Raw genomic sequence first — 57,671 nt, 5'->3', positions numbered from 1 at the left:
TTTCTGTAGTTACTTTATTGATATCATGGATCTATCTGGTTTTGTCAATATGTATTCAAATTGAGTTTTTCCTTGAATTTATTCCTGTTATTTTACTTATTCTAATTATTAACTTTTACATTATTCATCAGCATCATCGGAAAGTTCTACTTTATATCTTAAATGGAATTGTTTTTCTTATCCTGATTTATCTTTTAAGCATATTAATTTTCCTGAGACAGGATTGGTAGACAAAAAATCCCGCCAAAAGGCAGGATTTATATGTAAAATTCAATTCAAAATTATTCCCACTCGATGGTTGCAGGTGGTTTGCTTGAAATGTCGTACGCTACTCTGTTGATTCCTCTTACTTCGTTGATGATTCTGCTTGAAACGGTATCTAAAAACTCGTAAGGAAGTCTGCTCCATGTTGCGGTCATGAAGTCGATGGTGTTTGCGGAACGAACGACTGCTGTGTATTCGTATGTTCTCTCATCGCCCATTACTCCTACAGATTTTACCGGAAGAAGCACCACGAAAGCCTGAGAAACTTTTTCATACAAATCGTTTTTGTATAATTCTTCAATGAAAATATCATCTGCTTCCTGTAGAATTCTAACTTTTTCTGCATCAACTGCTCCTAAAACTCTGATTCCCAATCCCGGACCCGGGAAAGGATGTCTGTGAACCAGATGATGAGGAATTCCCAATTCTTCGCCCACTTTTCTTACTTCATCTTTGAATAATTCTCTCAGAGGCTCAAGCAATTCGAATTCCATATCTTCAGGAAGTCCGCCAACGTTATGGTGCGATTTAATTACCGCAGAAGGACCGTTTACCGACTGACTTTCAATTACATCCGGATAAATTGTTCCCTGTGCTAAGAATTTAGCACCTTCAATTTTATGAGATTCTTCATCAAAAACGTGAATAAATTCGTTTCCAATGATTTTTCTTTTGGCTTCAGGATCATCCACTCCGGCTAATTTCGATAAAAATCTTTCGGAAGCATCCACTAATTTAATGTTCATATGGAAATGCTCTCCATAATTATCCATTACTTTTTTGCCTTCGTCTTTTCTCAGTAAACCTGTGTCTACGAAGATGCAAGTCAACTGGTCGCCAATGGCACGGTGAATTAACACTGCCGCTACAGAAGAATCTACTCCTCCTGAAAGTCCAAGAATTACTTTCTGATCTCCGACTTTTTCACGGATTTCTGCAACGGTTTTTTCGATATAATTGGTCAGTTTCCAGTTTTTCTCTGCATTACAGATTCCAAAAACGAAATTTTCCAGCATTTTTCCTCCTTCTTCGGTGTGGGAAACTTCCGGATGGAACTGTACACAGTAGATTTTTTTATCTTCATTAGAAATTGAAGCGATTACACCGGATTTTGCATTTAATTCAAAACCTTCAGGCAATTCTCCCACTTCATCGAAATGGCTCATCCAAACTATAGAATTATTGGTAACGCCTTTTAATAAAGACGATTCTTTTACGATTTCAAGGTGTGCTTTTCCGTACTCACCTTTTACGCCTTTATGAACTTTTCCGCCTAAAAGGTGTGCTGTTAACTGCATTCCGTAGCAAATTCCCAGAACCGGAATTCCCTGTTCATATAATTCTTTTTCAACCAAATGGGCATTTTCTGCATTCACAGAACTTGGTCCGCCGGAAAGGATAATTCCTCTTGGCTGTTTTTCTAAAATGGTTTCTAAAGGTGTATTGAATGGTAAAATTTCAGAATATACTCCCATCTCACGGATTCTTCTCCCGATAAGCTGGTTGTACTGTGATCCGAAATCTAATATGATAATACCGTTGTTCATTTTTTATAATTGATGAATAATGATTGATAAATGATTTTATAAAATTGTCTAAAATTATAGCCCCGATTGCAGCGACATCCTTTTTTGTTATTGCGATTGCTGAGAAGTTCCAAATATTGCTTCACTTTGTTCGCAATGACAAAAAAGATACAGCGGAAAGCGGGAAATAGCTTCTAACAAAAAAAGCCCCGAAAAATCAGGGCATTATTTTAAAACTTTCCGATGTCTTCTCTGTAGAAGCCGTAATCGAAATGTACATGACTTGCATCTTCATACACTTTTTTGCGGGCATCTTCATACGTTGCTCCTGTAGCCACGATGTTCAGTACTCTTCCACCGTTAGAAACTACTTTATCTCCTTTTCTGATGGCTCCTGCGTATAAAAGTTTGCTGTATTTCAGTTTATCTTCGCCCACGATTTCGAAACCTGTTTCGATGTTTCTTGGGTAACCTCCTGAACACATGACAAGGCAAACTGCTTTTTCGTCTTTAAATTTAAGCTCGATGTCTTTTCCGTCCATACAATCCTGAATAACATCCAGAAGATTGTTTTCCATTAAAGCCATTAAAACCTGCGTTTCAGGATCTCCGAATCTCATGTTGTATTCTAAAAGATAGGTTCCGTTTTTCGTTACCATTAATCCGAAGAAAATGATTCCTTTAAAGCTGAAACCTTCTCCTTTAAGACCTTTAATGGTAGGTTCTAAGATATTTTTTTCGAAATCTGCGTAGTGTTCCTGAGTAAATTCGGGACTTGGAGCTACGGTTCCCATACCTCCTGTATTGGGTCCTGTATCGCCATTTCCGGCTTTTTTATAATCTTTCGCCGCGATACAAGGGAATAGTTTTTCCCCGTTTGAAAACGCGATGATAGAGGCTTCAAATCCTTCTAAATATTCTTCGATTACTAAACGGATTCCTGCATCTCCGTAGATTCTTCTGATCATAAAATCATGAATCGTTGCTTCAGCTTCTTCCAATGTATCGCAGATTACCACGCCTTTTCCGCCTGCTAAACCACTTGCTTTAACAACCAATGGAAACTTCTGCGTCTGCACATATTCTTTAGCTTCATTATAGGAATCGAATACTACCGCTTTTGCCGTTTTGATATCATAGGTCTGCATGAATTTCTTAGAGAAAGCCTTACTTCCTTCCAAACTTGCAACTTTCTGATTCGGACCAAAAACTTTAAGGTCGTGTTTTTTGAATTCGTCCTTCAAACCTGCTACAAGCGGAGCTTCGGGACCAACAATCGTTAAGTCTACCTTTTCTTTGATGGCAAAATCTCTAAGTTCTTTAATCTCTGATAAATGAACATTTTTTCCAATAACATCAGTGGTCGCGTTTCCGTTGGCAAAAAACATTTTAGAAATTCTTGGGTCATTCTGAAGTTTTGCTGCCAAAGCAGATTCTCTTCCACCTTCACCTATGATTAATATTCTCATACTTTATTTAATTAACTAGTCTATAATTTACAAATATATAATTTTGGATGCTATAAATACAATCTCAAAATATAATTTCCGGATGTATGCATTTAATCTCAATAAAAATTTTTAACGCAAAGTCCGCTAAGATATCTTTAATAACTGACTGCTTTTTAAGTTCGCAAAGGCGTTAACACTCAGCAAAGATCGGAAAGCAATCTATCCTAAATTACAGATTTTCATCTATAATTTTAATTTAATTTTAATTAATGTAAAAAATGTCTAATTCCCGTAAACATCATCGGGATTTTGTGTTCATTTGCCGCATCAATGCTGTCCTGATCTTTTACACTTCCTCCCGGCTGGATGATTGCGGTAATTCCTTCCTGAGCGCAGAAATCTACTACGTCACGGAACGGGAAAAATGCATCAGAAGCCAATACTAAGTCGCCGGAGAATTTTTCTTTGGCTCTTTCGATCGCCTGTTGAGTTGCCCAGATTCTGTTTACCTGTCCTCCTCCGATTCCGAAAGCCTGAATTCCGTTGGAAACGACAATCGCGTTGGACTTTACATATTTTACCACTCTCTGAGAGAATAATAATGCTTTTTTCTGCTCTTCCGTAGGCTGTGTTTCTGTGACAACTTTGATGTCATCTGAAAAGATGCTGTCGTTGTCCTGAACCAGAATTCCTCCGTCGATTTTCACCCAAGTCTGTTTGTCTGAAACCGGATTGACAATTTTTATAATTCTTAAGTTCTTTTTCTTTCTTAAAATTTCAAGTGCTTCTTCATCAAATTCAGGAGCCATTACAATTTCAAGGAAGGTTTTGTTTAATTCTTCTGCGGTTGCCGCATCGATTTTGTAGTTCATAGCAACAATTCCGCCAAAGATGGAAACCGGATCGCATTCGAAAGTTTTCTGATAGGTTTCCAGAGCTGAAGTTCCGATCGCCACTCCGCAAGGTGTAGAGTGTTTTACTGCACAACAAGCCATTTCTTCTTTGAACTCCGTCACTACTTTCCAGCAAAGATCCATATCCCGAAGGTTGTTGAAAGACAATTCTTTACCTCCCAACTGTTCGAAATCTTTCATCGCTCCGTTTTCGAAAGTAGAAACGTAGTAAGCTGCTGTCTGATGAGGGTTTTCTCCGTATCTTAAGTCAGAAACTTTTTTGTAAGAAGCATTAAGATAGGTTGGATATTCTTCTTCTAAAAGCATTCTTGAAATCGCTGCATCATAAGCCGAAGTAAGGTTGAATACTTTTCCTGCCAGTTTTTTGCGGGTTTCGATGTACGTATCACCGTTTTGTTCCATTTCGATTTTTACGGTTGCATAATCTTCAACATCCGTGATTACCGTAACCGAATCGAAGTTTTTCGCTGCAGAACGAAGCATTGAAGGTCCTCCGATGTCGATGAATTCTACCTTTTCGTGAAGAGAAATGTTTTTGTTTACATTTTCGAAGAAAGGATAAAGATTTACAATTACCATGTCAATCAGTCCAATTCCGTGTTCCTGAACAGTATTCATGTGTTCTTCGTTGGAACGAACCGCCAACAAACCACCGTGAACTTTCGGGTGTAATGTTTTCACTCTTCCGTCCAACATTTCCGGGAAATTGGTAACCTCATCAATCTGAATCGGATTTAAACCAGCGTCTTTCAAATGTTTGAACGTCCCTCCTGTAGAAATCAATTCATAATTTTGGGCTTCCAAAAACTGCGCGAATTCGGTTAATCCGCTTTTGTCAGAAACACTGATTAAAACTCTTTTTTTGCTCATTTTACTTTCGATTTTTTACTTTTTACAGCTATTTCAAACTGTAGACCGGTTCTTTCACCTCCGGTCTTTTTATTTTTACTTAGATTTTTCTTGTTTTTCGAAATAATAAAATCTAAATGTGTTTTTCATTAAAGAGATGATTTATTTCCTTCGACAAGCTCAGGATAAACTCTTGGCTCAGCGCTGCATCTCTAATACTAACTATTTTTCCGTTCTGTTTGTCATGCTGAAAGCATCTCAACTAAGCTTAGATTCCTACGGAATGACAAACTCTGAGTGGCTAGATTTTGCGTTGTCAGGCTGAGCTTGTCTAAGCCTTTCATTGTTGTTAGTTTTTTAACCACCTCGTCAAAAATTCTTTGAATTTTTGCCACCCCTCCAAAGGAGAGGAATTTTTTGTATTGCTAATAATTAATGTCTAATTATTATTCAATACTTTGTTTATCGCGATTGGGAAAATTTCATATTCTATTAAGTGAACTTTTTCCGCTACGCTTTCGGGAGTATCGTCTTCTGTAATTTCGAATGATTTCTGAAGGATGGCTTCTCCTTCATCGATTCCTGAAGTTACAAAGTGTACGGTTGCTCCGCTTTCTTTTTCTTTTGCTTCGATCACGGCATTGTGAACATGATGTCCCCACATTCCTTTTCCTCCGAATTTCGGAAGTAAAGCCGGATGAATATTGATTATTTTTCCGTTCCATTTTTCACAGAATTCAGGTTTCAGAATGGATAAAAATCCTGCTAAAACGATTAAGTCTGTATTTTGAGGAATTTTTTCAGCCAGTTCATTACTGAAGTTTTTCCCTCTCGGAATCAGAATATTTTCTATATTATGGTTTTTTGCTCTTTCCAGTCCGTAACATTCTCTGTCGGCAATCACTAAGGATACTTTTGCATTCCGGATTTCTCCATTATCAATGGTATCGATGATTCTCTGAAGATTGGTTCCTGAACCTGAAACGAGTATGACAAGATTCTTCATGATTAGTCAATTTGAAAATTAATTAATTTTGAAAATGGAATACATTATCTAATTGGTAATTTTCAAGTTGATTTTTTCGCTTCCTTCTGTAATTTCTCCGATTTCGTAAGCATCGTCTAAAAGGTGCAATACTTTTTCTGCGTGTTGTGCATCCACTACAACGATCATTCCGACTCCCATGTTGAATGTTCCGAACATTTCTTCACGGGCAACTCCTCCTCTTTTTTCCAGTTCTAACATAACCGTTGGAATCTGGATTTTTGAAGCATCGATGGAAGCGCAAAGTCCGTCACCAATTATTCTCGGAATATTTTCGTACAAACCACCTCCTGTAATGTGAGCGATCCCTGAAACTGCTACTTCTTCAAGAATTTTATGAATATCTTTATAATATAGTCTTGTTGGAACCAAAAGGTTTTCGTACAAAGGCTTTCCTTCGAATTCTTCGTTAAAATCAGGGAACACTTTTCTTACCAGAGAGAATCCGTTGGAATGGAATCCTGAACTTGGAAGCGCAATGATTTTGTCTCCTGCTTTGATTTTTGAACCATCAATAATCTGATCTTTTTCAACGATTCCTACGCAGAATCCTGCAACATCGTAATCTCCCGGCTGATACATTCCCGGCATTTCAGCAGTTTCTCCGCCAATTAATGCACAGTTGTTGTCTTTGCAGGCTTCTACCATTCCTAAAACGATTTCAGCAGCAATTTCGGAGTCTAATTTTCCACAAGCCAGATAATCAAGGAAAAATAATGGTTTTGCCCCGTGACAAAGAATATCGTTGGCACACATTGCGAAGCAGTCTACCCCGATAGAATCGTATTTTTTTGAGTCTAAAGCGACTTTCAGCTTTGTTCCTACTCCGTCTGTTCCGGAAACAAGAACCGGATTTTTGTATCCTCCGATCTCATAGAATGCTCCAAAGCTTCCCAAATGATTGAGTACATTGGAATTGTGCGTTTCGCCCACCGCTTTCTTGATCTTATCAACGGTTTTGTATCCTTCTTCTTTGTCTACTCCTGCTGATTTGTACGTGTTGCTCATAGTATTTTAATAATCTAACAATGTATCAGTTTAGCAATGTAACAATGTTTCGAATTGGTAAATTCCTGCATTACTGAATTGGTACATTTTATTTTTACTTTTTATTTAAATTCAGAAAACAAAAAAGCCGACAATCTTGGTAGATTATCGGCCGTTGTTTTATCTCAGAATTTCAGAGTCCACAATATTCCCTTTCTTGGAGAAACATTCTTTAAAAGTGGTCTGAATTTTCATCTTTTTTCCTTTTTGCAAAGATATTAATTTTATATTAATTTTCAAATCTATTTTTCAAGAATAGATTCTAAGGCAGAAATTTTCTGAATTTTCTCTTTTAATTCGCTGTCTTTCTCTTCGTTAGAAATTTTCTGAGCCGCTTTATCAAAATTATCATTAAAGAAAGGCAATGTAAATGTATCTACAATATTTCCGCCGTGAAGAGGGAAACGTTTTCCTGAAGCTTCCAAAACACCTAAACCTCCTCTTGCTCCGGGAGCTGTTGCCATTAGCAGCATTGGTTTCTCGTTCCATACTGCTCTGTCTTTGATTCTTGATGTCCAGTCGAATACATTTTTGAATGCTGAAGAGTAAGTTCCGTTATGTTCTGCCAGAGAAACCAGTAAAACATCTGCTCCGTCGATTTTTGAGGCAAAGTCTTTTGCTTCCTGCGGAACTCCGCTTTCCACTTCACGCTGGTGTTTGTAGATTGGCATTTCAAAAGCGTTCATATCTACGATTTCTACTTCTGCATTCGGAATTAATGAAGCTGCGTAAGAAACCAGCATTTTATTGATTGATGTATCGGAATTGCTTCCTGCTATTGCTAAAACTTTCATTGTTCTATTTTTATGTATTTTATTTTTTTTACCACCCCGTCAAAAAATTCATTCTGAATTTTCGCCACCCCTACAAAGGCGGGGAATTTTCGTTGTGCAAAATTAAGGGTTTATTTGAGATATGAAGGTAATTCCATTGGAACTTCCATTAATAATATTTCTGCGTCTTCTACGGCTTCAATGTTGAAACTTTGAGTATCCCAGATTCCTAAGCCGTCTCTTTCATTTAAAATACGGTCTCCGATTTTTGCGCTTCCTTTCAGTACAAAAGCATAGACTCCGTTTCCTTTTTTGTTCAGCGTGTAGTTTTTGCCGTTTCCTTTGGTAAAATTGGCAAGATTGAACCATGCATCCTGATGAATCCAAACACCGTCGTCGTTTTTGTCGGGAGATAAGATCTGCTGGAATCCGTTTATTTTTTCGCCTTCTTTAATGCTTTGCTGATCGTATCTTGGTTCTACTCCGACTTCTCTCGGGAATACCCAGATCTGTAAGAATTTTACTGTCTGATCTTTATTTTTGTTGTATTCGCTGTGCATTACTCCGGTTCCGGCACTCATTACCTGAATTTCTCCTTTTTTAATAACTGCTGTAGTTCCCATAGAGTCTTTATGCTCCAGATCTCCTTCCAACGGAATGGAAATAATTTCCATGTCTCTGTGTGGGTGCGTTCCGAAACCCATTCCCTGAGTAACGGTATCGTCATTCAATACTCTCAACACTCCGAAGTGTGTTCTTTCAGGATTCTGGTAATTGGCAAAACTGAATGTGTGGTAAGAGTTTAACCATCCATGATTGGCGTGACCTCTTGTGTCTGCTTTATGATATACTGTTTTCATAATGTTTTTATTTTATGATACAAATGTACAGGAGATAAACGGCTAAACTGTTGATGTAAGATAAGAACGACAAAATCCGCCTTTTCAGCGGATTTATTGTTTGTTTTTGATATTACACAAGCATATTGAGAACATCGGGGTTTTCGTTGAGATAGGACTCAAAATAATCCAGATTCTGCATTCTCTGTCTGAGTCCTTCGAAGTCTGATGGATCGGAAAGCTCGATTCCGACAATTGCCAAAGCTGTTTCTCTGGAGTTTTTCTTGGTGTATTCAAAATGGGTGATATCATCGTTTGTTCCCAATACATTGAGGACAAAATCTTTAAGAGCACCGGGACGCTGCGGAAATTTCACCATAAAGTAGTGCTTAAGACCGTTGTAGAGCAGAGCGCGTTCTTTAATTTCCTCCATTCTGGTAATATCGTTATTGCTTCCGCTGACGATGCACACTACACTTTTTCCTCTAATCTGCGTTTTATACTGCTCCAATGCAGAGATTGATAATGCTCCGGCAGGTTCCAGTACGATAGCCTCTTTATTGTAAAGCTGAAGAATGGTTTCACAAATTTTTCCCTCATCTACGGAAATGCATTCTGAGAGTGTGTTACTGCAAATTTCAAATGTTAAATCTCCTACTTTTTTCACGGCTGCTCCGTCTACAAAGCTGTCAATTTCAGTAAGCTCGGTATTGATTTTGTTTTCTATGGATGTTTTCATGGAGGGCGCTCCTTTCGGTTCTACGCCTATGAGTTGGGTTTCTGCGGAAAGTTGTTTAAATACGGTGGAAATTCCCGAAGCGAGTCCTCCTCCGCCGATCGGAATAAAAACAAAGTCTGTTGCTTCTTTTTTCTGTTCTAAAATTTCGAGTGCGACTGTTGCCTGTCCTTCAATGATCTGAACGTCATCAAAAGGATGAATAAATGCAGCACCGGAAGTTTCTGCAAAATCCAAAGCGGCTTTTTTGGATGCATCAAAGGTGTCTCCGAAGAGTTTAATGTCTACAAAATGACCGCCAAACATTTCTACCTGCTCCAGCTTTTGTTTTGGTGTGGTTACGGGCATGAAAATGGTTCCCTTTATCTGGAGCTGCTTGCATGAAAAAGCAACTCCCTGAGCATGATTTCCTGCACTTGCACAAACTATTCCTTCTGAAGTTCTGCCTTCGCTGAAAAGGGTTTTTATTTTATGATAAGCGCCTCTTAATTTGTAGGATCTTACCGGCTGTAAGTCTTCTCTTTTAAGGTAAATATGCGCATCAAATTTTTCCGACAAACGGGCGTTGTATTGCAAAGGGGTGTAATTCACCACGTTTTCGATGCTTTTTCTTGCCTGTATGACGGATTCGAGTGTGGGAAGTGTGGGTGTATTATTCATCTTCATTTATTTTACCGGTTTTTATGGTCTTTATTTCCTGAAAGCGGAATATATCGCAGCCCGACCTGAGTGGAGCTCTTTTTCTTTTTCGAGAAAAGAAAAAAGCGGGAACGGAGGGCGGAAATAGCTGCCCAAAAAATTTTATACGGTTTTTATGGATTTCATTGCCGTCATTGCCTGACGAAGTTTTCTGCCGACCATTTCTACCGGATGGTTTCTGAGGGTGTCGTTAACGTGAACCAAGTGCGCATTGTCTACGGACGCGTCTTTTCCTTCGTTGAAGTTTTTTCCTGCGAGGTCTGTATCTACTTTTTTCATGAAGTCTGCCAGAAGGGGTTTACAAGCCTGATCGAAAAGGTAACAGCCATATTCTGCAGTATCTGAAATCACGCGGTTCATCTCGAATAGTTTTTTTCTTGCGATGGTATTGGCAATGAGGGGAGCTTCGTGCAGGGATTCGTAATAGGCAGATTCCGGTTTTATTCCTGCTTCCACCATGGTTTCGAAGGCGAGTTCTACGCCTGCTCTTATGAATGCGGACATGAGGAGATAATGATCGAAGTATTCCTGTTCGGAGATTTTTACGTCTCCCGCCGGAGTTTTTTCAAAGGCTGTTTCGCCGGTTTCCGCACGCCATTTCAAAAGGTTGGCATCTCCGTTTTCCCAGTCCTGCATCATGGTTTTGGAGAATTCTCCGGAGATGATATCATCCTGATGTTTCTGGAAAAGCGGTCGCATGATGTGTTTCAATTCTTCGGAAAGTTCAAACGCTTTGATTTTTGCAGGATTGGAAAGTCGGTCCAGCATTCCGCTCACACCGCCGTGTTTCAGTGCTTCTGTGATCACCTCAACGCCGTACTGAACGAGCTTGGAAGCATATCCTGCATCAATGCCTTTTTCTACCATTTTGTCAAAGGAAAGAATGGAGCCGGTCTGCAAAAGCCCGCATAAAATGGTTTGTTCTCCCATTAGATCTGATTTTACTTCTGCTACAAAGGATGATTTTAATACTCCTGCTTTGTGTCCGCCAGTTGCCACACAATAGGCTTTTGCTTCTGCCCATCCTTTTCCCTGAGGATCATTTTCGGGATGTACGGCAATAAGTGTGGGTACTCCAAAACCTCGAAGGTATTCTGCACGGACTTCGGAACCGGGGCATTTCGGGGCAACCATAATTACGGTGAGGTCTTTACGGATCTGCATTCCTTCTTCTACGATGTTGAATCCGTGGGAATAGGACAATGTAGCCCCTTCTTTCATGAGTGGCTGTACGGTATTGATGACGGAAGTATGCTGTTTATCGGGGGTTAAATTGATGACTAAATCTGCTGTGGGAATGAGTTCCTGATATGTTCCTACGTGAAATCCGTTTTCTGTGGCATTTTTCCACGAGTCTCTTTTTTCGTCGATGGCTTCTTTTCTGAGGGCATAGGAAACATCGAGTCCGCTGTCTCTTAAGTTAAGCCCCTGATTAAGTCCCTGAGCGCCACATCCTACGATTACTATTTTTTTTCCTTTTAAAACTGCTACACCATCGGAAAATTGTGTACTGTCCATAAATTCTGCCTGTCCAAGCTGATGCAATTTTTCTCTTAGTGATAAGGTATTGAAGTAATTTGCCATATTTTTGGGTAAAATGTAAAAAGTATTAGGTAAAATGTTTACTGTAACTACTTTTCAGGATTAATATTTTTATTTTAGGTTTTGTTTTGAATATTTTTTGAAACAATAAAACATTGTATTCAATTTCAATTCAGGGTTTAAATGTTTTGACTAATCTGTTACATGGTAAAAACATCATCCCGCTTATCGAGATATTCGTTCTCTACAATATGCGGAGAGGGTTCACGGTTTTCAAACTGAAGTACTTTTTGGTGGATTCCCGCACTGTTTTTAATGATGGCGATTCTGGCACCGCGAACGAATTCTATGAGACCGTATTTGTTAAGTTCTTCGGTTAATCTGTCTATTTCTTCACGATGTCCTGCCGTTTCAAAAACGATGTAATCCTGACGGATGACTACGGTTGATGCGCCATACTGCCGAAGCAGCCGCTCTACATATACTTTTTCGGTAACCACATCTGCGGGTACTTTGTAAAGTGCCTGTTCCTGCCATACAATTTCATCGTCTGTATTGTAATAGGCTTTCATTACATCGATCTGCTTTTCCAATTGTCGGCAAAGTTTTCTCACTACTTCTTCGTTCTCCTGGATAACAATGGTGAATCTGTGAATGCCTTCTACTTCTGAAGGTGAGGTATTCAGACTTTCGATGTTGATTTTTCTCCGTGAGAAGATTCCCGATATTCTTCCGATTAATCCCACTGAATTTTCGGTGTATAATGTGATGGTAAATTCCTGTTTTTCCATTTTTTTTTATTTTAGTCTGATCTCCGAAACTGAGGTTCCCTGCGCTACCATCGGAAATACATTGTTTTCTTTTCCTACCATCACTTCAAGAAGGTATGCCCCATCATGACTGAGCATTTTCTCGAGGGCGGCTTTTAAATCTTTTCTTTCGGATATTTTTTCACCTTCAATGTAATATCCTTTGGCAACTGCCACAAAATCAGGACTTGTAATATTTACGAAGGAGTAACGTCTGTCGTGGAATAATTGCTGCCATTGTCTCACCATTCCCAAAAACTCATTATTGAGAATAAGTATTTTAACTTTTGCCCCAAACTGCATAATGGTTCCCAATTCCTGAAGTGTCATCTGAAATCCGCCATCCCCGATAATCGCCACTACTGTTTTTTCGGGAGCGCCATACCATGCTCCGATAGCAGCCGGCAAACCAAATCCCATTGTTCCCAGTCCTCCGGAAGTGACACTGGATTTTGAACGGTTATACCGGGCATAGCGACAAGCAACCATCTGATGCTGACCAACATCTGTTGTGATAATGGCTTCTCCGTTGGTAAGCTCGTTTAATACTCTGATAACTTCTCCCATCGTCATGGCATCTGTAGTGGGATTCAGTTCATTATGTATGACTTCTTTTATTTCTTCTTTTTCCAGTTCGCGGAATTTCTCCACCCATTCTGAGTGGTCGTTTTCTTTGAGAAGTGCCGTCAATAAAGGGAGTGTTTTTTTACAGTCGCCCCAAACAGGAACTGTTGTTTTTACATTTTTATCAATTTCTGCAGGATCAATATCAAGGTGAATTACCTTTGCCTGTTTTGCGTATTTATCGAGGCGTCCGGTAACGCGATCATCAAAACGCATTCCTACGGCGATCAATACATCGCATTCATTCGTCATTACATTAGGGGCGTAATTTCCATGCATTCCCAACATTCCTACGTGCAATTTATGATGGGTAGGCAACGCGCTCAGTCCCATTACGGTAGCTGCTGCCGGAAGATTAATCTTCTCAATAAAAGATTTTAATTCTTCTTCCGCTTTTCCCAGAATCACTCCCTGTCCGAAAAGAACGAATGGTTTTTTGGCCTGATTAATGAGCTGTGCTGCTTTTTCAATATATTCTTTTCTGATCTCAGGTTCGGGACGATAACTTCGGATGTGAGTGCATTTTTTATAGCCCAAATAATCGAACAACTGAAGTTGTGCATTTTTGGTAATATCAATTAAAACAGGACCGGGACGACCTGTATTTGCAATATAAAATGCTTTGGCAATGGCTTCAGGAATTTCTGTGGCATCGGTAACCTGATAATTCCATTTGGTAACCGGTGTGGTGATATTGATAACATCGGTTTCCTGAAATGCATCTGTTCCCAACAAGGAAGCATAAACCTGCCCTGTAATGCAAACTACAGGGTTACTGTCGATCATGGCATCTGCAAGACCTGTCACCAGATTGGTGGCTCCGGGACCACTTGTCGCAAAGACAACGCCTGTTTTTCCTGATACTCTTGCAAATCCCTGTGCTGCATGAATTGCGCCCTGTTCGTGACGAACGAGAATGTGTTTCAGTTTTTCGGAATAATCGTATAAAGCATCATAAATAGGCATAATTGCTCCTCCGGGATATCCGAAAACAGTGTCTACATTTTCCTGCAATAAGGCTTCTAAAACTGCTTTGGAACCTGATATTTCGATGGCTTCCGCACTTCGGGTATCTTTCTGTTCATTTATTTCAAGTGTATTCATAATGTTTCAATTTTAATTGTGATTACAGGTCGGTTACGCAGCCCTGCGATGCATCTGCCACAGATTTGGCATATTTATAAAGAACTCCGCTTTTCACTTTGTATTCAGGCTGATAAAAACCGGCTTTTCTTTTTGCAATTTCTTCATCCGACAGCAATGCATTGATGGTATTTTTCTCTGCATCGAGCTCGATGAGGTCTCCGTCCTGTATAAGACCAATCAGTCCTCCTTCAAATGCTTCCGGTGTGATGTGTCCTACAACAAAACCGTGGGTTCCTCCGGAGAATCTTCCGTCTGTTATCAGTGCTACATTTTTTCCTAAGCCGGAACCCATTAAAGCGGAAGTTGGCTTCAGCATTTCGGGCATTCCGGGAGCGCCTTTCGGACCTTCGTTTTTGATAACGACAACGTTTCCTTCTTTGATTTTTTTGTCTTCAATTCCTTTGATGAATTCTTTTTCGCCATCAAATACAATGGCTGTTCCTCTGAAATAGTTTCCTTCTTTACCCGTGATTTTGGCTACGGAACCTTTTTCGGCAAGATTTCCATAGAGTATTCTGATATGTCCTGTTTCTTTGATGGGATTTCTGATATCGTGAATAATATCCTGTTCTCTTTCAATAATGGAGGTGACATGTTCGAGATTTTCTGCAATGGTTTTTCCTGTTACAGTAAGACAGTCGCCGTGAAGAAGTCCCAGATCCAAAAGGTATTTCATCACCGCCGGAACTCCTCCTACTTTATGTAAGTCTTCCATCAGATATTTCCCGCTGGGTTTGAGGTCTGCCAGAAACGGTGTTTCATCGCTGATCCGCTGAAAATCATCCAAAGTCAGATCGTATCCTATTGATTTTGCAATGGCAATAAAATGCAGTACAGCATTGGTGCTTCCGCCTAAAATCATAATCAGTCTCAAAGCATTTTCAAAGGCTTTTGGTGTCATGATATCGGAAGGTTTGATGTCTTTTTTCAAAAGAATTCTGATGTAATGTCCCGCAAATTGACATTCTTCTTTTTTCTCGCGACTGAGCGCCGGATAGGAAGAAGAATACGGAAGACTCATTCCCAGAGCTTCAATAGCAGAAGCCATGGTATTTGCGGTGTACATTCCGCCACAGGCTCCTGCACTCGGACAGGAGTTTTGAATGACTCCCTGAAAGTCTTCTTCTGAAATTTTTCCGGCAATTTTATTTCCCAAAGCTTCAAAAGCAGAAACGATGTTCAGATCCTGACCTTTGTAATGTCCGGGAGCAATACTTCCGCCATATACCATAATGGAAGGTCGGTTCAGTCTTGCCATAGCAATGAGGGAACCTGGCATATTTTTGTCGCATCCGGGAACGGTGATGAGCCCGTCGTAATATTGTCCTGCGCATACAGCTTCTATGGAATCTGCAATAATATCCCGGCTTACCAGAGAATAGCGCATCCCGTCTGTACCGTTGGTCATTCCGTCGCTTATTCCTATAGTATGAAACATTAAACCCACCAAATTCTGTTCTTTTACTCCTTTTTTCACGATTTCAGCGAGGCTGTTGAGATGCATATTGCAGGTGTTGCCATCGTAACCCATGCTTGCAATACCGATCTGCGCTTTGTCGAAGTCTTCTTTCTGGAAACCAATACCGTAAAACATTGCCTGAGTTGCAGGCTGCGTCGGGTCTTTTGTAAGCGTTTTGGAATATTTGTTCAGTTCTGTACTATGCATTTTGTAAGTTTGATTTCAGGTATGAATAACTTTCTTCTACGACCAAATGACGGTAAGCCTGCTGAATTTTTGCTGATAAACTGTCTTCCCAATTCATTCTGAAAGGGATATTGTCCAAAGATTCCAAAGCAACAATTTCTGCCGCAGTTCCACAGAAAAATGCCGCATCTGCGCCCTGCATTTCTTGTGGCGTAAACAATTTTTCTTGGTATGAAATCCCTAACTGATTACATATTTCGAACACCGTGGCTCTTGTAATCCCGGGCAAGATGTTTCCTTTTTGGGGAGTATATAGTTTTCCGTCTTTTTCATAGAATACATTTGCGCCAGAGCTTTCTGCCACATTTCCTTTTTCATCCAGAACAAGCGCTTCGTCAAAACCTTTGTCTTTTGCTTCCTGACACGCCAAAATAGAGTTTACATAATGTCCGCTCACTTTAGCTTCTATTTTAAATGCTTTCGGATTGGGGCGCTGAAAGGAAGAAGTCATAATTCTCAGTTTATTTGCCAGATAACCGTTATCCCAATTCCATGCTTCAATAACAAGGTAGCTTTTCTGTCCTTTTGAAAGGGACATATTGGGAGAACAAATAACTAAAGGACGGATATAGGCATTGCTCAAATCATTAATTTCCAATAGTTTATAAGTAGCCTCTACCATTTCCTCAGTAGAATAATGGAAAGGCATATGCATTGCTTCTGCTGATTTTCTCAGTCTGTCATAATGTTCTTCTGCTTTAAAAATTTTAGTTCCATTGGCTGTTTTATAGGATTTAATGCCTTCAAAAACCGCGTATCCGTAGTGTAATGATTGACCGTACAAATCGGTCTTTGCTTCTTTTGCTTTTACATATTCTCCATCAAAGAAGAGAACACTGTCGTCATTGTAATACATTCTATATCGTTTTAATTTTTATTTTGGTGTATCTTTTAAACAAAAAACCATCCTCGTGATGAGAATGGTCTGTATTATTTCAATTTCAAAAATTATCACAAGCCATTGCCCATCACCGAAACCCGATAATGACAAGAATGACAAGAATAATAATTGAGTTATTCATTTTGCTTGTATTTAACGATACAAATGTATAAACTAATTTTGAGACAGATTTACTTTTTCGTAAAAATTCTACCCTAAAATTATCAAAAATCCATAAAAACCGATCTTTTTTACGATATTCATCAAAACATAATAATTCATAACCGACTGATTGTTAAAGTTTAAAGCGGAATAAAAATACGACGTCTAAAATTTGCTAAAAATCATGTATTGGGATTGTCTTTTTAAAGTTTTTCTGGATTTTTTACCGTCATCAATAAAAAAATCTACCGGATCTGGTAGATTTAGATATTATAATATTAACCTGAATTCGGGATAAGAAGTGTTTAAATTTTGCTTATCCTTAATTTAACGTGAATGAGCTAGCTATTATTTTTGTATTTTAAGTCTGTTTAAACTTTTATTTAACCGCAAAAGTCACAAAAGATCTAATAATTTTTTTATTTAAAGTTGATCATTATAAGTGAAAAAGCTCACAATAGTTTTTAAAAATCTTTGATTTTTATTCTTTTGAGCGCTTTGATTATTCTGGAAATTCGCTTTAACATTATCTTTTGTCCCTTTTGCGGTTAATTCTGAAATTAGTTTAAACAAGTTTTTTATAATCTTTATTCCGAACTTGGGTAATTTTAGAAAATCAACTGAAGTATTTCTCTTTTTATCAGAAATGCACCTGCTGAATTTCTTTTTCAATTTCTTTTGGGGTGTCTTGTTCAGATTTAACAAAAAGAAGAGTGAGAACAGCTCCTAAAACCATACAGATTCCGCCCACTACAATATAATCTATTGCCATTTTACCGAAAATTCTGCTAACAATTGGTCCTCCAAAAACTCCGTTAATGATTTGAGGAATTACAATAAAGAAATTGAAAATTCCCATATAAACGCCCATTTTCTTTTGTGGAATTGAGTCAATAAGCATCGCATAAGGCATTGCCAGAATACTTGCCCATGCAAAACCTAATCCTACCATGGAAATCCAGAGGTAATTTATGTCTTTTATAAAGTACATTGAAATCAGCCCGAAACCTCCACTTGCCAAAGCCAGCGCATGAGTCTGTTTTTTACCGATAAATTTAGCAATCGGTGTTAATGCAAACGCAAAGAAAATGGCGTAGAAATTATAACTTCCGAACAGGCTTCCCGTTAAATCTCCGGCTTTATTAAATTCCGCTGAATGGGTATCTTCCGGGGAAAGCCCGAAATGATGCGTCGCCAAAGCACTGGTTGTAAAAACCCACATGGTAAATAATGCAAACCATGAGAAAAACTGAACAATTCCCAGTTTTTTCATCTGGGAGGGTGCATTGGCAAAATCTTTGAAAATATCCGACATTTTGGATTTTTCTTCTGCGATTTCTTTTCCACCTTCAAATGAAGCAAATTCTTCAGGAGAATATTCTTTGGTGGTAATAATTGTATATAAAATTGATATTATAAGTACGGCTGCTCCGATGTAAAAAGAATAGATAACATTATCTGCTACAAATCCTTTGGGAGCTTCGTTGGAAATTCCCAGTTTGGTAAGCCAGTTTGGTAAATCCGAACCGATCACTGCTCCAATTCCTATCAAAATTGTCTGAACAGAAAAACCAATCGTCGCCTGATGTTTTGGAAGCATATCTCCCACCAGAGCACGGAAAGGTTCCATTGCCACATTAATGGAAGCATCCATCATGGCCAGAAAAATAACCGCCATCAGTAAAACGTTTGCAGCCATCATTTGTGTTGCAGAAGCGGCATTGGGAAGCATTACCAAACCTATGGCGCATAAAACGGCTCCGATTAAAAAGTAAGGTTTTCTTCTTCCTAAAGGACTCCATGTATTGTCTCCCATATGACCGATGATGGGCTGAACGATTAATCCTGTAACGGGCGCAACGAGCCAAAACCATGATAATTCATGTACATCGGCTCCGAAATTTGCCAAAATCCGGCTTGCGTTTCCGTTTTGCAGACCAAAAGCCATCTGGATTCCCAGAAATCCCATGCTCATATTGATAATCTGAGCCATGGATAAATTCGGCTTTTTTACTTTTCCAAATTTTCCTGCATCTGCTTTTCCTACCATTTCTGCCATTATTTCTTCAGTTTTTGGATTAACATCTCTTCGATTGGTGCTTTTTCAGCGACAACTTTGTCTACAACTTCATTTGGAACGGTTACAGAGAGTACGTACTGTTTTACTTTCCAGATTCCGTTGATTTTTTCCACCACTCCTGAACCGCGGCAGATTTTCATCTGAGTATCCAACAGTTCATCAAACCAAGCCAGTTTTCCGTCTTTGCTGAAGTAGATATTTCTTTTCAGGGAAGTAAAATTCCATGTTTTCTTTTTATCGAAATAGGGTTTTGCCCAAACCATAAAGGCTTTTTTGTCCCAGACTTCTGTAGCATCTGTCCCGATAAAAACAGATTCGTCGGCAAAATAATTAAAGTAAGTGTTAAAATCTGCTTTTGCTGCCGCGACATTAAATCCGTCGAGCATGGTTCCGATTTCTGTTTTTTCTTTATCGAATTTTGACTGAGCAGAAATGGATGTAAAACTCAATACAAATAGGATGAATGTAAAGAATATTGTTGTTTTTTTCATGTATAATTTTATTTTTAAACACAAGCGACACTAATTTTTTCACGAATGACACTAATGATTTTAGTATGAATTTGTGAAAACATTTGGGTTATCCGTGTTTTAATTCAATTCAATAACCATTGATGATTTTGCAGGAATTTTAAAATTGTCCTTTACCGGAAATTCTTTGCCGGAAATGATGTCTTTACCTTTTGAAAAACCGTTCAGAGATTCTGCGAAATGCTTCACGTCTATCGTTTGTTCGGCATCATTATTATTTAAAATGACCATTACGCTTTCTTTTTCGTTGTATCTAAAATACACAAAAACATTATTCTGCGGAACAAAATTCTTTGTTTTTCCTGTATGAATGACTTCTTTGCCTTTTCTCCAGTTCAGCAACTTCTGGGTAAAATCGTAAAATTCTTTTTGTTCAGGAGTCTGTGACGAAGGATTGAAAGCATTGATCTTATCTGATTTCCAGCCGCCCGGAAAATCTCTTCTGATGTCTGCATCGCCCCCTTTGTTTTTGTCGCCGCGCATTCCCACTTCAGAGCCATAATACAACTGTGGAATTCCGCGAACTGTTGATATTAAAGTCATTGCCAGTTTATATTCTGCAGGATTTCCGTTGAAAACTTCGTTAAATCTTTCGGTATCGTGATTTTCAAAAAACACCAAAAGGTTATTGATATTCGGGTATAGGAAATCGCTTGTAAAAACATTGTATAATTTTACCATTCCGGAATCCCAACCGTCTTTTTCTTTCAAGGCTTTGGGCAGATCAGAATACAGCATAAAATCCATTACAGAAGGAAGGTTTGAATTATAGTTTGCTAATTCTGCTATTTTAGAATCTTTTTGCCATGCTGCGATATGTGCGCTGGAATACAGCCATGCTTCTCCTACAATATTAAAATTAGGATATTCATCTGTAATGGCTTTTGCCCATTTTGCCATGGCATCTTTGTCATTGTAAGGATAGGTATCTACCCGAAAACCACCCAATTCGGCATACTCGATCCACCAGATTGCATTCTGTGTTAAATATTTTAAAACCAATGGATTTTTCTGGTTGATATCGGGCATTGTCGTATCAAACCATCCGTCTAAAGCTAATTTTTCATCCACCTCAGAAGCGTTTGTATCAAACTGGGTGGTTGTTTTATAGTTGGAACGTTTAAATCCATTTTCTCCATCACTGAACCAGTGAATCCAGTCTTTTGTAGGCAGATCTTTGATCATCCAGTGCGAAACTCCCCAATGATTGGTTACATAATCCATTACGAGTTTCATTTTTCTCTGATTCAGTTTTTGGGAAAGTTCTTTATACTCTTCGTTGGTTCCGTAACGCTGATCGATCTTGTATAAATCGGTCTGTGCATATCCGTGGTAAGAATATACTTTTTCGTTGTCCTCATTAACGGGAGTAAGCCAGACTGCTGTTGCTCCAAGGTTCTGAATATAATCTAAATTGTTGATGATTCCGCGCAGATCTCCTCCGTGTCTGCCGTTAGGAAGATTTCGGTTTGCTTTTTCGGTTAAATTCGGGCTGGAGTCGTTTTTTTCGTCACCGTTCGCAAAACGATCGGGCATGATGAGATACATCACGTCTTTGGAAGAGTAGGATTCTCTGTTTGAAGAATCAGGGTTTCTTTGCTTTAATTCATAAGTGTAAGAACTTATATTTTTCTTTCCGTTTTTAATATTGATTTTAAACTTAGGAACATTAATTTCATTGGTATTAACGGTTACAAAAACATAGTTCGGATTTTCAACTTTCTGAATATCTTTGATCTGAACACCGTCTGAAAGCTCTATTTCGTTTTTAACAATATCTTTTCCATACACCAGAATCTGAAGTTCCGGATTTTTCATTCCTTTCCACCAGAATGCAGGTTCTACTTTCTGAATCTGTGAAAAAAATAAAGACGATGCACAAAGCGTTGTTATGTAAAAAAGTTTATGACGCATATTTTTTTAATATAATATGAATGATTTTAGTATTTATTTTAGTGGCTGATTAAAAACGGCTTTGTATTGGGTAACTCCAGAAGGATTAAACTCAATTCTCCGATTAGGCATATTCTGAAGTTCATATTCTCCGTTGCGGGTAAATTTTACTTCAGTAAATTTATATCCTGTAAGATAAGTGACTTTTACCTGATAAAAACCTTTATTATTAATTTTTTTAAGCTCCATATCCTGATCCCAATTCAAAGGTTTGTCATTCCCTCTGATTCCTACAGAGGTAACTCCTTCAGAATCCGGAATCTCAATTGTATAAATTACAGCCTGCTTATAGGCTTTCTGAACACAACTGAACATCAGAAAACAGGAGATTATAAGAAATACTAATTTTTTCATCGGATCATTTTTTTAGCAATTATATAATCTAACCCAAATCTTCCGGAGCCTAAAATACTATAAAATAAGCTCACCCACATCATTCCCATTGCAGGAAGCATATTCCAGACTCCCTGATTCATCTGCTGAAAAAATGCAGCGACAAACATGGTAATGAAAATAAGCACTGCAAAAGGTCTTGTTAATAATCCTAACAATAAAAAAATTCCGCCCACTGCTTCACTGAATGCTCCCATCCAAGCAAAAAACGCAGGAAACATGGCGAAAATACCACCATATTCTGCGACATCATTCGGAAACCAGAAAGCCACTTCAAAAAATTTCAAATTATTGTCTGCGGGAGACCACGGCAAACCGAATTTTGCTGCACCGAAGTCGCTCGTCAGTAAATATCCGCAAACTATTCTTGGAACAGCAAACAGCAGATCCTGCCACCAAAATGGCATCTGAATGGGGGTGAAAATTCTTTTTATCATAGGAACAGGTGTTAAAAAACCCTACAGAAAAATCTGTAAGGTTTAGTTTATTAAAATTATTTTACAGGTTTGATAGAGATGGCAAAACCTCCGCTTCGTACCATTTTAAAATTAATTTTAGATTTGCTTGTGATTTCTTTTTTGTAGATGTTATAGCTTTGAGGATTGTTGATGTAATCCGCATCTTTTCCATCTTCGTAAATCGTAGCTTCATATTTTTTTCCTTTGTCTAAGAAAGAAAAATCTACAGTGTAATCACGTTTGTTTTCATCGGTAATTCCACCTACGAACCAGTTTTCAGTTCCTTTTGCTTTTCTTGCCGTGATGATGTAATCTCCCGGCTCTGCCGATAAAATTTTTGTATCGTCCCAATCTGCTGCAACATCTTTGATAAACTGGAAGGCGTCCATATGCTTTTTGTAATTTTCAGGCAAATCTGCCGCCATCTGAAGAGGCATATACATTACCACATAAAGCGCTAACTGTTTTACTAAAGTTGTTTTTACGAAACGCTTGTCTCCGGGGAAATAGTAATCCAGTTTTGTCTGGAAAATTCCCGGGGTATAATCCATCGAACCTCCCATCCATCTTGTAAACGGAAGAATGGTCTGATGATCCGGATTGTTTCCTCCGAAAGCTTCATATTCAGTTCCACGCGCTGCTTCCGCAGAAATGTAGTTTGGATATGTTCTGCTTTCTCCTGTCGGACGAACAGATTCATGGGAGTTTACCATAATTTTATATTCATTTGCCTTTTCAGCAATTCTGTAGAAATGATTGATTGTCCACTGAGAATAATGATGTTCTCCTCTTGGGATCATGTCTCCTACGTACCCTGTTTTCACGGCATCATAACCGTACTTATTCATTAACTGATATGCTTTGTCTGCCCATCTTTCATAGTTCGTTGCAGAACCTGAAGTTTCGTGGTGCATGATCAGTTTGATGCCTTTGGAATGTGCGTAATCGTTTAACATCTTGATGTCGAAATCAGGATAAGGAGTAATGAAATCGAAAACAAATTCTTTTGAATGACCGAACCAGTCTTCCCAACCAACATTCCAGCCTTCAATTAAAAGTCCCTGAAAACCGTTTTCTGCTGCGAAATCTATATATTCTTTCACTTTTGTATTGTTGGCTCCATGTTTTCCGTTTGGTGTCAGTTTAGAAAAATCTGTTACACCAAGACGTACATTCGATTCCGGCTGTCCGTAAGCCCATTGAGATTTTCCGATGATCATTTCCCACCATACTCCCATGTATTTTGTTGGGTGGATGTAAGAAGTATCGGTATATTTTGTTGGCTCGTTAAGGTTAAATAGCATTTTAGAATCCATCACCTCTTCTGCTTTCGGAGCAACGATAATGGTTCTCCAGGGAGTTACAGAAGGAGTCTGAATGTAACCTTTCGCACCCTGTCTGTCTGCTGTAAGATGTGTTTTTAATTTAAAATTCTGTGCATCAACTTCTAAGTGAGAAGCCGGATAATCTAAAACGGCAGCTTCAGCAACATTGATGTATAATGGCTCTTTTCCTTCCTGCTTCAACATTACCGGCGACTGAACGGCATTTTTAATTAAAGTCTGCGAAGCGTTTGCATCTGCAGCTTTTGGCCATCTTGCAGGAATTTCAGAAAGTTTTGTTTCCTGATACTGGTATTCCTGAGAGTCATAATCTGCAACAATCCACCAGGATTTCATATCTGTAGGGAAATCAATTTCAGAATCTTCTTCTCTGATTACGAAATAGTTGAGATTTTTCTGCTGAGGAAATTCGTATCTGAAACCTAAACCGTCATTAAACAGTCTGAACTTCACCACAATATTTCTGTCTGTGGAAGTCTGATTAAGCGTCACCGCCAATTCATTGTAATGATTGATATAGTTTTTCTTTTCTCCTAAAACCGGCTGCCACGTTTCGTTTTTAGCATCACGCTTTTCGTCTACTTTGGTAAAACCGTTGTTGAGATCGAATTTTACATCTTCCGGTTTTGCAATTTCTGAGGCAAATTTTATTGAAGTATCTTTAAATAATCTGAGTCCCAATTTGGAATCTTCGACGATCGTTTTCCCGTTATATTTAAGATTGTAATAAGGCACGCCCTGTTTCAACTGGAAATCCATTTCGAACTTTCCATCCGGCGATTTTAAAGATTGTGCATTAACACCCGCAAACATCATAGAGAGCATGATTGCTCCTGCTGTAATTTTCTTCATAATGACTATTTATAGACTTTAAAAATAAAGAAAGTGTTGCCGAAAAGCAACACTTTGCTGTTTTTAATTTATTAAATATTACAGTTTAGTAACCGTTAATTTATAATATGCTGAATTATGTAAATCTAACTCAATTTTATAGTTTCCTGCCTCTGAAACTTTATATCCAGGATCTCCTGTTACTGTTCCTTCAGCGCTCATGTAAGATTGTACTCCAGTTCCTGATGTTAAAGTTTGATCGCCATTTGCTGGTTGAAATTTCATTGCCCAGTCATCATTTGCTCTGAATTTGAAGACTCCTGAACTCGTTAAGGCAATAGAATTAATTACATAAGTTTTTGTTGACGGATTGTACACAAAATCGGTATCAGAAGACCATCCTGTCGGTGTAGCATCTCCTATAACTCCGAAGTTTGCAATAACTGAAGAATAAGTATTTGATGCCCAATCTACTTTAATATAGTAGGTTCCTGCAGCAGGTGCTTTAATATTATCTCCATCCAATTTTAGTTTTCCATTAAGTGTACCATCATCACCCTTATTTCCTGGCCAATCCTGATTAATAGCAAATTTATATTTTCCATCTTCTGTACCTGTTACAGTATTAATCCATATAAAACCTCTGTATTTATCATTTTTTTCAGGTGAAAATAAGTTAGGTGAACTTCCAGGTGTCCAATTTGCATAACCTGCTGCTCCGGCATAGCTACCTGGTACGTTGATTTTTGGATATGTAATATCCGGATTTGGAGTATACGGAGTAATTTGAAGTTCAATTACGTTTGAATAAAAAGATGCTGATCCTGCTGCAGTTTTCAGTCTTATCTGAATATTGTTGGTAACACCAGGTGTAGCTCCTAAATTAAACATAATAGTATTTAATCCGCCATGATTAATATTTGCGGATATAGCATCGCTTGCAACATCAGAAGTAACACTGTTTTTAAAGTTTTGTCCTTTTATTCCAAATTCAATTTGTTGACTAGTAACAGTTGCCACATTAAACTTAGTTTTTTGCCAGTTAAGACTTATTGCAGTATTAGTCGATATGATTTCGCTTAAAACAATTGCTGTTTTGTCTGAAGAAAGTTTACTTTGGTTTACTTCGTTCAGTATTGCCTGATCTTCATCCTTTTCACAAGAAATAATCCAAAGACCTATAAAAGCTACTGCTAATATTTTAAATAAATGTTTCATTTTAAAAAAGTGTTTTTTGTTAATATCCAGGATTCTGAATTAAATTTGGATTCGCAATAATATCTTTAGCCGGAATAGGATAAAGATTTCTAAAATCTTCTACCGCTTTACCATCTTTTACCCCACCTTTCCAAGGCCATAAATATGAAGCTGTTGTAAATTTACCGTATCTGATTAAATCTGTTCTTCTGGTCATTTCCCAACCTAGCTCTCTGCCTCTCTCATCTAAAATATAATCTGTATTGATTGATGAAACTGTAGGTGCACCGGCTCTTGTTCTTAATGCATTTACATATCCTAGTGCTGTAGTTATATTTCCTCCACTTCCACCTCTTAAAGTAGCTTCAGCATACATTAAATAAATATCAGCAAGCCTGAATATAGGAATATCTGTATCACAGAAATTTCCTGATGCGTCAGACCCAGCTACCCCCCCACTTGTTAAATTTTTAAATTTAATAAAGCCATAACCGTCAGTGAAAACTCCCAAGTCATTTATTTCTAAACTTTGTCCGTTTGTATAAAAATTACCTCTTTGATCAGCCGGCGTTCCTGAAAATAAGTTTACATAAGCCTTAGTCGTTCTTAGACCTCCCCAGCCTCCGCTAATTCCGAAGTTTGAAGCTGGCATACTTCCACCCACGCCAGCATGGATAAGATATGTTGTCCCTCCAGATGTACGAATGTGAATTCCATCAAATGCGACTGGTAAGATAACTTCTGGATTATTTTTATCATTATCAGCTAAAAATAAATCTCCATATTTTGTTTTTAAAGAATATCCCGCTGCAATTACTTTATTACAATATGTGATACAATCTGTATAGTGATTAGATCCGTTATAAATTCCAGAATTTAAATATAATCTTGCCAATAATGACCATGCCGCCGCCTTATCTGCTCTAGCATATACATTAGTTTTGGGATCTTTCAACTCTCCAGCTACTGCAAGCAACTCACTTTCAACAAAATTAAAAAGTTCTGCACGTGTAATTCTTTTTGGAGGGGTTACAGATCCTGGTAAATAACTTTCATCTACAAAAGGTACATTTCCAAAAAGGTCTAAAGCATAATAATAAGATAGTGCTCGAAGATATCTTACCTCTGCTCTCATATACTTTGCTTCAGTTAAATTACTTCCTGTAATATTATTTGCTGCCAACTTTTCATCAGTTACATTTCTTAAGAATTCATTACTAGTTGCTATTTGTGTAAAAATTCTATAATAAGCACCTTCAATAAATTCACTAGAAGAATCCCATGTCATTTTATGAATTGTTTGTAATGTTCCATCATTCCAAGCAATAACCGCTTCATCAGTAGGCAAAGTCTGTAAAGTATAAAGAACTCTCGTATATTGTGAAAAATTTCCATCGATACCATTAATATCAGAATTTCCACCATTCGAGGATTGTCCTCCGTTGGCAAAACCACCATAAATTTTAGCTAAAGCCATCGGATAGTTTGTAAAATCAGTAAAAACACTGGCGGAAGTAACATCTGTAATTGGAATCTGTTCTAAATCATTCACACATGATGTTGCAGTAAAAATACTTAATAAAGCTGCAACTGCTATTATATTTGTTTTAAATTGTCTCATTTTAATTAAAATTGAAAGTTAAATCCTAATGAATACACCTTTGGCATCTGATAATATCCATTATCAATATTCCCGAAAACTTCAGGATCTATTCCAGAGTATTTAGTAATAACAAAAACGTTTTGAAGCATTGCATATACTCTAATGTTACTTCCTTTATAAAAAACATCTTTAAAATTATAACCAGCATTTACATTATCCAGCCTGAGGAAAGATGCATTCTCTACAAATATATCTGAATTATACTGAGGGCTGGTGAATCTGTAATTAGCAGCACTAGAATACACATTCTGTAAATAATTATTGGTAGTTAAAGACTGAATTGAACTATTTGAAGCGGCATTATTATATACATAATTTCCTAAAACAGCTCTTGCACTAAGTCCGATATCCCAATTGTTATGAGTAAATTTTGTATTGAATCCCAAAATAGCATCTGGTTGCGTGGATTTATAATAATATCTGTCATTCACATCAATTTTTCCATCTCCGTTTCTATCAACATATACTCCATCTAAAGGTTTACCGTTAGAATCATAAACCTGCTGGAAAACATAAAAAGCATTAGGTTGATATCCTACTGTATGTGCCTGAACCGTATTGTTAACGCCACCATCAATTCCTCCTACTAAAATTCTGTAAGTAGAATCTGCTCCATTAATCAATTTAGTAATTTTTGATTTGTAGTGTGTAGCATTGAATGACACTTCCCAAGTTGTATTCTCTTTTTTAATAGGAATAATCGTAATTGAACCCTCAATACCTTTTGTCTGCATATTGCCTACATTTAAAAGATTATGATTGCTTAAATCTCCCGCAGCAATCGGAGAATCTACAATAAGATCTTTAGTATCTTTCTGATAGATATCGATTGATCCTGTAACTCTGTTTTTAAGGAATCCAAAATCGATACCCGCATTTTTTGTAGTAGTTGTTTCCCAACTTAAATTTGGATTATAAATTTCAGGTCGCATCATGAAAAAAAACTGATCTCCAAATTGATATTGTGCTCCATCAAAACTCATATTATAAGCTGCATATGCCGGATAATTTCTAGGCTTGTTTGTATCCAGAGTAGGAAGTTCTTGCTGCCCTGTAACTCCCCAACCCGCTCTTAATTTTAAAGCATCAATACCTTTATCCTTTAAGAAGTTTTCTTCATTGATTTTCCAAGCAACCGAAACTCCTGGAAAATTACCCCATAGATTACTCTTTGTTCCATTATAGAATCTTGATGATCCATCTCTTCTGATGGATGCAGAAATAATATATTTATTAGCTATTGTAAATATTCCTCTACCATAAAAAGACAATAAAACATTTTTGGTCTCAAAATTTGAAGTAGAAGTATTTTGACCAGTTCCTTTAAACGTTATAGATCCCGGAATACTAGTATAAAAATCTTGATAAGAATATCCTGCAGTTAAATCAATTGTCGTAGAGATAGAATTAATTGTTTTTAGATAGCTAAAATAAGTTTCTAACAATTTATTCTTTTTTTCCATTGAATAATTATTGTATGTTCCCAAATCTGCAATTCCTGCTCTGTAAATAGGACTTACTGTTTTTGCGCCATCACTTTTAGAATAATCATAACCAGCATTTACATTAAAATGTAAATCAGGTAAAAAATGTAATTTATAGTCTAATTGAATATTACCTAAACCTCTCCAAGCGGATGATACATCATGTATTCCATCTATAAGACCTAAAGGATTCGAAGTACCATTAACGTTTAACCCTGTGTTTGTATTATTTGGATCGGTCCACTCATAATAGCCACCATATTTTGGATTACCTGAATAAACTGGCTGAGTAGGATCAAAATAGGTAGCTGCTTTAATAACTCCAGAATCTACAAATCTATTATCTGTAAAAGTTCCTTTTGCATTAATATTAACAGATAGATGATTGTCTAAAAATTTTGGATTCAAATTTAATCCCACAGACGTTCTTTTAAAAGAATTGGTTTTAACAATACCATTCTGATCATTATAACCTATAGATAAACGATAAGGCAGCCATTTCACACCTCCTGAAAAAGCTAAATTATTATCAGTTCCCCATGCATTCTGATAAATTAAATCCTGCCAATTTGTATTGGCAGATCCAAGACGAGATGCATTTACAGCAACTGCAGGATTTGTTTTTGCAATCTCATTTACAAAGGATCTATATTCATCAGCATTAAGAACATCCACATTACCCATCTTCGTAGAAACAGATGTCATAGTAGAAAAATTAACTTTAAATTTACCCGCTGTCCCTTTTTTTGTTGTAATTAAAATAACACCATTAGAAGCTCTATTTCCATAAATAGCTGTTGCAGAAGCATCTTTAAGAATATCAAACGTTTCAATATCATTAGGATTAATTAATGATAAAGGGTCTGAAATTCCATTGATTCCAACGAAATCCTGCGGAACTCCATCAATCACAATCAAAGGTGAGTTTTCCCCATTCAATGAAGATGTTCCTCTAATTCTAATTTTAGTTCCCGATCCTGGAGCTCCACTGCTATTAGTAATCTGAACACCTGGTGTTTTTCCTTGAATCAATTGTCCGGCAGAAAGTGCACCACCATTAAAATCTTTCGCTGTTACTGAAGTTATAGACCCCGTAAGATCCGTTTTCTTCTGTTTACCATACCCAATCAAAACAACCTCTTCTATTTTTTTCTCTTTCGTAGCAGAGTCTTTTGTTTGCGCATGAATCATTGTACTTGCCAATAAAAATGCAGGCGCAATTTTTAATACCGTTGTAAAGTTTTTCACAATATTTCTTTTATATAGTTTCGTTCTTGTTAAATAAGCATTCCTGCTTGCGTTGCAATTTATAAAAAAATTATAATTATGATAAATTTATTTAAAATTAACATAAATTTATGTATATTAAACGATCCATTTAAGTTAAATATTTATTTTTCAAATTATTACATTAAAATATGCAATACATAATACTGGTTTAAAATTAACAAAAAGTTAAACATTCGTTTAACTAAATGTAATATTTGACATCTTCAAATTACCCGTAAAGCTTCAAAATACAGACAATATCCGATTTTCATGGATAATGCTTATCTTTGCACCCTAAAACTTTACTATAAATGTCAAACAGAAAGATGATTACGGCGGCATTGCCATATGCAAACGGACCGGTTCATATAGGGCATTTGGCAGGTGTTTATATTCCTGCGGATGTATATGCGAGATTTCAGAGAAGATTGGGGAAAGATGTAGCGTTTATCTGCGGAAGCGATGAACACGGAATTCCCATTACCATAAGAGCTAAAAAAGAAGGGGTTACGCCACAGGATATTGTAGATAAATATCATGAGATTATCAAAAAATCTTTCTCAGATTTGGGGATTTCTTTTGATGAATACTCCAGAACAACTTCTAAAAATCATTACGAAACCAGTCAGGATTTCTTTAAGGTTCTTTATGAAAAAGGAAAGTTTACGGAAGAGATGTCTGAGCAGTATTTTGACAAACAGGCAGGAGAATTCTTGGCAGACCGATATATTGTAGGAACCTGCCCGAACTGCGGCAATGAGAACGCTTATGGAGACCAGTGTGAAAAATGCGGTACTACCCTTTCACCTTCGGAATTGATTAATCCGAAATCCATGTTAAGCGGAAATGTTCCTATTTTGAAAGACACAAAAAACTGGTACTTACCATTAAATGAATACGAAGATTTCCTGAATGAATGGATCATTGAAGGTCACAAGGATGACTGGAAACCCAACGTTTACGGACAGGTAAAATCATGGTTAAATGATGGGTTAAAACCTCGCGCCATGACTCGAGACCTGAATTGGGGTGTTCCGGTTCCTCTTCCGAATGCGGAAGGAAAGGTGCTGTACGTTTGGTTCGATGCGCCAATCGGATATATCTCTTTCACGAAAGAATGGGCGGAGAAAAACGGAAAAAACTGGAAAGATTACTGGCAAAGCGAGGAAAGTGATCTGGTTCACTTTATTGGAAAGGATAATATTGTATTCCACTGTATTATTTTCCCGGCTATGATGAAGGCTCACGGAGATTATATCATGCCTAAAAATGTTCCTGCTTTTGAATTCCTTAATCTTGAGAACGATAAAATTTCCACCTCAAGAAACTGGGCGGTTTGGGCGCACGAATATGTAGAAGATTTCCCGGGACAGCAGGATGTATTAAGATATGCCTTGCTTTCATCCGCTCCTGAAACAAAAGATAATAATTTTACGTGGAAGGATTTTCAGACGAAAAATAATTCTGAATTGGTTGGAATTTTCGGAAATTTCATCAACAGAGTTGCTGTGTTAATTCATAAATATTATGATGGGGTTGTTCCTCAAGGTGATGTAAACACTCCTGAGCTAAAAGAAATTAACAAATCAGCAAAAGAAATTTCAGGATTTTTAGAAAACTATGAATTCAGAAATTCTTTAACAGCTTTAATGAATTTGGCACGTTTCGGAAACCAGTATCTTCAGGCAGAAGAGCCATGGAAAACAATAAAAGATAACCCTGAAAAAGCGGCACATTCTTTATTTGTAGGAGCTCAGATTGCAGTTGCTTTAGCGCAGTTGTGTGAACCGTTTATGCCTTTCAGCTCTGAGAAATTGTTGAATATGTTTAATGTTCAAAAATCTGATTGGAATACTATTGAAACTAAATCTGTTTTAATTGAAACAGGTCATAAAATCAACGAAGCATCTCTTCTTTTCTCAAAAATTGAAGATAATGTTATCGAAGCTCAAATCCAGAAATTGGAAGACACCAAGCAAAACAATAAAAAAACAAATCCTAACGCAAAACCTATGAAAGAAGAAATCACTTTTGATGATTTTATGAAAATCGACTTAAGAACAGCTACTATTTTAGAAGCTGAAAAAGTTGAGAAAGCAGATAAATTACTGAAACTAACTGTTGATACAGGAGTGGACGTAAGAACTGTAGTTTCCGGGATTGCAGAGAGCTTCACGCCGGAAGAAGTTGTTGGAAAGCAGGTTATGATTTTATTGAATCTTGCCCCAAGAAAAATCAGAGGAATTGAATCTCAGGGAATGTTGCTTTTAACCACAAAACCGGACGGAAAATTATCTTTCGTAACGCCGGATGACAGCAATGTTGAAAACGGTATTGAGATCGGATAATCTTAATATTTAAAATATAGAAACCACATGAATTTCATGTGGTTTTTTGTTTTCACTGTCATTGCGGGGAGCTTAAGCGACGAAGCAATCTTAAACTTAAAAAATAACATTCAGACTTAACATTTCTTAAAGCCTTAACAGAATCTTAATGGTTAAAATTTAAAACATTAAGATTGATTTATGTTATTAAGATTGAAGTTGTTTAAACTAATTTCAAAATTAACCGCAAAAGGGACAAAAGATAATGTTAAAGCGAATTTCCAGAATAATCAAAGCGCTCAAAAGAATAAAAATCAAAGATTTTTAAAAACTATTATGCTCTTTTTTCATTTAAGTATTAAACTTAAGAAACTAAAGTGTTTAAATCTTTTGCTTCTTTTGTGGTAAAAAAATTTAAATGAGTTTATTAATAAAAAGATTGCTTCGTCGCTTTGCTCATCGCAATGAGAAAAACTAATTATTTCTTAGTCAACCTCGCCAGATAAGAATCCTCTTCCTGCAACACTTTTTCTATTTTAAAACCATTATTCTCTGCTGCATTTTTTAAGGTATTGAAATCCAGATACAGCCATTTTATAGGATCTTCAGATTCTCCTTTATAATGAACAACATAATCCAGTTCGCCGTAATATCCTTCCGCAGGAATGTAAACACCGCCGTCCTCATCTTCATCAAACATATACAGAATATCTGTACTGTCGATTAAAATCTGACCGTTCGGATTCAAAAGCGAGTGAAGTTTTTTCAGATAAATATCAATCACATGAAGACTTTGGAAAATGCCTGTGCCGTTCATCAGTAAAAGAATCGTATCAAAAGTTTCTCCGGAAAAATGAAGCATATTTTCAGCAACTGCTTTCTTTATTCCTCTTAACTGGCAGACTTCAATGGATTTCGGAGAAATATCCAATGCGGTAACATCCAGATTTTTTTCATTCTGAAGATACAAAGCATGTGAACCTGCTCCTGCTCCAATGTCTAACGTTTTTCCTTTTGCAAGTTGCAGAGCTTTTTGCTCGATTGTATTCATTCCGTCAAAATCGCGGAACAGATATTTTACAGGAAGTTCATCCAGTTCGGAAATAGAAGTTTCGGTTTGCAGATCTTCAGGATTTTCGTTGTGATAAAAATCCCAAATGGCTTTCCCCATTAAATCTTTCATAGTTTTATATATGCTGCAAAGTTAATATTTTAATCTTCATTAAAATATTGCAAATTTAATGTATCTATTATTGAGAAAAAATCTTACTATATTTGAACCCTAACTATAATCATAAATTTAAACATGAATAAAATCTTTATAAGCCATTCAAGCTTCGATTCCAAATATGTAGAAAAAATTATTGATCTTTTAGAAACAATTGGACTTCCAAGCGAAAAGATTTTCTGTTCATCTTTTGAAGGATATGGAGTTAAACTAGGTACAGACTTTTTATCCTACTTAAAAAATGAGCTAAATAATGAAATACTAGTCATTTTTATACTTTCCAACAATTTTTACTCAAGTACAATCTGTTTATGTGAAATGGGAGCAACTTGGGTTAAAACAAATATGCATATTCCAATATTAATACCTCCTTTTGAATATAGTGATGTAAAAGGGGTAATACCAACTATTCACGGAATGAAAATCGATGAAAAAGAAAGATATAATTCGCTTAAAGATATAATTGAAAAAGAATTTGGAATCTCTCCAATTAATCAATCAATTTGGGAAAGAAAAAGAGATAATCATTTAAAACAAATAAAAGAATTGATAGAATCATCACATGTCTCGAGTAATCCCTTATCAGGTCAGAACATAAATGCTAATGATGATTATTATATAAATTCAAATGAAATCATAAAAAGACAGAGTAAAATTGAATGGCCAAATGATTATGAGATGCAGCTCCATTATATAAATAAGCAAAAAGAAGCGGTGCAAAATCTAAAAGAACATAATCCTTTAGATATTGATAAAAACGAATTCAAAGTTATACGTGAAAAGGCAAGAATTGAGTGGAAAAATGATTATGAAATGCAACTAGATTTCGAACAAAGACAAGTTGAAAGCTTAAGAAGAATTAAAGAGTTATAATAATCATGTCAAAGCCCCACTTTACAATTAAAATGGAGCTTTGACTCAGTAAATGAAAAACAAGGTTCTTTACATCGCAGGACCTGCTGCGTCTTTTATTTCTTCGGATAATCTTTTTCTTTCCAAAAGTCTTCTTCTGGCAATTACAGATTTTCCGCTTAACACTTTTATAAATCTTGTGGATACAAAACGTTCTCTTCCAAAATGATGCGTAAGAATATATCCTAAAATTCCGAAACCGGCAATAACGATATATCCGAAAATCTTTTTATTGGCAGCAATAATGGCATTGAGCTGAATACCTTTCAGATTGGCAGCTACACTTTGTGAACTCACCGTTAATCCATCCATATAAACCGCCAGATTTCCTAAACTTTCCACCTGAAAACGGTACTGAAACCATGAAAATACCGCCGAAAAGAAGCCGATCGTAAGAAAAGTTCTCCAGACCAAAGCCAATCCGATAGCAGCCATCATATCGTCAAGCTCCAGTTTATCCAGCGTGTAATACCAAACGGAAATAAAAAGTACCGTCATCCCAAAACCTTTCAGGAATAAAGGAAGATACCAGTTGTCATAATTAAACTCCAAAACCATCGAGAAATACATAATAACTGAATATCCCAGCATCGCTGCAAATCCGGAAAAAATATACATTTTCACAGGTTTGTCTCTTTTAAACCAGATAATCGCCACAATTCCGGCAACTACAATTCCGGGAATCATCAGAAGATTAAGTTTCGCATTGGTTAATTGGTCGTATCCCAAAACTCCGACGGCAAAAATATTCTGTAACGTTGCCGTTGCCATAAACATTCCCAGACAAAGAAGCATAAACAAACCGTGAAGAACATTGCTTTTTGAAAAAACCTTGAATGATAAATAAGGTCTTTTCAGATGCGTCTGTCTGGTCACCAAAAGCGCAAAACTTACAAAAGCGCCAATCCCTGCATTGATGATATTTTTAGAATTCAGCCAGTCCTGCTGTTTTCCGAAAGCAAAAACATACGCCGAAAACATAAACGTTGCCACAAAAAGCACAATACTCAGCCAGTCAATATAATGAAGCGGAACTTTCAGCGCAAAATACTGATGGTGCATAAAAATCCACTGCAAAATGGCAAGTCCGAAACACAAAATCGAAATCAAAACGAAAAACTGCTGCCAGTTATACAAAACCGAAACTTCTACGGCGTAATACCCCGCAATCTGGTTCATAATCAGGATAAAAGAATAAAAAACACCGTAAAAAACACCACGGTTCCCGATCATTGCCATAACAGGTAAAAATAATTCGATCGCAACAATCATTTTAAAGAAACCGATCAGAAGAGAACTTCCGATGATTACAGAAGGCTGAAGTGTGGTTGCATTGATGTAATTTAAAATTCCCAAAAGAACCAGAACAACTGTAATTTTATCCCTGATCTTAAACCGCATTTTTAGTCTCAGAACAATCGGCATTGCCGCTCCCATTCCGATCGTGGAAGCATAATTCGCAAAAATATAATTTTCCGAAAGCGCACCGGTTCCGCCCACCATATAACTGATGTTTCCTGTGTAAACACCGCCCAAAGGCATCACGATCGCCAGTAAAAGCACGATCAGTAAAAGCTGGACAGGTTTCGGTACCCAATCCCGGTATAATCCTTTGTTGTACATATTTTAAAATTTGATTTGAAGGCTGAAAGTCTGAAGATGTATGATTTACAAACACATTAACCACCGGTTTTCATCACCCCTCTTCGCATCCTTCTTATTTTTTAATCACAATATTCATATTCATTCCTGCACTCAGCTTTTCGATGTCTTCTTTTTTATTGGAAGACGTAAACTCAATTCTTACAGGAATTCTCTGCTGAACTTTAATGAAATTTCCGGTAGAATTATCCGTCGGAATATTAGAATATCTTGAACCTGTAGCCGCAGAAATCGCTGTAACCACTCCTTCAAATTGTTTTCCGCCCAATGCATCGGCTGTCATCATCATTTTTTCTCCTGTTTTTACATTCGGCATCTGACTTTCCAGAAAATTGGCAGTCACCCACTTCTCACCGTTCAAAACAATCGTTGCCACCTGTTGTCCCGGCTGAATCAACTGTCCTTCAGAAATCGTTCTTCTCCCCATCACTCCGTCATAAGGTGCAGTAATTACCGTGTACGAAAGATTAATTTTCGCCATATCTAATGCGGATTTTGTTCGTTTAATTTCCGCATCAATGATCCCGAATTTGCTTTTCACTTCCACAGTTGAAAGATTCGCCGACTGTTTCTGGTTGATTAAAGTCTGATACGCCGCTTTTTGTGCATCATACTCCGTTTTTACCTGATCGTACTGCTGTCTCGTCACCGCTTCGGAAGCCAGAAGGTTTTTGTAACGGTTTAAATTCTGCTCAGCATTCCAGAGTCTTGCTTTTGCTCCGGCAATATTAGATTCCATTACATTCACGTTATTAGAAACCGTATTCACCGATGAACTTGTTGCCGCTCTTTGCGCCAAAGCATTCTGATACGCTGCTTCCGCCTGTCCGATCTGGGTTAAAATTTCGCGGTCATCCAGTACAACAAGCGTATCGCCTTTTTTAACCTTTTGATGCTCAATGAATTTTATTTCTTTAATGTAAGCTGAAACTCTTGTATTAATAGGGTTGATAAATTCCTCAACCTGAGCCGCTTCCGTATAGGTTTTATCACCGATGTGAAAATATTGCGCAATCAGCCAGTACAATCCAAAACCAATCACGGCAAAAACCACGATATTGGAAATGACAGCTTTGATTCTGTTTTTCTTCCGTTCTTTCTTATTGGCTGCTGCTCCTGAATTGGCAGAAGCCTGAGTTGTATTTTGTTCCTTGTTTTCCATTTTGTTTTTCAAATTTTAAATATTAAAGTGTTCCGGTAGATTTTAAAAGATTGTAATACTGATACAGCACATTGATTTCTCCATTCGCATAATCAAGCTCCGACTGTAATTTCTGGTTCTGCGCATCAATCATTTCCGCCTGTACCGCCAACTGATTCAGATATTTAGCTTCGGTAATTTTGTAGTTTTCTTCTGCTAATTTTTTAGCATCATTTAAAATTTCCGCCTGCTGAATAGATTCCTGATATTTGGTATATGCCGCATTTACAGCCATATCAATATTCTGCTGCGTTAAAGTCATCGCATCATTCGCCTGCGTTTTCTGCAGTTCTCCCAGCTTCACTTTTTCTTTGGTTTTAAAAAGATTATCAATATTGTAACTTAATGAAATCCCCGTTTGCCAACCACCGGAATACATATCCAGAACAGGATTTCTTGTAGTGATAGGTCTTTGCAGAGAATATCCTCCGAAACCTGAAATCGTAGGCATTCTATCGGTTTTAATAATTTCAATATTTTTGTCGGCAACATCAATGTTTGTTTTCGCAGATTTCAGCAAAGGATTGCTGTCGTGAGCGAGATTTACATAATACTCGATCCCGATTCCCGATTCTTTGTTCTGTAAACTTTCTACAGGAACAATTTCCGTATCAGTAGGCAAACCCAAAGCAATGCTTAAATTATAATTCAGAATTTTTTTATTGTTTTTTAACGTTAAAATACCCTGATCTAAATTTTTGATTGCCAGTTCACCACGAATGATCTCATTTCTCGTCACCATTCCCTGCTGATAAAATTTCTGAATATTTTTCAGTCTTTCCTGAGCCAGTTTTTTATTGTTCTGAAAAACTGCTTCTTGATTTAAAATTTTATAAATATCCAGATAATTTGAAATGACCAGAAGTTTTACGTCCTGCTTGTTCTTTTCCAGATCCAGTTTGGAAAGCTGCTCACGAAGTCCCGCCATTTCAATAGACTTGTTCACCAATCCACCTTTAAAAATAAGCTGTGTTGCCTGAACCGCATACGAACTTCCGTAGTGCGGCATCGGAACATTTGTGGAACTTGAGAAATCTTTATCGATAGCAACGGCATCACCTAAGTAGAACTGGCTGGTAGAAGCCGTAATATTTGGCAGTTTCTGTAGTTTTACCACTTCCGTATTCTGTCTGGCAATGTCGATATTCTGTGCCGAAACTTTCAGTTGCTGATGATTCTGCACCGCGAGTTCGGCAACTTCGTCTGCAGTGAGCTGTTTTATTTCCTGTGAAAAAAACAGCGCAGGAAATAAGGCTATCACGAATGATAGCGCTGTTTTTATGTTTTTAACCATTTTACCTTGTTTTACGGATACAAAGTTACGGCAGCAACAAACTCAAACAAATGTTTAAGAATTGGAAAAAGATGTTCAAATGTAAGATTTTAGTTTTCGAACTGATTTCTGTACTGAGAAGGACTTTCGCCCAGATGTTTTTTAAAAAAGTGCGAAAAAGAATAAGGATCACTAAAACCGAGAATACCTGAAATCTCCGAAACAGGCTTATTTGATGAGTTCAGCAGCACTTTTGCCTCGTTCATCACAATCAGTGAAATAATCTGGCTTGCCGACTTTCCCGTAATCTCTTTTACAACCGCCGAAAGATGTCTGGTTGTAATCGACTGACGTTGCGCATAGAACTCCACGCTTCGCTCATGGGTGTGGTGTTGCGCGAGATCATTCAGGAAAATAAAAACAATTTCTTCCTGTCTGGACATCTGGCTCATGGAATTGCTGTCTTCCTTGGAAATAATTCCCGCCATCTGATAACAGAAAACGGAAAAAAGATGTTCAACAATTTCTTTCTTGTAGGTCATTTCTGTCTCAGAATCGAGAATGTATTTGAGGAAATTTACACTTTTCCAGACCACTTCCAATTCATCCGGCTCGAAAGGAACACCGATGTTCATCTGCTGTCTGAAATAACGGTACGTAATTAATCTGTTGAATTTCAAAGATAAAGCCGAAATAAATTCACGCTTGTACGAAACCATTCTCGATTGAAAATCATCACTGATGGAGATCATTTCGTACACCGTTTGAGGATCCGTTACCATAAACATATTGGCAGAAAGCTCAAGATCGCGGAAGTGCTGTTTCAGCTTGATGCTTCCGGTTTTCACAAAGATAAACGCCGGATTATCAGGACGGAACGGTTTATCGACAGAAATTCTCTCGAAAATATTATGTTGCGTAAAAATTTCAACTCCGAATTTTTCTAAGACAGACATAGTACAAATATAAAGCAATCTCTTGAGCGGTCACAAAAATTTATTATTTTAGTGTTTTCCAAATTAGAGATATGAGAAAAATCGATTTACTATTTGCAGAATACGCCGAAAGCCACAGAAACTCGACCAATAAGCTGATTCACTGGATCTGTGTTCCTTTAATTTTCTGGACGATTTTAGGATTTATTTCTCTCATTCCTTCAAAATCAATTGGCTTCAGATATATTGGCGAAATCAGCTATGTAAGTTTTGCAGTCATTACTTTGGTAACTGTTTTTTATACCAGACTTTCTTTTTTAATCGGTTTTATTATGTTTTTCGTGATGATTTTAATGGAAAGTTTCGCTTACGGAATCAACATTCGTTTTGAAGAAAAATCATGGATGGTTTATCTCGCTGTTTTTGTAATAACATGGATTTTTCAGTTTGTAGGACACAAGATTGAAGGCAAAAAACCTTCTTTCCTGAAAGATTTACAGTTTCTCTTGATAGGACCGATCTGGCTGTTGAGTTTTATCCTTAAAAAACTGGGAATTAGATATTAATCTTAATGATTGGTAAATGATGAATGATGATTGATGAATAATGAATGATAAATGATAATTGATGATTGATAATTGATGATCGATAACTGAAACGGATAATTGAAGATGGAAGTTTGTTTTCAGGCTATACAACTTCCATCTTACTGTATTGTGTTTCCAGCAAGAATTATTTCAACCGTTGAAGTCGCGTATATAAAGCTTCCCACTTCCGGCATCAAACTTCTAACCTTATTAATCTTCCAGAGCATAAACGGCAAAACTTGCCAACCAATGATCTCCCCCGTAATTTCCCTGAAAAAGTAATGGCAATCCGTTGTTTAAAAATACTTTGGCTGTTTTTTCAAATTTCTGTTTAAAAGGATGATTTGCGGGAAGTGATTTAGCAATTCCTTTCATGCACCACGCCTTCGAAAAAGATAAACCAACCAAATGAACAGTCTGATAATCTGAAAGGTCACTCACCACCGGAATTTTTTCAATATTTTCCAGACTTCGCTTTTCATAGAAATTATTAAACCACACTACAAATTCTTTTTGGGGTAAAACACGTCGCATCAGATCTGCAATTTCCAGACTTGGCGAAAAGAAATCCGATCCGTCCGGTTCTAGATAAGCGGGCGTTTTGGTATTGTTCAGATAAAAATATTTCGCTTTTTCAATGAGTTGATTTTCAAAATCTTTGTCTCCGGTCGCTCTTGCCCAATCAAGTGCAAAAACCATTGCAAAAGCGGTATTGGGATGAACTCCCGTTCTGTTAGGATAGGTTTGTTTAGGCAAAAAAGTCTTCCACGAAGTTAAAATTTTATCGGTAAGAGGTTTCAGATTCTCATGCCATATTTTTGCTTTGGGATGATCCCATGTTGCAAGTTCTTCATCTAGTTTCAACAGCCATGCCCATCCATACGTTCTTTCGAAAGTTCCGGTTAGTTGATATTTGGTGAAATAATCGGCTTCTGTCTGTAAATTTTCTTTTTTAAATGAATTGTCGAGAATGTTTTCAATGTCTTTTGCCACGGAAAGACCGGGTTTTGTCTTCAGCAACCGAAGCAGCATCCAATGTCCGTGAACAGAACTGTGCCAATCGAAGCAGCCATAAAAACTGGGATGAAGATCTTTAGGACTTAAAGGAACTTCTTTTTCGTTATTGATGATATGCGCCGTTTTGTTCGGATATTCCTGATTGATACAATGAAGCGGCTTTTCAGATAATCTCACCGCCATTTCATCGGTAAGTTTCGGAATTTCCTGACCAAACACAAGAAGCGGTAAAAAAATGATGGCTAAAAGACTCTTTTTCATTCTTTAAAAATATAAAATAAATTCAATTTTTCATTTGCGATCAGGCTAAAAATAGAAATTCACAAATTATCTTCAATTATTTTGAATATTTATCAGAAAATATCCTTTAAAAAACAATTTTAAGCATGATTTTTGATCATATTCCCGAAACTTATATTCATGAAAAAATTATTTCTGCCTTTATTCTGTTTAATCCTTATCCATTGTAAAAAAAGTGAAGCCCACTCTTTAAATTCAAATTTGGTTAATGTTGCTCAGGAAGATAAATTGATTGCAATAGACTCTTCTGCTGTAGCATTAAAATCTCCCGTAGTCGATGCGTCCATAAGATTTCCATCAGAAAAGACGATAAGTGAACAGACCACTGCTATTTCCAAAAAAATCATCAAAAACGGCGATCTGAGAATTCAGGTCGGAGACATTAAAAAAGCTCAGGATCAGGTTAGTAGCATTGTAAAAAATAACAAAGCCTATATTCAGAAAGAAGAGTTTCAGAATAATGATAATGAGGAAAATATCGACTTAACCATAAGAGTTCCTCATCAGAATTTCGATGCTTTGGTGAATTCTTTTTCAGATGGTGTCGGTTCGGTTTTGTCTAAAAATATCTCTTCAGATGACGTTACGGAAGAATATACTGATGTTTCCATCAAGCTTGCTAATAAAAAGATTTATCTCGAGAAATATAGAGATATGCTGAAAAGCGCAAAAACAACGAAAGACATTTTGGAAATTCAGGAAAACATCCGTGAACTGGAAGATGAAATTGATGTTTCGGAAGGCAGACTTCGTTTTATAGACGACCGCGTGAATTACAGCACTTTAAATCTGAGTTTATACAAAGAAAAAGTAAGAACTTCCGCCACTTCGAAGGTTGGTTTCGGAAGCCGTTTCGGAGATTCGGTAACGGAAGGCTGGAACAGTTTTGTGGCTTTTCTTTTAGGAATTATTTCGCTTTGGCCTTTCTTTCTGCTGATTCCTGTGGCTGTATTTCTTTGGAGAAAATGGAGAAACAGGAAGAAAAAATAAAGATATTTTTTTTATTTTGCATTAAAAACAAATGAATGAAAATGAAATTTCCTACTTGGTAAGAAAATGCATTTTTAATGTATATAACAGTCTTGGACCAGGTCTTTTGGAGAGTGTCTATCAAAAAATTCTTATTTATGAACTGGAAGAAAACGGACTGAATGTGAAGCCAGAAGTTGCAATTCCGGTTATGTATGACAACAAAAGGTTTGATTTAAATTTCAGAATCGATATTCTGGTGGAAGACAAGGTTATCTTGGAATTAAAATCTGTAAAAAATCTTGAAGAAATTCATTACAAGCAATTGCAGACTTATTTGAAACTTTCAGATAAAAGACTCGGATTATTAATTAATTTTAATACTACGAATATTTTAGATGGAATTAAAAGAGTGGTCAATAAGTTATAATTATCTCTCCCGCAGATTTTGCAGATTAAGCAGATTAAATTTGCACTAAAAAAATCTGCCTGATCAGTAAAATCTGCGGGAGATTATAAAATCTTCTATTTTCCCAAAACAAATACCGCAGGAATTTTATGGAGTTCCGGTTTTTGCTTCTGCCACTCTTTTATGGTTTTTGTTTTAATAAATTCCTGTTCAGGATCGTTAATGTTGGCGGCGATGCAAAGCTTTGTGTTTGGTGATAAAAACTTAGTCAGATCTTCAAAAAGGGCGTTGTTTCTGTAAGGCGTTTCCATAAAAATCTGCGAATATCCTGTCTTCTGAACCAGACTTTCGAGCTGAAGAATCTGCTTCTTCTTTTCACTTTTATCAATCGGAAGATAGCCGTTGAAGGTAAATTCCTGACCGTTAAAACCACTGGAAATTAGTGCTAAAATAATAGATGAAGGCCCTGAAATCGGGATAACGCGGATGTTTTTCTCATGACACCATTTTACCATCAGATTTCCCGGATCTGCAATGCACGGAAGTCCCGCTTCAGAAAGCAAGCCGAAATCCTGACCTTTTAGCATCAGTTGCTGCGCTTCTTTAATATCTGCGTTTTCTGTGTATTTATCCAGCAAAAAAAGTTTCAGCTCCGACTGTTTTTTTTCAGGAGCGAAAAATTTAACCACTTTTCTGGCAGTTTTTTCATTTTCCACGAAGAAGTAATCGGTCTGCATGATATACTCTTTAATCACCGGTGAAAAATGGGTGATAGAGGTATTTTCCGAAAGATAAGCAGGAAGTAAAAAAAGCATGATTTTATTTTTTTGTTCTTTCTTTTAAAGAAGGTTGTGGGTAATATTTTGTAAGATCCATGGAAAAAGAAACGGAAGTAATTTTCCATTTGCCGTCGGTTTTCATTAAAGTCCAGATTTCTTTTCCCCAATTCAGCATTTTACCGTCATGCCAGAAACTGTAATCGAAATTAGCGGAAGCAATGGATCCGTCTTCGATAATTTTCACATTATCAAATCTTTCCTCCGATTTATTGTCTTTAAAACTTTTAATGAAGGCTTTATAATTATCTGTAAAATAGCTTTTTTCGTCGGGATATTCTGTAACAACTTTTTTGTAAGTACGATCTGTATACACTCCTGTCCAGAGAACCGGATCCTGAAAAAGCGATACAAACTTTGCCTCATCTCTGGTTTTAATGCAGTTCATAAAATCATCCATCATGGTACGGATGGCGATTTCATCTTTTGTCTGGGCAAAAGCAAAACTGCTGTAAAAAAGAAAAAGGACGAAAAATTTTTTCATAATTATTTTGAAATTTTATTTAAAACAGCATCGCAGCCACGATCCAGCAAATGATAGACGTCTTCAAATTCCTGCAAATCTCCCCAATAAGGATCGGGAACTTCAGCATTTTCATGATCGCCTAAAACCTCAAGAAATAAAGACACTTTTTGTCGCTGTTCTTCATTTTTAGCTTTAGAAACCACATCTGCCAAAACATCCACATCCATGCAGTAGATTTTATCAAATATTTCAAAATCTGCAGACGTTATTGGTCTGGATCTCTGTTTCGAAATATCAATTCCTTGGTTTGAAGCGGTTTTAATGGCTCTTTTGTCGGGATGATTTCCTTCGTGCATGGAAATGGTTCCGGCAGAATCTATTACAAAATTTTCAGGAGCCTTTGCTTTCATAATTCCTTCTGCTAAAGGACTTCTGCAAATGTTTCCCAGACATACCATTAATATTTTCATCTCAGTCTCAGTTTTTAATGTTTCAGGTAACAAAACTAAATAAAAAATGAAGAATAAAATTATTCTCCATTTTATGTATTTAAATTAAATTATTTCTTACTGTTTAATTCTCTCTCCCAATTCCTTCACATACTTTTTAACTTCTTTGTCGATCTTGGAAACATCTTTGATGGTATCACAAGCGTACATTACCGTAGAATGGTCTTTTCCGCCCATTTCCTCGCCGATCTTTGTGAAAGTGGCATTGGTTAGCTCTTTAGAAAAATACATCGCCAATTGTCTTGGAAGTGCAATTTCTCTTTTTCTTGTTTTGGATAAAAGCTGTTCTTTTTTGATTCCGAAATAATCGCAAACCACTTCCTGAATATAAGGAATATTGATGACTTTTTTCTGGTTGGATGCAATCTTATTAATGGTATCCTTCAATAAAGTTAAGCTAAGATCCTGCTTATAAATGGTAGAGTAAGCAATAACCGAATTGATGATTCCGATAAGCTCTCTTACGTTTGTTTTTGCTTCCGCAGCAAGGAAATCCAGCATATCATCCGGAAGAACGATTCCGTCTCGGCTTAATTTATCAATGATGATCTGCTTTCTTGTTGAAATATCCGGAGATTTGATCTCTGCAGAAAGTCCCCATTTGAATCGGGAAACAATCCTGTCCTGAATATCCAGAATATCTGCCGGAGCTTTATCTGAAGTAAGGATGATTTGTTTTCCGTTCTGATGCAAATGATCGAAAATGTGGAAGAAGCTGTCCTGTGTTGCAGATTTTCCGGAAAGGAACTGAATATCATCAATGATTAAAACATCAACCATCTGATAAAAATTCGCAAACTCGGTCTGCTTATGTGCTTTTGCTGCCGAAATAAACTGCTGAATGAATTTTTCGGAAGACAGATATAAAACGACTTTATCCGGAAACTGGCTTTTCACTTCCAGACCTACAGCCTGTCCTAAGTGCGTTTTACCAACACCGTATCCTCCATATAAAAATAATGGGTTAAACGCTGTTGCACCCGGTCTTTTAGCGATGGATCTTGCAACCGTCGCTGCAAATTTGTTGCTTTCTCCTTCTACATAATTATCGAAAGAGAAGTCTGATTTTAAGTTGGAATCAATATTTACTTTTCTGATTCCCGGAACCACAAATGGGTTCACGATATTGGCAGAAAAACCTTGCGGCATTGTTTCCTGCACTTTCGGAGTAGGTACAGATTTACCTTTCATATTCATGGTAACGGGTCTTTCTAAACCGGCAGGTTTGTTTTCCATTACAGAATACCATAATTTCACTCCTTTTCCTATGTTTTTCTTCAGGGCAGCCGAAAGCAAGGACAGGTAATTATCCTCAATATATTCCTTGTAAAAATCGCTCGGCACCATAAGCGTAAGGTTATTCTCAACCAATGAAATCGGCTGAACCTTATCGAATAGTAAATCGAAAGATTTTTCAAGTTTTTTCAGATCAGAATTATCTTCAGCTGCGTTCAGATTATCGCGCATGAACTGAAGGCACTTCTGCCATATCATCATTAAATTTTCATCCATAATTGATGCCCCGATTAATTCTTAGTTGTTAGTAATTTTTGGAAGGACGACAAAGGTCTAATTTTTTTATCTTAAAAAAAAATTTTGTGGATATTGATTATTTAAAAATATATTTGTATGTATATAAAGAAGCTTAAGATGATACACACAACACACTCATTAAGAGTACGTTACGGAGAAACAGACTCTATGAAATACGTTTATTACGGCAACTACGCCGAGTATCTGGAAATTGGAAGAGTGGAGCTTTTCCGAAGCATAGGAATGTCGTATAATGAGATTGAGAATCAAGGAATTTGGCTGCCTGTTTCGGAGTATAAAATTAAGTATCTGCGACCTGCTTTTTATGATGAAAAATTAGAAATTCATACCTACGTAAAAAAAATTCCGGGAGTGAGAATTGAATTTGAATATGAAATCTTCAACGAAGAAAATAATAAAATCACAGAAGCTTCCACTACTCTTTTCTTTTTGGATGCCAAAACCAACAAAGTGGTGAAGTGTCCGGATTATCTCATGAAACTGATTGAGGAGAACTGGAAGGAATAATTCAGACCAAAAGAATACACAAAACATTAGTTTATAAGGCTAATTTTAGAATACCAATTTTAGCGGACCGTATAAATTTCGCTATATTTAAATAAATTATAACAGAGACATCATGAAGATTGCATTTTTGGGACCACAGGCAAGTTTTACACAGCTTGCTGCAACCCAGCTTTTTCCCAATGAAGAACTTTTACCACAAACCAATATTTTAGACTGTTTTACCGCTGTAGAAACCGGAGAAGTTGATAAAGCCGTTGTTCCTCTGGAAAACTCCATCGAGGGAACGGTTTCCATGACGCTGGATTACCTGTATAAAACACCGGATATAAAAATACAGGCTGAAGCCGTAATGCCGATTGCGCATCATCTGATGATTCATCCAACGTGTGATGAAACAAATATCGAAAAAATATATTCTCATCCGCAGGCTTTAGCGCAGAGCTTTCATTTTCTGGATAAAACATTTAAGGAGATCCCGAAACAGGACTTTTCTTCCACTGCTGCTGCTGCAAAACACGTTTCTGAACATCCGGACAGAAACCTCGCTGCAGTTGCCAATCAGTTTGCTGCAAATTTATATGGTCTGAAGATCATTCACCGGAACATACAGGATTTTGAACAAAACCATACGAGATTTATTGTTATTTCAAAAAAGCAGGAAGCTTATGACAATAAAGATTTGGAAATTTTAGGAGAAAAATCCGGACTGCTGATTACGCTTCCTGAAGATCATGCGGGAGGACTTCATCAGGTTTTATCTGTTTTTGCATGGAGAAAAATGAACCTCAGCAAAATAGAATCCAGAACACTGAAAACAGGTCTTGGAAATTACTTCTTTTACATTAATGTATCCGGAAACTGGGATTCAACCCTTTATCAGAATGCTTTGGAAGAGCTGAAAGCGCTGAATGTAGAGGTAGATTTTCTTGGAAATTATAAGGAATTTTTTTTAAAAAGCTAAATTACAAACAGTTAAAAACTAAAAAAGAAATATATTTCATACAAAAGAGATTTAATTAGCTATTTTCTTGTTTTTGAAGATAAAATAATCTATTTTTACCTGTATATTATTTATAACCCAATGATTAACAGAATTTTTTAATTATTTAAGGCGGAAAAATCAATTTGTAATAAAACAACATAATATTATTACAGATGAATTTTTTTTATAATTTTTCATCAAATGTTGAAAAAAAAATAAAAATTAATGTTTTCATTGCACGATATTTGATATGATTTTAAATAACTGACTGAGACTAAAACCATTAACTAATTTAAATTTTGCAGCATGAAAACTAGAATTTACAGCTTACTTTTAGCGATGATGTCAGCTTCTGCTTTTGCACAAAGTGGATGGGTTGGCATTAACACTCCGAACCCTCAGGCAAATCTGGATGTAAATGGTACCATGAAAATCCGACAGACACCTTCCGCTCCTGCCCTTCCGGGATATCAGATTCTGGCGGTTAACCAAAATACAGGTGGAGATTTTCAGGTAGCACAGGTATCACCACAGATGATTGCAGATTATGTAATAAATAACGGAATAAACAGTTCTGTGTACTCGGCTAGAAAATCGTCTGGCATCACTCTGATCAATGCCGGAATTTTACCTAACAGTTTCAGACCGGTCAACTTTTTAACAACAGAAAGAACCACGGGAACTTCTTCCCTGTTCTCGGATTCCGACAATACTTACACAGCGCCTTCTTCCGGTATTTATGCCATTGGTTTTACATTCAGGTACGGAACAGGATTACAATCCGGAGTATTAACGACTCCTCCAAGCATTGCGATTTTAAGAAACAGAACAGGAACTTTCAGTATTATCGACGTACGCGAATTCAGCGGAGTGAATCTGGGACTGGTAAGTCTTACCATTTCCGAAGGAAGTATCAATTCTTTATATCCTCTTCAAGCCGGAGACAAAATATCTTTCGGACTTACTAATTATTCTGTGCTGGATGCAGGATTATTAGGTTCAAGCACAGGCTCATTCTATATTTATAAAGTATCAAATTAATTTTTTTATAGTTTAAATATTACTTTAGAATTAATCCGCCATATCATCTGTTGATGGCGGATTAATTATATGGTATTAAGTTTATTGTTATATTTGATAACCAAAAGTGCAAAAATGATTTATTCGATCGTTATTCTCCTTATTTTATGTATTCTGATCCTCTTTAATCATCTGAACAGCAAAATCAGCAGATTAGAAAAAAAGGTTTCGGAACTGAGTTCAAAATTAGATGACAATAAAGTTTCTGAAATACAGGAGGAAAAAGAATGGCAGAACATTCCTTTACCTATACAGAATGATGAACCGGTTCTTCATGCAGAGAGAGAAACTATTCAGCAGACTTCTGAAAAAGAGGGAAAAGACTGGATGAATATCATTTTCGAGTTTCTGAAACAAAATGCTTTAACCATTATCGGGATCTTTACGCTGGTTTTAGGAATCGGCTATTTCGTAAAATATGCGATTGATAAAAACTGGATCGGAGAAACCCCCAGAGTGGGAATCGGATTCTTTTTAGGAGCCGTTATCATTTCGCTTGGTCATTTTTTGAGGAAAAACTATTCTGTATTTTCTTCTATCATTACCGGAGGCGGAATTGCCGTTTTATACTTTACCGCAACCATTGCTTTTCGGGAATATCATTTGTTTTCGCAGAATATTGCTTTTTCCGTTACCTGCTTTATTACTTTAATCTGCATCGCACTCTCCTATTATTACAAAAGTGAAATTCTCATTATTTTCTCTTTATTCGGAGGATTTTTAGCTCCGTTAATGGTAAGTTCCGGACACAGCAATTATCCGTTTCTGTTTACCTACATTACTGTTCTTAATTTGGGAATGCTCGCGGTTGCCTTTCTTAAAAACTGGAAAAGTATCGGATGGATTGCATTTATCTTCACCTATGTTTATCTTTTGTACTGGACTTTTGAGACCACACAGCTATTAAGCATTTATTTTTATATTTCCGGGTACCTTATTTTCTATTTTTTTGCCTTAAAAAATTACTTCAGGAAAGAAGTTATGTCTTCATTGGATATTCTGATGCTTGTTTTAATTAATTTTACAAACATCATCGGACTCGCTTATATTTTTGATCAGCTTGGCTATGAACCTGTGATTATTTTCCCGATTGGCTTTGCTTTGGTAAATTCTGCCTTACTGTTCAGAGAATATTCCCAAAAGAATTTGGGCATAAATTATTCTGTATTTGCCGCAGTTACGGTAAGCCTTTTAACATTAGCCGTTGCATTGCAGTTCAAGACACATCTCATTACAAGTGTCTGGGCGATCGAAGCAACCCTCCTTTTGTATATCTGGAAGAAAACCGGTCTTCAGATCTTCAGAAAATGTTTCTACGTTCTGTTTCCTTTGGTCATCATTGCACAGATCATTACCTGGACAGAATATATCGATGCGAAAAGCCTGAATATTGTTTTCAATCCTTTATTTCTTACGAGTTCCGTGACGTTGGTTACTACATTTTTCAATTTATTTCTATTGAGAAAACATCCCGATCACGACGAAAAAATTAATGATTTCTTTGAATATTTATTTTCGATATTAAGCTACAGCGTGATCTATTTTGCTATTCTGCTGGAAATCATGTATCATATTTCAGCACAGCCGTGGATTGTAATCTTCAGTGTCGGAATGATTTTTACGCTGTATTATATTTTTGCAATTCTACTGTTCAGGAAAAAACTGGAAATCCCAAAACCTGCGGAAACCAATCTTATTTATCTGTTTTGTGTACTGATTATATTGAATACGGTAATTTCAGGTCCGGGAATTGTTTCCAATTTTCTGCTGCATAAAGTACCCTTCGGTTTTTACGGGCTTTATCTTCTGTATTGGATTCCATTCATTTACATCATCCTGAAGGTTTTACCCGGTTCCCATTTTCTTAGGCTAAAATTATCATACTGGCTGATTTCTATTGCCTTTGTAACCGCATTAAGCTTCGAACTGTACGACATTTATATTTTGCTGAATGCCGAAAAAACATCAGACATCAAAGTTTTAAGCAAGCATTTTGGTCTTCTGTATCTTCCGATTATCTGGGCGGTTCTTGCCTGCATTTTTATTTACAGAGGGCTGAAAAACAATGTTTCAGAATACAGCAAAATCGGCTTTGCGCTGGTTGCCGTTACGATCCTGAAGCTTTATCTGTATGATGTCTGGGAAATGGATAATGTATCGCGGATTATTGCTTTTATCATTCTGGGAATCATTTTATTGCTAAGCTCGTTTCTGTTTCAGAGACTCAAAAAAATTATTAAAAATTTAGTGGAAAATAAAGAAGAAAAGCCGGAAACTGAGAATTTATAATTTCATAAAAGCTTTTATTGATAAACGATTGTTAAAATATTATGAATTTTTATTTACATTTTATAAAAAATACCTATATTTATCACGTTTTTAATAGTCATTTATTCCAGAAACATTATGAAAAAAATTCTCTACTCTTTTTTATTATTATCTTCTGCTACGCTGTTTGCTCAGAAGAATACAGCTACAAAATTTGCAGTGGCAAATGATATTGTAGGAACGGTAGATATGTTTAATAATAATAATTATAAAGGCTCTGTACAAAGCTCAAAAGCATATAAATCTGCAACGGAACTTCCGCAGAATCTTAAAAAATTCGATTATCTGGCGGATAACGGATTGGTAGAATATAAACTGAAAAGCAATCAGGCCGTTATCGACAGAATGCCTGTAAATGAACTGAACGCTCAGTTCGGGCTTCCTGCAGATACACCGGTACTTATTGACGGGTACGAATTTACCAATACAAAAACCTTAGTGTACGGAGATATCATCAACAATGCTCAGGTTATTACCAGCAACGGTAAGAAAATGGTATCGGTAACAACTTCTAGAAAGTAATTTCTCAGATCATATTTTAAATGAAAAGGATGCCCGTTTGAGCATCCTTTTTTCAGTAATATTGCTCAAAGCTTTTCTTTTGAGAACTTTAAGTATTCTTATTATTTATGATGTTTGTCTTTTGTCTCTTTTGCGGTTAATGAAGAGTTTCAATATTTATTGTTCCATTTTTTCTTTAATTCTTCGTAGATCTTCTTTTCGGTGGCGTTGTTTCCCGGTTCGTACAATTTTATATCTTTAATTTCTTCCGGAAGAAAATCCTGATCTACAAAATTGCCGTCGTAAGAATGGGCATATTTGTACTCCTTTCCGTAATCCAGATCTTTCATGAGTTTTGTGGGTGCATTTCTTAAATGTAAAGGAACCGGCAGATTTCCTGTTCTTTTTACCAATGCCAATGCATCATTAATCGCCATGTACGTTGAATTGCTCTTTGGTGAAACCGCAAGATAAACCGCCGTTTCACTCAGGATAATTCGTGCTTCCGGATTTCCGATCACGTTTACCGCCTGAAAACAGTTGTTGGCGATCACCAACGCATTCGGATTGGCAAGACCGATATCTTCGGAAGCTAAGATCAGCATTCTTCTTGCAATAAATTTAATGTCTTCTCCCCCTGCGATCATCCGAGCCAGCCAATAGACGGTTCCGTTCGGATCACTTCCGCGCATGGATTTAATGAAAGCCGAAATAATATCGTAATGCTGCTCTCCGTTTTTATCGTAAAGCGCCATGGTTTCCTGTAAAACTTCCAGCACATCTTCGTTTTTAATTTCTGATTTTTTGGAATTTTTATATTGATTTAAAACCAACTCTACAGAATTAATCAGCTTTCTTGCATCGCCTCCCGAATATTGGATAAAAGCTTCTTTTTCAATGATTTTGAACGATGTTTTTTCATCCTGATTGAATTTTTCGGAAGCTGTATCAATCAGTTCTTCAAGTTTTTCATAAGTCAATGCTTTTAAAACATAGACCTGACTTCTGGAAAGCAAAGCCGAAACCACTTCAAAGCTCGGGTTTTCGGTTGTCGCACCAATCAGAACAATCCAGCCTTTTTCTACGGCATGAAGAAGAGAATCCTGCTGAGATTTATTGAAACGGTGAATTTCATCAATAAACAAAATCGGAGATTTTCCGGAAAAAAGATTCTGCTTTTTGGCATCTTCAATTACATCTCTTACATCTTTCACTCCCGAAGAAACCGCAGAAAGCTTATAGAATTTCCTTCCCGACTTTTCAGAAATGATTTCCGCCAGAGTGGTTTTTCCGGTTCCGGGAGGTCCCCAGAAAATAAGAGAATTCAGGGAATTGTTTTCCAGCATTTTCCGGATCGTCCCCTTTTCTCCGGTTAAATGTTCCTGCCCGAGAACATCGTCCAGTGTTTTGGGTCTTAATTTTTCAGCTAATGGAATATTTTGGTTCAAAATTTAATTTATTGTTTATATCAACTTCTTTTAGTACATATTAAATCTGTTTAAACTTTTTTTTGATTATCCGTCATTGATCATAATGCTTAATTTTAACGCAAAGATCGCTAAGATTCTTTTTATATACCAACTGTTTTAAGTTCGCAAAGGTGCTTCGACAAGCTCAGCATAAACTATTCACTCAGCAAAGAACTCAAAGGTTTTTCAATGATGACAAATTACGGACAATCATTAAACTTTTTTATTGAGCCGCAAAAGTGACAAAAGATGACTGAACTTTTTATTTAAAGCTGATCATTATCAATGAAAAAGCCCACCATAGTTTTTAAAAATCTTTGATTTTTATTCTTTTGAGCGCTTTCATTATTATAGAAAATCACTTTAACATTGTCTTTTGTGCATTTTGTGGTTAATTCTGAAATTAGTTTAAAGTTTAATACAACGTAAAGATAAGGATATGTTTTCTCAATAAAAAACCCGTCGGTAAAGACGGGCTAAAATTATTGTAAAGGAGGATTTTCATTTTTTTGCGGTACAGCTCCGGTTTCTTTTCTGTTTACAAGAAGTATATTGTACTGGTCTGTAAGCGCATTGAGCTGATTGATAACCGTAGTATACGGCGATGGCGGTGTTTCTACCAAAAGATGAAGCGCATCGATCCTGTCTCTTAAAGCATAATATGCCGCATTGGTTTCTTCTCTTTTTCCTTTAATGGTTTCGGGACTGGCATCTCCGTATTCCTGTGTACGGGCAAGATACTTTGTATTGAAGAGTTCATTAGCTGTTTTCAGCTCATTTACCCATGCTGAAAGACCGAATGACGCTACTGCATCTGTAAGCTCCGGTTTATTCTCCCAATCCCGGATCATGTTATTAAGGGTAGCCGTTTCTGCCTGATAATTGAGCCGTGCAATACCGCTTCCGTACAGCGCCATATTATCTAGAAGCAGTTTGGCTTTCTGCTTTTTATCTGCTTCATAGTGGTAAGACTGCGATTGCAGAAAATAGTTTATTCCTATAATAGCGTTATCCCTTCTTTCGTCCAGCAGCATAATTTCTGCGGTAGTTTCGCTGGCGAGTGCTTTTTTGAAGAGTGCTTCCAGCTCTGCAATTTTGGATGTAAAAACAGAAAGCTTGGTATCTATCTGTAAGGCAGCAGGATTATTAAGGTTAATAATAGCGGTAAAGTCTTTGGCATATTGCAGATATTCTGCATTCCTTAGTTTTGGAAGGTCAATAGAATTCATTTGTATTTATTTTTATTAAGATAAAATATTGTTCTTTATCGTAAAATCTGCTGAGGGGGCAGATTTATTTTTTCGGGGTTCCCGAAAGTTTCCTGCACAGCGCAGGAGGTTTTCGGATGCTTCCGAAAGCACCGTGCAGGATGCAGCGGGTTTTCGGATTGCTCCGGAGCATGGCTGTTTGCCGCAGTAAACTTTCGGAAAAAAAAACTACGTTTTGCTTTCTCCTTTACTTTTCCAGAATTCGATCTGGTCTTTCAACTCCTGATTTCTTTCCTGAAGCTCTTTGATGCGCTCTTCGTATTGTTCTACAAGCTTATCTGATATGTAATTATTAATAGTCGTAACCTTACTGATTGCACTAGCATCTCCTAATGTATTATTATAAATACTGTCTCCATTTTCTTCTCGTACAAGATCATAGATATCCTTTTCATAGAATTCAGAGATTTTCAGCAGGTTGTCAATTCCCGGTTTGGTCTGGTCGCTTTCCCATTTGCAGTATGCAGTCTGCGAAATATCAAGCTCCATAGCGACTTGTGTCTGCGATAAATTTCTTTCTGTTCTCAGCGCTCTCAGTTTGGTTCCTAAAGACATATTCTAATAATTTTTCAGCTAATTTACTGTTTTTTATATTTCAAAATTAAAACTTTTGTGGTGGATTTTAAAACTTTTGTTGTAGGCAGAAGTAAAATTACGTATTAGATTTGCTATTGTACACATATAGATTATCTTTTTTAATACATCTGGTGCAACCAAAACAAAAAAATGCATCTTATAATAAAAAGAATTATATTTAACCCGAAAAAAACTAAAATGACTATGACGAAAAAAATGATTTCGTGGCTGGCTCTTGTGGCAGTGTTTCTCGTTTCTTACTCCTGCAGGAATGATATGCTTCCTGAAAAAGAAATTTTTGAAAACAGCAGCCAGTTTCAGCTAACCTCCAGAAGAATGTCTCTGGCTGAAAGTAAACACAGGCTAAAGCTTATGCCAGAAATCTCAGAAGCCCAGACTTTGCTGAGATCTTCACAATACAATGTATCGGGAAAAACCGTAAATGCCGGAAGCGGAGTTACCATTAATACAAATGATGTAATCTATATCGAAAACGGACCGAATTACCATACCTACACTTTCAGTATTGTAAGGGAGAATGCTCCCATAGATGCACCTGTTGAAAATCTGGTATTAACGCCACTTCCCGATGGAACTTACAAAGGATTATTATTCCGCTATAATTTTACCCAACAGGAAAAACAGAATATTATGGACGGGATACCGATGGATACTAAAGGAAAAACAACGATTACAGAAGCAGGTACCAATATTACCTTATCTAAAGTACAGGAATGTTCTTACGTGGAAGAAACCATCTGGCAAGATTGCAGCCAGCATATCCATAACCAAAGCAATATAAGCGACTGGGTAAACTGCACAGCAGAGATTAAGCCACAGGTATATACTATAGGCTACTGGTCTTGTTCATCTGGCGGCGGCGGAGGAAATGAAGGAGGTTCCGGAAACACAGGCTCTGATGACGGAACGGGAGGAGGCAATGCAGGAAATGACAATTGTATCACCGAAGTGTTTCAAAATCCCCTTGATCCTGTTGCTGTATATAATCCTTGCCCAATAGGAGTTCCTACTTCTCCGAATATCCCGAATTTAAGTAATCCCTGCGAAAAAACAAAAAATATGCTGAAAGATCCTAAAGTACAGCTGGCTATAGATGATATTACAAAACAGGCAAAAAAGGCTGCACTGGATATAAATGAAGGAGAAATAGGAAGAATAGAAAAAAATGGGATGTTTTATCCTGCCGATGTCTCAGAAGACCATCATGTGATATTTAATAATATTGCAGGGGCAAAAGGAGCTTACCATAATCATACTTACAAAGGTGCGAAAATACATTCTCCTAAGGACATTTTCTCAATACTTAGTTTTGCACACGTGCAGCCAACGGTTGCTAACTATGGAGACGCTTACATTGGCATGATTGGAGCTGAGAAATGTTATCCGGATGTTTCAGGATGTTTTCGAATGTTTCATTACATTATCCGATTTGGTGGTATCACAGCCGATTTATCTAAAAATTTCACGGAAGACGAAATGAAAAAATTCAATAAAGATTATAGAGATCGTGAGCATGAATTAGCGGAAACTTTACCTTATGTTAATTTTCTTGGAGATATAACGCTGAATAAAAAAGGGTATGAAAAATTATTTTTTGAAACCTTACATAATATGGGATTATCAGGTAAAGTAATTTTACAGAGAGTAGATGATGATGGTACTGTAAATAATATTAACTTAGATGCCAATGGAATTCCTGAAGCTATCCCTTGTCCACAACTTTAAAAATAAACAAATGAAAAATGTACATTTAAAAACATTATTAATAACAATAATAATAAATTTTGTGTCTTGCAAAGCACAACAAACTGTTCCATTGAACACATTTTTGGACGATATACCCGCTAATGCGCATGTAAAAGATTTAAATAACGAATTAAATCCCTATATTGGAATATATAAAGCAAGCTATTTGGGAAAAGAAATTACACTTTACATTACTAAAGTTGATGATAGACTGGAAGAACGTTCCAATAAAAATTTTTACAGAGACGCCTTAGTTATAAAATACATTGTAAAAAATTCATCGGGAATAGTATTACAAGATACTCAAAATAACGCTAACTTGAATATTGAATTATTCAGTACAAGAATTAGATCTTACGACAACTCTGTAATATTTTATTATAGTGGAACAAATTGTGGTGTCGGTTGGGGAAATGTTTTTTTAAAAAAAATAAATGCTACTCAAATTTCATGGCTTTATGAACCAGATGATTTAATGATATTGCCCGGACAATGTCCAGGAAATCCTGATTTAACGATTTATCTTCCTGAAACGGAAAATCCTTTAATCTTTACGAAACAATAATGAAAGCCTCTTTGGAGGCTTTTTATCCAAACATATTATGAAAAAACTTTTATCAATCCTACTTATGTCATTTTTAATTGTTTCTTCTAGAGGACAAACTTTGCCAATAAATACAATTCTTAGAAACATTCCTCAAGGTTCCTATGTAAAAGATTTAAATCATGAATTAGATCCATATATAGGAATTTATAAATCTAATTTTGAAGGAAATGAGATAACACTATATATTAC

48 protein-coding genes are annotated in these 57,671 nt (G+C 36.7%); 13 read left to right on the top strand and 35 right to left on the bottom strand.

Features of this window, described 5'->3' with window-relative positions; all coding sequences use genetic code 11:
• Positions 1-281: 281 nt before the first annotated feature.
• From guaA to DD829_RS19120, 22 genes are all read right to left on the bottom strand, one after another.
• Positions 282-1,811: a glutamine-hydrolyzing GMP synthase gene (guaA, locus tag DD829_RS19230; RefSeq protein ID WP_108410599.1), complete on the bottom strand. Its 1,530-nt coding sequence runs from the start codon at positions 1,809-1,811 to the stop codon at positions 282-284.
• Positions 1,812-2,020: 209 nt separating this feature from the next.
• Positions 2,021-3,259, bottom strand: coding sequence for a phosphoribosylamine--glycine ligase (purD, locus tag DD829_RS19225; RefSeq protein WP_076393473.1), 1,239 nt, complete (start codon positions 3,257-3,259; stop codon positions 2,021-2,023).
• Between the two features lie 248 nt (positions 3,260-3,507).
• The gene (gene purH, locus DD829_RS19220; RefSeq protein WP_076393472.1) at positions 3,508-5,025 is read right to left on the bottom strand and encodes a bifunctional phosphoribosylaminoimidazolecarboxamide formyltransferase/IMP cyclohydrolase; all 1,518 of its coding nucleotides are present in this window, start codon (positions 5,023-5,025) and stop codon (positions 3,508-3,510) included.
• A 418-nt stretch (positions 5,026-5,443) separates the two neighbouring features.
• Positions 5,444-6,010 (bottom strand): phosphoribosylglycinamide formyltransferase, encoded by a 567-nt coding sequence (gene purN, locus DD829_RS19215; protein ID WP_076393470.1) that lies wholly within the window; start codon positions 6,008-6,010, stop codon positions 5,444-5,446.
• A 48-nt stretch (positions 6,011-6,058) separates the two neighbouring features.
• On the bottom strand, positions 6,059-7,057 hold the full coding sequence (gene purM, locus DD829_RS19210; protein WP_108410598.1) for a phosphoribosylformylglycinamidine cyclo-ligase: 999 nt from the start codon (positions 7,055-7,057) through the stop codon (positions 6,059-6,061).
• Between the two features lie 281 nt (positions 7,058-7,338).
• Positions 7,339-7,890 (bottom strand): NADPH-dependent FMN reductase, encoded by a 552-nt coding sequence (locus DD829_RS19205; protein WP_116548065.1) that lies wholly within the window; start codon positions 7,888-7,890, stop codon positions 7,339-7,341.
• Positions 7,891-8,000: 110 nt separating this feature from the next.
• Positions 8,001-8,729: a pirin family protein gene (locus tag DD829_RS19200; RefSeq protein ID WP_108409153.1), complete on the bottom strand. Its 729-nt coding sequence runs from the start codon at positions 8,727-8,729 to the stop codon at positions 8,001-8,003.
• 112 nt (positions 8,730-8,841) lie between these two features.
• Positions 8,842-10,104 (bottom strand): threonine ammonia-lyase IlvA, encoded by a 1,263-nt coding sequence (gene ilvA, locus DD829_RS19195; RefSeq protein WP_108409158.1) that lies wholly within the window; start codon positions 10,102-10,104, stop codon positions 8,842-8,844.
• Between the two features lie 141 nt (positions 10,105-10,245).
• Entirely contained in the window at positions 10,246-11,727 is a 1,482-nt protein-coding gene (ilvC, locus tag DD829_RS19190; RefSeq protein WP_108409154.1) for a ketol-acid reductoisomerase, read from the bottom strand.
• A gap of 158 nt (positions 11,728-11,885) precedes the next feature.
• Entirely contained in the window at positions 11,886-12,476 is a 591-nt protein-coding gene (gene ilvN, locus DD829_RS19185) for an acetolactate synthase small subunit (protein WP_076393459.1), read from the bottom strand.
• Positions 12,477-12,482: 6 nt separating this feature from the next.
• A complete protein-coding gene (ilvB, locus tag DD829_RS19180) occupies positions 12,483-14,222 on the bottom strand; it encodes a biosynthetic-type acetolactate synthase large subunit (protein ID WP_108409155.1) in 1,740 nt (579 codons plus the stop codon).
• 22 nt (positions 14,223-14,244) lie between these two features.
• Complete coding sequence (ilvD, locus tag DD829_RS19175) at positions 14,245-15,930, bottom strand: dihydroxy-acid dehydratase (protein WP_108409156.1); 1,686 nt, start codon at positions 15,928-15,930, stop codon at positions 14,245-14,247.
• On the bottom strand, positions 15,923-16,825 hold the full coding sequence (locus DD829_RS19170; RefSeq protein WP_108409157.1) for a branched-chain amino acid transaminase: 903 nt from the start codon (positions 16,823-16,825) through the stop codon (positions 15,923-15,925). The genes ilvD and DD829_RS19170 overlap by 8 nt, the downstream gene beginning before the upstream one ends.
• Positions 16,826-17,651: 826 nt before the next feature.
• Positions 17,652-19,070: an MFS transporter gene (locus DD829_RS19160; RefSeq protein ID WP_116548063.1), complete on the bottom strand. Its 1,419-nt coding sequence runs from the start codon at positions 19,068-19,070 to the stop codon at positions 17,652-17,654.
• Entirely contained in the window at positions 19,070-19,582 is a 513-nt protein-coding gene (locus tag DD829_RS19155) for a nuclear transport factor 2 family protein (protein WP_087710883.1), read from the bottom strand. The genes DD829_RS19160 and DD829_RS19155 overlap by 1 nt, the downstream gene beginning before the upstream one ends.
• 99 nt (positions 19,583-19,681) lie before the next feature.
• The gene (locus DD829_RS19150; RefSeq protein WP_108410647.1) at positions 19,682-21,535 is read right to left on the bottom strand and encodes a glycoside hydrolase family 13 protein; all 1,854 of its coding nucleotides are present in this window, start codon (positions 21,533-21,535) and stop codon (positions 19,682-19,684) included.
• Positions 21,536-21,568: 33 nt separating this feature from the next.
• The gene (locus tag DD829_RS19145) at positions 21,569-21,928 is read right to left on the bottom strand and encodes a hypothetical protein (protein ID WP_116548062.1); all 360 of its coding nucleotides are present in this window, start codon (positions 21,926-21,928) and stop codon (positions 21,569-21,571) included.
• A complete protein-coding gene (locus DD829_RS19140) occupies positions 21,925-22,404 on the bottom strand; it encodes a DoxX family protein (RefSeq protein ID WP_076393441.1) in 480 nt (159 codons plus the stop codon). The genes DD829_RS19145 and DD829_RS19140 overlap by 4 nt, the downstream gene beginning before the upstream one ends.
• Before the next feature lie 56 nt (positions 22,405-22,460).
• Positions 22,461-24,620 carry a glycoside hydrolase family 97 protein gene (locus DD829_RS19135; protein WP_108409675.1) on the bottom strand — a complete coding sequence of 720 codons (2,160 nt, stop codon included), beginning with the start codon at positions 24,618-24,620 and terminating at the stop codon, positions 22,461-22,463.
• Positions 24,621-24,698: 78 nt separating this feature from the next.
• The gene (locus DD829_RS19130) at positions 24,699-25,817 is read right to left on the bottom strand and encodes a SusE domain-containing protein (RefSeq protein ID WP_108409674.1); all 1,119 of its coding nucleotides are present in this window, start codon (positions 25,815-25,817) and stop codon (positions 24,699-24,701) included.
• Positions 25,818-25,836: 19 nt separating this feature from the next.
• Entirely contained in the window at positions 25,837-27,417 is a 1,581-nt protein-coding gene (locus tag DD829_RS19125; RefSeq protein WP_108409673.1) for a RagB/SusD family nutrient uptake outer membrane protein, read from the bottom strand.
• 5 nt (positions 27,418-27,422) lie between these two features.
• Complete coding sequence (locus DD829_RS19120; RefSeq protein ID WP_116548061.1) at positions 27,423-30,191, bottom strand: SusC/RagA family TonB-linked outer membrane protein; 2,769 nt, start codon at positions 30,189-30,191, stop codon at positions 27,423-27,425.
• A gap of 332 nt (positions 30,192-30,523) precedes the next feature.
• On the opposite strand from DD829_RS19120, the gene metG reads away from it, so the two are divergent.
• Positions 30,524-32,560 (top strand): methionine--tRNA ligase, encoded by a 2,037-nt coding sequence (gene metG, locus DD829_RS19115; RefSeq protein ID WP_108411203.1) that lies wholly within the window; start codon positions 30,524-30,526, stop codon positions 32,558-32,560.
• A 457-nt stretch (positions 32,561-33,017) separates the two neighbouring features.
• Here metG and DD829_RS19105 read toward each other — a convergent pair whose 3' ends face one another.
• On the bottom strand, positions 33,018-33,722 hold the full coding sequence (locus tag DD829_RS19105; protein ID WP_108411065.1) for a class I SAM-dependent methyltransferase: 705 nt from the start codon (positions 33,720-33,722) through the stop codon (positions 33,018-33,020).
• Positions 33,723-33,845: 123 nt separating this feature from the next.
• Here DD829_RS19105 and DD829_RS19100 point away from each other — a divergent pair, with 123 nt between their 5' ends.
• A complete protein-coding gene (locus DD829_RS19100; RefSeq protein WP_116548059.1) occupies positions 33,846-34,640 on the top strand; it encodes a toll/interleukin-1 receptor domain-containing protein in 795 nt (264 codons plus the stop codon).
• Between the two features lie 69 nt (positions 34,641-34,709).
• On the opposite strand, the gene DD829_RS19095 is transcribed toward DD829_RS19100, so the two are convergent.
• From DD829_RS19095 to DD829_RS19080, 4 genes are all read right to left on the bottom strand, one after another.
• Entirely contained in the window at positions 34,710-36,302 is a 1,593-nt protein-coding gene (locus DD829_RS19095) for an MFS transporter (protein WP_108411234.1), read from the bottom strand.
• Between the two features lie 94 nt (positions 36,303-36,396).
• Positions 36,397-37,503, bottom strand: coding sequence for an HlyD family secretion protein (locus tag DD829_RS19090; RefSeq protein WP_108411235.1), 1,107 nt, complete (start codon positions 37,501-37,503; stop codon positions 36,397-36,399).
• A gap of 22 nt (positions 37,504-37,525) precedes the next feature.
• A complete protein-coding gene (locus DD829_RS19085) occupies positions 37,526-38,836 on the bottom strand; it encodes a TolC family protein (protein WP_116548058.1) in 1,311 nt (436 codons plus the stop codon).
• A gap of 89 nt (positions 38,837-38,925) precedes the next feature.
• Positions 38,926-39,771 carry a helix-turn-helix domain-containing protein gene (locus DD829_RS19080; protein ID WP_087710908.1) on the bottom strand — a complete coding sequence of 282 codons (846 nt, stop codon included), beginning with the start codon at positions 39,769-39,771 and terminating at the stop codon, positions 38,926-38,928.
• 71 nt (positions 39,772-39,842) lie between these two features.
• Here DD829_RS19080 and DD829_RS19075 point away from each other — a divergent pair, with 71 nt between their 5' ends.
• Positions 39,843-40,316, top strand: coding sequence for a DUF962 domain-containing protein (locus tag DD829_RS19075; protein ID WP_108409465.1), 474 nt, complete (start codon positions 39,843-39,845; stop codon positions 40,314-40,316).
• Between the two features lie 231 nt (positions 40,317-40,547).
• Here DD829_RS19075 and DD829_RS19070 read toward each other — a convergent pair whose 3' ends face one another.
• Positions 40,548-41,615, bottom strand: a complete 1,068-nt coding sequence (locus DD829_RS19070; RefSeq protein ID WP_108409464.1) for a DUF2891 domain-containing protein — start codon at positions 41,613-41,615, stop codon at positions 40,548-40,550.
• Positions 41,616-41,774: 159 nt separating this feature from the next.
• On the opposite strand from DD829_RS19070, the gene DD829_RS19065 reads away from it, so the two are divergent.
• Positions 41,775-42,644, top strand: a complete 870-nt coding sequence (locus DD829_RS19065) for a DUF4349 domain-containing protein (RefSeq protein ID WP_108411155.1) — start codon at positions 41,775-41,777, stop codon at positions 42,642-42,644.
• Between the two features lie 31 nt (positions 42,645-42,675).
• Positions 42,676-43,053, top strand: coding sequence for a GxxExxY protein (locus DD829_RS19060; protein ID WP_116548057.1), 378 nt, complete (start codon positions 42,676-42,678; stop codon positions 43,051-43,053).
• Positions 43,054-43,148: 95 nt separating this feature from the next.
• Here DD829_RS19060 and DD829_RS19055 read toward each other — a convergent pair whose 3' ends face one another.
• From DD829_RS19055 to dnaA, 4 genes are all read right to left on the bottom strand, one after another.
• Positions 43,149-43,847 carry an SAM-dependent methyltransferase gene (locus DD829_RS19055; protein WP_108411035.1) on the bottom strand — a complete coding sequence of 233 codons (699 nt, stop codon included), beginning with the start codon at positions 43,845-43,847 and terminating at the stop codon, positions 43,149-43,151.
• A gap of 4 nt (positions 43,848-43,851) precedes the next feature.
• Positions 43,852-44,352: a nuclear transport factor 2 family protein gene (locus DD829_RS19050; RefSeq protein ID WP_108411034.1), complete on the bottom strand. Its 501-nt coding sequence runs from the start codon at positions 44,350-44,352 to the stop codon at positions 43,852-43,854.
• Positions 44,353-44,354: 2 nt separating this feature from the next.
• Positions 44,355-44,804 carry a low molecular weight protein-tyrosine-phosphatase gene (locus DD829_RS19045; RefSeq protein WP_108411036.1) on the bottom strand — a complete coding sequence of 150 codons (450 nt, stop codon included), beginning with the start codon at positions 44,802-44,804 and terminating at the stop codon, positions 44,355-44,357.
• 96 nt (positions 44,805-44,900) lie between these two features.
• Positions 44,901-46,355: a chromosomal replication initiator protein DnaA gene (dnaA, locus tag DD829_RS19040; RefSeq protein WP_076393394.1), complete on the bottom strand. Its 1,455-nt coding sequence runs from the start codon at positions 46,353-46,355 to the stop codon at positions 44,901-44,903.
• 138 nt (positions 46,356-46,493) lie between these two features.
• Here dnaA and DD829_RS19035 point away from each other — a divergent pair, with 138 nt between their 5' ends.
• From DD829_RS19035 to DD829_RS19015, 5 genes are all read left to right on the top strand, one after another.
• Positions 46,494-46,904, top strand: a complete 411-nt coding sequence (locus tag DD829_RS19035; protein WP_108409291.1) for an acyl-CoA thioesterase — start codon at positions 46,494-46,496, stop codon at positions 46,902-46,904.
• A gap of 112 nt (positions 46,905-47,016) precedes the next feature.
• Positions 47,017-47,865, top strand: coding sequence for a prephenate dehydratase (pheA, locus tag DD829_RS19030; RefSeq protein WP_108409290.1), 849 nt, complete (start codon positions 47,017-47,019; stop codon positions 47,863-47,865).
• 327 nt (positions 47,866-48,192) lie between these two features.
• Positions 48,193-48,927 carry a hypothetical protein gene (locus tag DD829_RS19025; protein ID WP_076393388.1) on the top strand — a complete coding sequence of 245 codons (735 nt, stop codon included), beginning with the start codon at positions 48,193-48,195 and terminating at the stop codon, positions 48,925-48,927.
• Positions 48,928-49,041: 114 nt separating this feature from the next.
• Complete coding sequence (locus DD829_RS19020; RefSeq protein ID WP_108409289.1) at positions 49,042-51,255, top strand: DUF2339 domain-containing protein; 2,214 nt, start codon at positions 49,042-49,044, stop codon at positions 51,253-51,255.
• Between the two features lie 117 nt (positions 51,256-51,372).
• The gene (locus DD829_RS19015) at positions 51,373-51,816 is read left to right on the top strand and encodes a hypothetical protein (protein WP_108411679.1); all 444 of its coding nucleotides are present in this window, start codon (positions 51,373-51,375) and stop codon (positions 51,814-51,816) included.
• 149 nt (positions 51,817-51,965) lie between these two features.
• Here DD829_RS19015 and DD829_RS19010 read toward each other — a convergent pair whose 3' ends face one another.
• From DD829_RS19010 to DD829_RS19000, 3 genes are all read right to left on the bottom strand, one after another.
• On the bottom strand, positions 51,966-53,243 hold the full coding sequence (locus DD829_RS19010; RefSeq protein WP_116548056.1) for a replication-associated recombination protein A: 1,278 nt from the start codon (positions 53,241-53,243) through the stop codon (positions 51,966-51,968).
• A gap of 503 nt (positions 53,244-53,746) precedes the next feature.
• Positions 53,747-54,493 (bottom strand): DUF6261 family protein, encoded by a 747-nt coding sequence (locus DD829_RS19005; protein WP_108411536.1) that lies wholly within the window; start codon positions 54,491-54,493, stop codon positions 53,747-53,749.
• 207 nt (positions 54,494-54,700) lie between these two features.
• Positions 54,701-55,087 (bottom strand): helix-turn-helix domain-containing protein, encoded by a 387-nt coding sequence (locus tag DD829_RS19000; protein ID WP_108411537.1) that lies wholly within the window; start codon positions 55,085-55,087, stop codon positions 54,701-54,703.
• Positions 55,088-55,312: 225 nt separating this feature from the next.
• Here DD829_RS19000 and DD829_RS18995 point away from each other — a divergent pair, with 225 nt between their 5' ends.
• The 3 genes from DD829_RS18995 to DD829_RS24230 all read left to right on the top strand — a co-directional run.
• Positions 55,313-56,854 carry a hypothetical protein gene (locus tag DD829_RS18995; protein ID WP_108410286.1) on the top strand — a complete coding sequence of 514 codons (1,542 nt, stop codon included), beginning with the start codon at positions 55,313-55,315 and terminating at the stop codon, positions 56,852-56,854.
• Positions 56,855-56,864: 10 nt separating this feature from the next.
• Positions 56,865-57,440, top strand: a complete 576-nt coding sequence (locus DD829_RS18990; RefSeq protein WP_123906938.1) for a DUF6705 family protein — start codon at positions 56,865-56,867, stop codon at positions 57,438-57,440.
• Between the two features lie 37 nt (positions 57,441-57,477).
• Positions 57,478-57,671: hypothetical protein (locus DD829_RS24230; RefSeq protein ID WP_410493826.1), on the top strand; the 194-nt coding region annotated here is incomplete at its 3' end.

The sequence above is a fragment of the Chryseobacterium sp. HMWF035 genome (genome assembly GCF_003094695.1).
Classification (GTDB): domain Bacteria; phylum Bacteroidota; class Bacteroidia; order Flavobacteriales; family Weeksellaceae; genus Chryseobacterium; species Chryseobacterium gambrini.
Note: the sequence above shows the minus strand (reverse complement) of the source record. Positions and strands in the feature narration are given on the sequence as shown.

Bases quoted from the DNA above. Each gene is read 5' to 3' on its own strand.
- DD829_RS19080 (WP_087710908.1), bottom strand. From the start codon at position 39,771: ATGTCTGTCTTAGAAAAATTCGGAGTTGAAATTTTTACGCAACATAAT.
- DD829_RS19025 (WP_076393388.1), top strand. From the start codon at position 48,193: ATGAAAACTAGAATTTACAGCTTACTTTTAGCGATGATGTCAGCTTCT.
- dnaA (WP_076393394.1), bottom strand. From the start codon at position 46,355: ATGGATGAAAATTTAATGATGATATGGCAGAAGTGCCTTCAGTTCATG.
- DD829_RS19100 (WP_116548059.1), top strand. From the start codon at position 33,846: ATGAATAAAATCTTTATAAGCCATTCAAGCTTCGATTCCAAATATGTA.
- pheA (WP_108409290.1), top strand. From the start codon at position 47,017: ATGAAGATTGCATTTTTGGGACCACAGGCAAGTTTTACACAGCTTGCT.
- DD829_RS18990 (WP_123906938.1), top strand. From the start codon at position 56,865: ATGAAAAATGTACATTTAAAAACATTATTAATAACAATAATAATAAAT.
- DD829_RS19070 (WP_108409464.1), bottom strand. From the start codon at position 41,615: ATGAAAAAGAGTCTTTTAGCCATCATTTTTTTACCGCTTCTTGTGTTT.
- DD829_RS18995 (WP_108410286.1), top strand. From the start codon at position 55,313: ATGACGAAAAAAATGATTTCGTGGCTGGCTCTTGTGGCAGTGTTTCTC.
- DD829_RS19125 (WP_108409673.1), bottom strand. From the start codon at position 27,417: ATGAGACAATTTAAAACAAATATAATAGCAGTTGCAGCTTTATTAAGT.
- DD829_RS19060 (WP_116548057.1), top strand. From the start codon at position 42,676: ATGAATGAAAATGAAATTTCCTACTTGGTAAGAAAATGCATTTTTAAT.
- DD829_RS19155 (WP_087710883.1), bottom strand. From the start codon at position 19,582: ATGAAAAAAACAACAATATTCTTTACATTCATCCTATTTGTATTGAGT.
- DD829_RS19170 (WP_108409157.1), bottom strand. From the start codon at position 16,825: ATGTATTACAATGACGACAGTGTTCTCTTCTTTGATGGAGAATATGTA.
- DD829_RS19050 (WP_108411034.1), bottom strand. From the start codon at position 44,352: ATGAAAAAATTTTTCGTCCTTTTTCTTTTTTACAGCAGTTTTGCTTTT.
- ilvC (WP_108409154.1), bottom strand. From the start codon at position 11,727: ATGGCAAATTACTTCAATACCTTATCACTAAGAGAAAAATTGCATCAG.
- DD829_RS19205 (WP_116548065.1), bottom strand. From the start codon at position 7,890: ATGAAAGTTTTAGCAATAGCAGGAAGCAATTCCGATACATCAATCAAT.
- guaA (WP_108410599.1), bottom strand. From the start codon at position 1,811: ATGAACAACGGTATTATCATATTAGATTTCGGATCACAGTACAACCAG.
- DD829_RS19140 (WP_076393441.1), bottom strand. From the start codon at position 22,404: ATGATAAAAAGAATTTTCACCCCCATTCAGATGCCATTTTGGTGGCAG.
- DD829_RS19045 (WP_108411036.1), bottom strand. From the start codon at position 44,804: ATGAAAATATTAATGGTATGTCTGGGAAACATTTGCAGAAGTCCTTTA.
- DD829_RS19200 (WP_108409153.1), bottom strand. From the start codon at position 8,729: ATGAAAACAGTATATCATAAAGCAGACACAAGAGGTCACGCCAATCAT.
- DD829_RS19130 (WP_108409674.1), bottom strand. From the start codon at position 25,817: ATGAAACATTTATTTAAAATATTAGCAGTAGCTTTTATAGGTCTTTGG.
- metG (WP_108411203.1), top strand. From the start codon at position 30,524: ATGTCAAACAGAAAGATGATTACGGCGGCATTGCCATATGCAAACGGA.
- DD829_RS19095 (WP_108411234.1), bottom strand. From the start codon at position 36,302: ATGTACAACAAAGGATTATACCGGGATTGGGTACCGAAACCTGTCCAG.
- purN (WP_076393470.1), bottom strand. From the start codon at position 6,010: ATGAAGAATCTTGTCATACTCGTTTCAGGTTCAGGAACCAATCTTCAG.
- DD829_RS19035 (WP_108409291.1), top strand. From the start codon at position 46,494: ATGATACACACAACACACTCATTAAGAGTACGTTACGGAGAAACAGAC.
- DD829_RS19020 (WP_108409289.1), top strand. From the start codon at position 49,042: ATGATTTATTCGATCGTTATTCTCCTTATTTTATGTATTCTGATCCTC.
- ilvB (WP_108409155.1), bottom strand. From the start codon at position 14,222: ATGAATACACTTGAAATAAATGAACAGAAAGATACCCGAAGTGCGGAA.
- DD829_RS19075 (WP_108409465.1), top strand. From the start codon at position 39,843: ATGAGAAAAATCGATTTACTATTTGCAGAATACGCCGAAAGCCACAGA.
- DD829_RS19145 (WP_116548062.1), bottom strand. From the start codon at position 21,928: ATGAAAAAATTAGTATTTCTTATAATCTCCTGTTTTCTGATGTTCAGT.
- DD829_RS19105 (WP_108411065.1), bottom strand. From the start codon at position 33,722: ATGAAAGATTTAATGGGGAAAGCCATTTGGGATTTTTATCACAACGAA.
- DD829_RS19085 (WP_116548058.1), bottom strand. From the start codon at position 38,836: ATGGTTAAAAACATAAAAACAGCGCTATCATTCGTGATAGCCTTATTT.
- DD829_RS19065 (WP_108411155.1), top strand. From the start codon at position 41,775: ATGAAAAAATTATTTCTGCCTTTATTCTGTTTAATCCTTATCCATTGT.
- DD829_RS19055 (WP_108411035.1), bottom strand. From the start codon at position 43,847: ATGCTTTTTTTACTTCCTGCTTATCTTTCGGAAAATACCTCTATCACC.
- DD829_RS19005 (WP_108411536.1), bottom strand. From the start codon at position 54,493: ATGAATTCTATTGACCTTCCAAAACTAAGGAATGCAGAATATCTGCAA.
- ilvN (WP_076393459.1), bottom strand. From the start codon at position 12,476: ATGGAAAAACAGGAATTTACCATCACATTATACACCGAAAATTCAGTG.
- DD829_RS19150 (WP_108410647.1), bottom strand. From the start codon at position 21,535: ATGCGTCATAAACTTTTTTACATAACAACGCTTTGTGCATCGTCTTTA.
- ilvA (WP_108409158.1), bottom strand. From the start codon at position 10,104: ATGAATAATACACCCACACTTCCCACACTCGAATCCGTCATACAGGCA.
- DD829_RS19135 (WP_108409675.1), bottom strand. From the start codon at position 24,620: ATGAAGAAAATTACAGCAGGAGCAATCATGCTCTCTATGATGTTTGCG.
- DD829_RS19160 (WP_116548063.1), bottom strand. From the start codon at position 19,070: ATGGCAGAAATGGTAGGAAAAGCAGATGCAGGAAAATTTGGAAAAGTA.
- DD829_RS19015 (WP_108411679.1), top strand. From the start codon at position 51,373: ATGAAAAAAATTCTCTACTCTTTTTTATTATTATCTTCTGCTACGCTG.
- purM (WP_108410598.1), bottom strand. From the start codon at position 7,057: ATGAGCAACACGTACAAATCAGCAGGAGTAGACAAAGAAGAAGGATAC.
- purD (WP_076393473.1), bottom strand. From the start codon at position 3,259: ATGAGAATATTAATCATAGGTGAAGGTGGAAGAGAATCTGCTTTGGCA.
- DD829_RS19000 (WP_108411537.1), bottom strand. From the start codon at position 55,087: ATGTCTTTAGGAACCAAACTGAGAGCGCTGAGAACAGAAAGAAATTTA.
- DD829_RS19090 (WP_108411235.1), bottom strand. From the start codon at position 37,503: ATGGAAAACAAGGAACAAAATACAACTCAGGCTTCTGCCAATTCAGGA.
- purH (WP_076393472.1), bottom strand. From the start codon at position 5,025: ATGAGCAAAAAAAGAGTTTTAATCAGTGTTTCTGACAAAAGCGGATTA.
- ilvD (WP_108409156.1), bottom strand. From the start codon at position 15,930: ATGCATAGTACAGAACTGAACAAATATTCCAAAACGCTTACAAAAGAC.